The organism is Tenacibaculum sp. E3R01, assembly GCF_003318185.1.
Taxonomy (GTDB): Bacteria; Bacteroidota; Bacteroidia; order Flavobacteriales; family Flavobacteriaceae; genus Polaribacter; species Polaribacter halocynthiae.
On sequence record NZ_QOCC01000020.1, the window covers coordinates 7,277 to 64,947 of the forward strand.

Consider the following 57,671-nt stretch of genomic DNA (forward strand, 5'->3'; position numbering starts at 1 on the left):
TTTCTTTTAGCAATTTTCCCCCGACAGATTAATAATATCAACTTTTCTTTTTCATTTAAGTTGATATACTTGTTTTCATTTATTCTTTTAAGCAATTTTCCCCCGATAGATACATTTAATCAACTCTTCTTTTTCATTTAAGCTGATATATTTGTTTTCATTTTTTCTTTTAGCAATTTTCCCCCGATAGATTAATTAAATCAACTATTCTTTTTCATTTAAGCTGATATACTTGTTTTCATTTTTTTTTAGCAATTTTCCCCCGACAGATTAATTAGATCAACTCTTCTTTTTCATTTAAGCTGATATACTTGTTTTCATTTTTTTCTTTTAAGCAATTTTCCCCCGATAGATTAATTAAATCAACTATTCTTTTTCATTTAAGCTGATGTACTTGTTTTCATTTTTTCTTTTAAGCAATTTTCCCCCGACTGTTTTAATTTTTTTTTCTCATAGATTTTGATTTTAGTGTGTTTCTTTTTTGTAATCCTTTTTCATTAGTATTTTTAGTATTTGAAAAGAGGTAGTCAATTTTTACTGTTTAATGAGAACAAAATATTAACGGACTACCTTCAGATTCAAATAATGATGGTTTTAATTTTTTAAATCAATTGATTCGTATAAAGATTGGCCGGTCTATAACGTTATTAAATAAGTTCAATTCTTTAAAAAGAAATGAGATTTTATTTAATAAACTTTGCTCAAATTGGTTTAAAGTATTTTTCAAAATATAGATCATTTTCTATAGTGTTCAATACTTTAATTTATGTTACCCTTTTTTTTGAAAAAAATAAAAATGATAAATAAACCCAGTAAAATAGGAAGAATGTAGAGTAAGTAATTAGTAGTAAAAACAGGAGAAGTGCCTCCAATTAAAATAAAAGAAGCCCAGTAGTATGGAGATTGTTCTGATAAACTATGGTTTTTTAAATAGGTACGTTTCGCATTATTAAGCGCTTCAGATTTTGATTCTTTGTTTTTTAAATTGGAGTAAAACTCTTTCATGATGTATGAAGAGCTAGCGTCATTAATTTTCCACGTTGAAGAAACCACCGCATTGGCCCCAGAATGAAAGAAACCTCTAGCCAAGTTTAAAACACCTTCACCTTGTTTTAATTCTCCAATATTAGTCTCACAAGCACTTAAAACAACTAAGTCAGCGTTGTTTTTATAGGTGTATAGTTCATGTAACTTTAAATCATTAGTAAAAAACTGAATGCTAGGATTGTTAGATGCATTTGTATGTGTTGCTAAATGAATGATTTTAGCATTACTAGTTTTACGAACAAAATTCTCTTTTGTAGCATTACTGTTTGTAAAGCTATCTCCACCTATTAAATTAGAAATAACAGCAGCTTCTTTTTCTGTTTTTTCTAGGGATGATAATTCAGTGTTTTTAAAATTAACAGGAGCAAAAACAGCAATGTCTGTATTTGTTTTTCGATCTCTATTTTTATTAAACTCAGAAAAAGAGCTAGAGTAGCTATAACTTATATTACAATCGTTTACTAAATACTGTAAACCAGTGCTACTAGTATTAAAAGCTTCAAAAGGAATGTTTTCTAAAGAAACATCACTAATAATACTAATATTTTTATTTTTAATAAGATCTTTAATCTCTTTAGTTGGGAATAATTGGTTGTAAAGTGAATATGAGACCTTTTTAAAACGTGCTAGTTCTTGTTTTTGAGTAATTGGTTTTGAAATAAGTTTTTTGTATTCAGTAATCCCTAATAAAACGCTATCAATATTTTTTATTTTAAAACGAATATCCTTGTTGTTAGCAATTAGTAGTCCCAGCATTGATTGCTTGTTAGAATCTACATTACTAGTATTTAATGTATAGTAGAGTTTAATATCGTTTTTATGTAAGTTACTTTTTACTTGATTAAAAGAAATTTGTTGAATATCCTTGTTTTGATTACTAAATTGGGGATATATCTTTTGAATAGAGTCTTTAAAATTCTGGTAGCTTACTTTTAAGTCAAATAAAGAATCTTTTTTCTTTGAAGCTTTATAAGTGTTTGTTTCACTTTCTAATTGAAAAATATCTTTTTTAAATACGTTGTTTTTAATAGAAACTTCATCAGGAAGGTTGGTGAGTTTTATATTTTCATTAATGTTTAACGCTAACAAAAAAGCTTTATTTTTTTCCATTAACTCAAACATTAACTTAGAATCATTTAATAAATAAGCAGTATAAATACCTAAATTAAATGTTTCAGAAATTTCTTTTCTCCATAAATACTTGGTATTTGCTTCTGTACTATAACTAATGAGAATGTTTACTATTTTATTGGTAAGTTGGACATTATCAATAGCTTTTTGTAAATATTCTTTTTCTTGTGTAGAATTGTATAATTGTAAAAGAATCTCTGTTTTGGTTTTTAGAGAAAGAAGAACCGATCTTTTATTATAAGTGTTTAGTATTTGGTTTATTGTAAGTGAGTTAATTTGTCTGTTTTTAACATCTTCAAAGTTATAAAATATAGCTTTTTCAATATGAGAAAGAGCTTTATTGTAGTTGAATTTTCTTTTATGAAATGTTGCTAAATTTCTATACGTTTCGTTTAAATAGACTTTTTCTGTGAGGTCATATTTAATGCTTTTATTTAAAAAGTAAATACAGCTATCGTTTCTTGTATCTAAATATAACTCTCCTAAATTCATATAGGTATTCGCAATAGACCCTGAGTCTTTTTTAATTAATGCATTGTTTAATACTCTTAAGTAATAGTTTTTAGCTTTATTGATTTTTTTCTTAAATGAGTTAGAGTATAAGTTAGCCAAGGCAGTGAATAAGAAGTTTTTAGTTTTACTTCTGAATTTTATGTCCTTATTGTTTTTGATTAAACTATCTCCTTTTTTTAAATAAAAAAGCCCTAAATCGGTACTTTTTTGTGTATTTATTTTATAACAACAGTTTGAAAGTCTTACACACTGAACCAACACACTTCTTTTTGATCCGTATTTCTCTAATAAGGGAATACCTTTTAAAAAAAAGTCAATAGATTTATAATATTCTCCTTTTTTGTCATAACAATTTCCTATTTCACAATAAGATTGAGCCACCCTTTTTGGGTAATTATTTGAATTAATAGCTTTTGTAAAGTAAATTATAGCTTGTTGATATTGTTTTTTCTTGAGGTAAAATTTACCTATGTTGTATAAAGCATTGGTGTGTTTTTTATTGACTAATTTTAAGCTATCTAAAATAGACACTTCAATTTTACCATATTTTATAGCAAGGTTGTAGTTTTTGGTTTTTTTATTATGAAAAAAAGAAAAGTTATGGGCAATTTGAGCGTATTTCGCATCCTTTATTTTGACTGTAGAAAGTATGCTGTCGATTTTTTTTTCAGAAAAATCTATTTTACTACTTAAAGCTACAATTTCTTTATAACTATGTTGACTTATAGTCTTTTGATTGTAAAAGACTATAAGTATTAGTGTAATTAGTCTTAGGTGTTTATAAGTCATTTATTTTTAACTGAATAAAACCATTACCACCTTGATTATTATTACTGCCACAATTAGTGTTTGTAGAAACTGAAACTCCACAATCATTAAATATTTTATTGTACGCTGAAAAATTGATATAGTTGTGTGTACTTTTGCCATTAGGTTTTTCTTCATCATCATCGTCAGCAACAGCTTTATCATTTTCTTTAGGATCAAATATTCGAAACTTGATTACTTCGGCATAAGGATTAGATGGGCATGGAACAATACTTGAAATATTGTACCATAAACCCTTAACATTATTATTTTGTAGTGTTACTCGAATACACTCTCTTTTTTGTAATCTTTCAGCAAAAGAGGTTCCAGGAGTATAAACAACTAAAAGTTCAAATGTTCTTATAGGAATACTAACTTCACTATTTTTAATTAAGGATGTAGGGTTTTTAAATTGATTGTTTTCTGCAATAAAACTACATGTAATAAATGCAACTAAAAGAAGTAGCCCTTTGTAAATAAAAGTACTTTTTTTCATGATTAGAAAGATTTTGTTTTCTTAATTTGATGTTTAAGGGACATCAAATACTATCTATTCACAAATATAGTTTTTTTATACTTTAACTTTTTTGAAAGTTAATTTTGAAATAAAGGTTTAACACTCATTTAGTATTTTTATTTTCTTTTGAAATAGAAAAACAACAATAAACCAATTATTAAAACAATACCTACGTAATAAAAATAATGAGTAGTAAAAACAGGAGAAGTATCACCAATTAATACAAATGAAGCCCAATAATAAGGAGATTGTTCTGATAAACTATGTTTTTTTAGATAGGCGCGTTTGGCATTGTTAAGTGCTTCAGACTTTGATTGCTTGTCTTTTAAATTAATATAAAACTCTTTCATAATAAATGAAGAGCTAGCATCATTAATTTTCCATGTTGAGGAAACTACTGCATTAGCTCCAGAATGAAAGAAACCTCTAGCTAAGTTTAAAACACCTTCACCTTGTTTTAACTCTCCAATGTTAGTTTCACAGGCACTTAAAACAACTAAATCAGCATTGTTTTTATAGGTATATAGTTCATGTAATTTTAAATCATTAGTGAAAAACTGAATGCTAGGATTGTTAGTAGCAGTTGCATGTGTTGCTAAATGGATAATTTTAGCATTACTTGTTTTACGAACAAAATTATCTTTTGTAGCATTACTGTTTGTAAAACTATCTCCACCTACTAAATTAGTAATAAGAGTAGCTTCTTTTTCAGTGTTCTTCAAGGATGATAATTCAGTGTTTTTAAAATTAACAGGAGCGAAAACAGCAATGTCTGTATTTGTTTTTCTAACTCTATTTTTATTAAACTCAGAAAATGAGCTAGAGTAGCTATAACTTATATTACAATCGTTTACTAAATAGCGCAAGTCACTAGCGCTAGTATTAAACGCTTCAAAAGGAATGTTTTCTAAAGAAACATCACTAACAATACTAATATTTTTATTTTTAATAAGATCTTTAATCTTTTTAGTCGGTAATAATTGATTGTAGAGCGAATATGAAACCTTTTTAAAACGTGCTAACTCTTGTTTTTGTGTAAGAGGTTTTGAAATAAGTTTTTTGTATGCAGAAATCCCTAATAAAACACTATCAATATTTTTTATTTTAAAGTGAATATCTTTGTTTTTACTAATTAGTAAACCAATCATTGATTGCTTATCATCGTCAACGTTACTAGCATTTAATGTATAGTAGAGTTTAATATCGTTTTTATGTAAGTTACTTTTAACCTGATTAAAAGAAACTTGTTTAATGTTGTTATTTTGATTACTAAACTGAGGGTATATTTTTTGAATAGAATCTTTAAAATTTTGGTAGCTTACTTTTAAGTCAAATAAAGAATCTTTTTTCTTTGAAGCTTTATGTATTTCTGTTTCACTTTCTAATTGAAAAATATTTTTTTTAAACAAATTATTTTTTCTTGAAACTTCATCCGGTAAATTGGTGAGTTTTATATTCTCATTAATATTTAATGCTAATAAAAAAGCTTTATTTTTTTCCATTAACTCAAACATTAATTTTGAATCGTTTAATAAATAAGCAGTATAAATACCTAAATTGAAAGTTTCAGAAATTTCTTTTCTCCATAAATACTTGGTGTTAGCTTCAGTACTAAAGTTAATCAGAATGTTTGCTATTTTATTGGTAAGTTCAACATTGTTTATAGCTTTTTGTAAGTAGCTTTTCTTTTTGTCTCTTTGAAAAAGTTTTATAAAAATTGTTGTTTTAGCTTTTAAAGCTAAAATAATTGATTTCTTATCTCTTGTATTTAAAACTTCATAAAAACTAAGGTTATTAATTTGGTTACTTTTTGTAGTTTTAAAACTGTGGTTTAAAGAAAGATTTACATTTTTTAAGGCTCTGTCTAATTGATGTTTTGATAAGAAATAGTTACTAATATTTCTATACGTTTCATAACTCTCAGTTTTATCTTTAAGATCATACTTTAGACTTTGATTAAAGAAGTAAAGACAACTGTCGTTTTTTTTATTCAAATATAGTTCTCCAAGGTTTAAATAAGAATTTGCAATTATTGTTTTGTTATCATTAATAGTTGCTCTTTTTAAATTTCTTAAGTAATGATGTTTAGCTTTTTCATAATTATATTGATGTTTTAAAGAGTATAGATTAGCAAATCCAACATTAAGAGCATAAAAAGAGTTGTTGGAGATTTTTAGGTTAGGGTTGTTACGAATAATACTGTCCCCTTTTTTAAGAAATGAGATTCCTAAAGAAACACTCTTTCCAGTATTTATTTTATTACAACTTAATGAAAGGTTATTATAGTTAGAGATTAAACTTCTTTTAGAATTACATTTTTCTAATAAAGGTATACCTTTTAAATAATAATCAATGGATTTATAATATTCACCTTTAAAAAAAAACATTTTTCCTGTCCAACAATATGATTGAGCAACTTTAAGGGGAAAGGCATTTGAATCTACTGCCCTTAAAAAAAATGTGATTGCTTTGTTATAGTCGTTTTTTAAAAAATGAAATTTACCTAAATTATATAAAGCATTAGTGTATTGACGATTGTTTTTTCTTAAGTTTTCAAAAGTCTCTACTTCTAAATTTCCATACTTTATAGCTAAATCATAATTCTGTTTCTTTTTATAATAATAAAAAGAAAAACCATGTGCCGCTTCTGCATATAAAGTATCTTTCTTTCGAATAGAAGTTAATATACTATCTACCTTTTTCTCATTTAAAACTAACTTGTTTTTTTTAATTAAAGTTAAGATTTCTTTATAGCTGTATTGTGCATTAAGCTTGCTTATACCAAAGAAAGTTAAAAGGTAAAAAAAAAAAGGTAAAATAGTATATTTAAATTTCATAAGACTTAATTATTGACCGCCTGGAGATTGAAAACCAGATGGGCCATTAGAGTTTAAATCATTACAGCTTAAATATTTTGAAGCTGTTATAATTCCACAGTTACTTGCTGCTATGTTTAAGGAGAAATCAGTAACAGGAGTTGCTTGTAGTATTTCTTGATCCTCTGCATTATCAGAATCTGTTACTCCCTTAGTTCTATCGTCAATATAAATATATAAAATTTCAGCATTAGGGTTGTTAGTGCATTGGTTGTAGGAGATTAAATTAGCTCTACTAATATTACTAATAAAGCAATTTCTTAGCATACTACGTTGTTGAGCGTTAATATTGGAAGGATATACAACTAAAACGTTAATATAATTACCAAATTTGTTTTCAGATGATTTTAAGTTTGATTCGTTCTTTGGAATAAAACTTAGCATAATAAAAGCGATACAAATAATACCACTAAAATAAATAAAATTACTTTTTTTCATGATTATAAATATTTTGTTTTCTTAACTTGATGTTTATGAAAACATCAAATGTTACCCAAGGGCAAATATAATTTTTTTATTTTTGTCAGATAACTAGTTAAAATGGAAGGAAAGTTTTTTTTAGAAGCTATAGAAAATAATGATTCAAGTGTTATAAAAACAATTTATAAACAGAGTTTTTATGGCATAAAGCAATTTGTTCTTCAAAACAAAGGAAATAGTGAAGATGCTGAGGATGTTTTTCAAAAAGCTTTACTACAAATAGCGGTTAGATTAAAAAAAGAAAAATTTGAAATAAAGTCGAGTTTTGAAGGCTTTCTGTATACTGTTTGTAGAAATTTATGGCGTAGAGAGTTAAATAAAAGAAAAAATAGGGTAACAAATAATGAGGTTGTTGAACAGGTAAGTGAAGAGAGGGATACTGCCTTGTCGTATTTAGAAATTAAAAAACAAGAATTGTTTGTAGAAAAATTAGGAATGTTGTCTGAAAACTGTAGAAATATTTTAAATCTTTTTTTTGCTAAAGTGCCCTATGCGGAAATTTTAGCAACTACTGAATATAACTCTGAAACGGTCATACGACAACGTGTTTTTAAGTGTAAAAAGAAACTTACAGAACTTATTAGAGGAGATGTGAGGTATATGAAATTAAAAGTGGTATGATGATGGAAGAAGATATATTAATTGAACGTTATTTTAAAGGCGAACTTTCAGAAATAGAAACAAAGGCTTTTGAGGATAGGCTAAAAACTGACGAAGATTTTAAAATTAAAGTAGATTTTGAAAAAGAGTTGTTTGATTCTTATAATGAAGATTCGTGGAATTTTTCAATAGATGAGAACGATGAGGTTGATGAAATAGAAGCTTTTTTTAAAGGTACTGAAGCTAAGAGTTTCGAAAAAACAATTAAAGAAGGAAGTGATGCTTTTAAAAACAATAAAAAAGGAAAAATAAGACCATTATTCTTTATTTCAGTAGCAGCAAGTATTGCCTTATTAGTAGGAGTATTTAGGTTTTTTAATACTGGAAGTCCGAACAGTAATTATGGTGACTTGTATAATGAGTATGTAATGCAGACAACGCTTCCTACTTTTGTGAATAGAGGTGATAATGATACAGAAGTTAATTTAATTGAAGCTGAAAAGAGTTTTAAAAACAAAGACTATAAAAAAGCATTGGTGATTTTTGGTAAGAGCTTATTACAAGATAAAAATAATAGTGCTGTTTATATGTATAAAGCAATATCATATATAGAGTTAAAAGATTATATAAGTGCGGAAAAAATACTTGACAGTTTAATAAATAGCGATTTAATTGATGCTCAAAAAGGATATTGGTTTAAATCACTTTCATTAGTAAAGCAGAACAAGTTATCTGAAGCTAAAGAGGTACTGCATCTTATTATTGACAAAGCCTATTACAATAAGGAAAAAGCTCAAGAGTTGTTAGAGCAATTGAATTAATATTAATTGTTTAAAGTCTGTAAGAGAAAACTAACTTTTTAAGTGGTCTGTAATTATAGAGAGATTACTTCATTTCATTCGTAATGACAGTTTTTATTTAGTCTTTGTTCGTGTCATTACGAGAAAGTTTACTTTCGAAGTAATCTGTTTAATTATAATGAGATTACTTCACTTCTTTCGTAATGATTGTTTATAGTTAGTTTTTGTTTACGTCATTACGAGAAAGTTTACTTTCGAAGTAATCTGTGAAATTATAATGAGATTACTTCACTTCGTTCATAATGACTGTTTTTTATTTTGACTTTATTTTTTTAGTTCTTTCTTTAAAAATTTAGCGGTATAACTCGTTTTATGTTTAGCTACTTTTTCTGGAGTTCCAGATACTAATATTTTTCCACCACCTTTTCCACCTTCCATACCAACATCAATAATATAGTCGGCAAGTTTTATTACGTCTAAATTGTGTTCAATAATTAAAACCGTATTCCCTTTGTTGGTTAGTTTATTGAGTACTTCCATTAAAACACGAATATCTTCAAAATGTAAACCGGTAGTAGGTTCATCTAAAATATAAAAAGTATTTCCAGTATCTCTTTTTGAAAGTTCAGAAGCTAGTTTTATACGTTGTGCTTCTCCACCGGATAAAGTTGTAGATCGTTGTCCTAAGGTAATGTAGCCTAAACCAACATCTTGAATAGTTTTTAATTTACGATGTATTTTCGGAATTAATTCAAAGAAATCAACTGCTTCATTAATTGTCATTTCTAATACATCAGAAATAGATTTTCCTTTGTACCTAATCTCCAAAGTTTCTCTATTAAAACGTTTTCCTTGGCAGGTTTCACATTCTACATGTACATCAGGTAAAAAGTTCATTTCAATAACACGAACACCTCCACCTTGACAAGTTTCACAACGACCTCCTTTTACATTAAAGCTAAATCGTCCAGGTTTGTATCCACGGATAGATGCTTCAGGTGTTTTAGCATATAAACTTCTAATTTCACCAAAAACCCCAGTATAAGTTGCAGGGTTTGAACGTGGTGTTCTACCTATCGGTGATTGATCAATATCAATTACTTTATCTACATTTTCTAACCCTTCAATTTTTTTATAAGGCATAGGTTTTTTTACACCTCTATAGATATGCGCATTTAAAATTGGGTATAATGTTTCATTAATTAAAGTAGATTTTCCACTACCTGAAACACCCGTAACACAAATCATTTTACCTAAAGGAAATTCAACAGAAACATTTTTTAAGTTATTTCCAGATGCTCCTGATAATTTTATGGTTTTTCCATTTCCTTCTCTTCTTTTAGTAGGAACTTCAATTATTTTTCTTTTAGATAAATAATCAGCAGTTAGGGTTTTGTGAGATTTTAAATCTTCAAAAGTACCTTGACTTACAACTTCTCCACCATGCCTTCCTGCTCCAGGACCAATATCAAATACAAAATCGGCATGTTTAATCATATCTTCATCATGTTCAACTACTAAAACAGAATTTCCAACATCACGAAGTTTAATTAGTGAATTAATTAATTTTTCATTATCACGTTGATGAAGTCCAATACTAGGTTCATCTAAAATATATAAAACACCAACCAATTGAGATCCTATTTGTGTAGCCAAACGAATACGTTGCGCTTCACCACCAGATAAAGATTTTGAGGTTCTATCTAAGGTTAAGTAATCTAAACCAACATCTAATAAAAATTGAATTCGAGTTCGGATTTCTTTTAAAATTTCAGAAGCAATTTTTAGTTGTTTTTCACTGAACTCACTTTCTATGTTTTTAAACCAATTAGCAAGTTCAGTAACATCCATTTGTGCTAAATCACTAATGTTTTTATTAACGATTTTAAAATGTAAGGCTTCTTTTTTTAATCGTTTTCCTTCACAAACGGAACAAGAAACTTCATCCATGAAACCTTTAGCCCATCTTTTAATAGAAGAACTCTCGGTATCCTTATATTGGTTTTCAATAAAAGCAATGATCCCTTCAAAGTCTATTTCATATTTTCTTGTAACACCAGCCGCTTTCGATTTAATGGTAAATGATTCCTTACCACCATTTAAAATAATGTCTTTTGCTTCTTTAGATATTTTATTAATTGGATCAGTTAGTTTAAATTGATAACGTTCAGCAATGGTTTGAAGTTGTTTAAAAATCCAACTGTTTTTTTGTTCTCCTAAAGGGATAATACCTCCGTTTTTAATGGAGATGCTATCATCTGGAATTATCTTTTGAAAATTAACTTCATTAGTTATTCCTAAGCCATTGCAATGATTGCATGCACCTTTTGGTGAGTTGAATGAAAATGTATTTGGCTCAGGATTTGGGTAAGCAATACCAGTTGTGGGGCACATTAGTTCCCTACTAAAATATCTAGGTTTATCATCGTCAATATCAATAACCATTAATATGTTATTACCAGTGTATAAAGCGGTTTTAATGGTTTCTTCTAAGCGTTTTTCAGCAGCGTTGCTAATGGGTAGTCTATCTATAACAACTTCTATATCGTGTGTTTTATAACGGTCAAGTTTCATTCCTTTCTCAATCTCACGAATTTCTCCATCAACTCGAACTTTAACAAAACCTTGTTTAGATATTTGTTCAAACAACTCACGGTAATGACCTTTTCTAGATTTAATTAATGGAGCAAGAACAGCAACTCGTTTTCCGTCGAAATCTTTTAAAATTAAGTTTTTTATTTGGTCGTCAGAATAACTAACCATTTTTTCTCCTGTGTTAAAAGAATAGGCATCAGCAGCACGTGAAAACAACAAACGTAAAAAGTCATAAATTTCTGTAATAGTACCAACTGTTGACCTAGGACTTTTATTAGTTGTTTTTTGTTCAATAGAAATAACAGGAGATAAACCATCTATTTTATCTACATCTGGACGTTCTAATCCACCTAAGAATTGGCGAGCATATGCAGAAAACGTTTCTATATATCTTCGTTGTCCTTCAGCATATATGGTATCAAAAGCTAATGATGATTTTCCACTTCCACTTAAACCAGTAATTACAACTAGTTTTTCTCGAGGAATTTTAACGTCAATGTTTTTTAAATTATGGGCTCTTGCTCCATAAACTTCGATATATTCTTGCTCTTTCAAAGTGAGTTATTTAAAGAAAAAAACAAATTTAAGCAATACTTATGTATTTTAGTTTACTAGATATAAACAAAATAGTATCTTGCAGTTAAAACAGAAAAATAGTATAATGAGAATAATCCATTCAACACGACATTTTTTTGAGAGAAACGGATTTTATGTGTCATCGCGTTTAGCGGATAGATTAGGTATGAGAGCTGTAAATGTTCGATTATTTTTTATTTATATTTCTTTTGTTACTATCGGTCTTTCTTTTGGCTTGTATTTAACTTTAGCGTTCTTGTTAAGGTTAAAAGATATGATTTACACTAAAAGAACTTCGGTTTTTGATTTATAATGAATACGATATTTCAATCACGTTTATATAAAGCTGTTTTATTCTCCATATTAATTTTATTAGTAGGAGTAGGAGGGTATTGTTTTTTGTTTGACTATTCTTTTGTGGATGGTTTATATATGACAATTATTACTATAACTACTATTGGTTTTGGAGAAGTACATCCGTTTGGAACTGGAGAAAAAATATTTACAATAGGGCTTATTTTATCTAGTTTGTTTATTTTCGGATATGCGGTATCTTCATTTTCAGAATATTTAATAAGTGGCCAGTTTTTTCATCAATTAAAAATTAAAAAAGTGCAAAAAAAAATAGAGAAGTTGAAAGGACATACTATTGTTTGTGGTTATGGCAGAAATGGACGTCAGGCTATAGCTAAATTAAAAAGTTATAAAAAAGATTTTGTAGTAGTTGAGCAAAATCAAACAATAATACAACGATTAGATAACGATGGTGTACTAAATATTGAAGGAGATGCAACAACTGATGAAACTTTGATAAAAGCAGGAATTTTAAATGCTAGTAATTTAATAACAGCTTTACCTTCTGATGCCGATAATTTATTTGTAGTACTTACTGCTAAACAATTAAATAGAAAGTGTAAAATAATAAGTAGAGCTTCTAAAGAAACTTCGTATAGTAAATTAAAAATAGCAGGTGCTGATAATGTTATAATGCCAGATAAGTTAGGGGGTGCCCATATGGCTTCATTGGTAGTAACACCAGATGTGATAGAGTTTGTAGATCGTTTAACTATTGAAGGTGATACGACAGCTAATTTGGAAGAGATAGCAATTAATAATTTGCCACAAGAATATATTGATAAAACTATTTTAGATTTAGATTTAAGAAAGCAAACAGGTTGTACTGTTATAGGATATAGAACTTCTGAAAAAGAATATATTATTAATCCTGATGCTTCAGTAACACTAAAAGCGGGTGCTAACTTAATTGTTTTAGGAAGACCAGAGCAAATAACAAAATTAAGAGAGTTGTTTTAATGAAAAGAGTTGTGATAACTGGAAGTAATGGTTTACTTGGTCAAAGTTTGGTTAGTTTACTATTAAATGAAAAAGATAAATATAAGGTAATAGGTTTTTCTAGAGGGGATAATAGGAGTGGGAGAAATGATTTTGAATATGTTTCGATTGATATAACAGATGAAATGTTATTGAAAGAAAAACTGAAAACCTATACTCCTGATGTTATTATTAATACTGCAGCAATGACAAATGTTGATGCTTGCGAAGATAATAAAGAAGAATGCGATAAACTTAATGTAGATGTAGTTCATTTTCTTAAAGAATATGCTGAAAAAACGAATGCTCATCTGATTCATTTATCAACAGATTTTATTTTTGATGGTGAAAAAGGATATTATAAAGAAACTGACGACCCAAATCCTTTAAGTTATTATGGAATGTCAAAGCTTAAGTCTGAAGAATTGTTAACTTCTTCATCAGTACATTACACAATTTTACGTACAATTTTGGTGTATGGAAAGGTGTTCGATATGTCTAGAAGTAATATTGTGCTATGGGTTAAAAAATCTTTAGAAGAAGGGAAGGAAGTTACTATAGTTAATGATCAATATAGAATGCCAACCTATGTTGAATCTTTGGCGTTGGCTTGCAAGTTAGTTATTGATAAAAAAGTAAAAGGAGTATTTAATGTGTCTTCCAAAAAACTATTAAGCATATATGAAATAGCTATGGAGATTGCTGAGGTGTTTGATTTAAACAAAAACTTGATTAAGCCTATTTCAACTCAAAGTTTAAATCAAAAAGCATCAAGACCAGCTAAAACAGGCTTTGATTTAAGTAAGAGTATTGAGCAATTAAACTTTGTACCAGAAAATTTTAAACAAGATTTACAAAACTTTAAAGAAAAATTAACTTAAAAACTACATTTAACGCATAAAAGTTGGCAAAACTTCAATTTTTTAAGATATTGCAATCCACTAATTCAAAAAAAACTAACTTATAATTTATATTATGAAGAAAAAACTTCTAGCATTATTAATGTTAATAATGCCAATGTTAACTTTTGCACAAGAGAAAGGACTAGCAGAAAAGATAAATGAAGGTTTTAAACCTGTTGCAGATGCTTGGGGAAGCATTGTTTTTTATCCAGTAAAACTAGGTGGAGGAGTTGAAATGCCTTTGGTTATTATTATGTTACTTTCTGCGGGTTTAATTTTTACGATTATATTCAAGTTTGTAAATATTCGATTATTTCCTACATCAATTAATATAGTAAGAGGGAAGTATGATGATGTTGATCACGCTACTTCTGGTGTTATGGCAGGAGACCCAACTCCAGGAGGTGATGCTATTGAAACTATTAGAGTTGAAGGCAATGAAGGTGAGGTAACCCATTTTCAAGCGTTAACAGCTGCTTTGTCAGGAACTGTTGGTTTAGGTAATATTGCAGGGGTTGCAGTAGCTTTATCATTAGGAGGTCCTGGAGCTACTTTTTGGATGATTGTTGCTGGTTTATTAGGAATGTCGTCAAAGTTTGTAGAGTGTACTTTAGGTGTTAAGTACCGTGATGTAGGTGAAGATGGAACTATTTATGGAGGACCAATGTATTACCTTAAGAAAGGTTTAGCTGATGTTGGTAAAAGTGGATTAGGTAAAGTGTTAGCTGTGGTATTTGCAGTTATGGTTGTTGGTGGTTCGTTTGGTGGTGGAAATATGTTCCAGGCTAATCAAGCAGCTCAACAATTTGGAAGTATGATTGGATCTAACGATTTATCTACAGCCTTAATTTTTGGTATTATTATGGCAGTTTTAGTAGCTGTAGTAATTATCGGAGGAATTAAAAGAATTGGAAATATTACTGAGAAGATTGTACCTTTTATGGTAGGAATATATTTTTTAGCAGCAGTTATAATTTTAGTTGCTAATTTTTCTAAAATAGGAGATGCTTTCGGTCAAATTTTTGATGGAGCATTTAATGCTAAAGGTATTTCAGGTGGTTTACTTGGAGTGCTAATTATTGGTTTTCAAAGAGCTGCATTTTCAAATGAAGCTGGAGTAGGTTCAGCTGCGATTGCACATTCAGCAGTAAAAACAAAATATCCTGCATCTGAAGGGTTGGTTGCTTTATTAGAGCCTTTTATTGATACTGTGGTGGTTTGTACAATGACAGCATTAGTAATTATTATTACAAACGGAAATGGTGATATAATGACATATGGAGTAAAATCACCTGATGGAGTTTTAGCTACTTCTAAGGCCTTTGCTTCTGTATTACCATGGTTTCCTTATATTTTAACAATAGCAGTTGTGTTATTTGCTTTTTCAACTATGTTGTCTTGGTCATACTATGGGTTACAAGGATGGATGTTCTTATTTGGTCGTTCAAAAGCGTCTGATTATGCATATAAAATCTTATTTTGTTTATTTGTAATAATAGGTTCAGCTGCAAGTTTAGGTGCTGTTACTGATTTTTCTGATGCAATGATATTTGCAATGGCAGTTCCAAATGTCATAGGGTTATGCTTCTTGTTCCCTAAAGTTCGTGAAGAGTTATCTAAGTATTTGAAAGCTATCGGAGTTATGAAAGCTTAAAATATTCCATATAAAATGAAGTTATTCAAATCCCATTTCTGGTATACTAAAAGCCAAAGAAATGGGATTTTCTTTTTAATAATTCTTATTGTCCTGTTGCAAGCTATATATGTATTTGTAAATTTTCATGAAGAAGAAACTGAAGATTTAGATGAAAATGAATTAGCAGTTTTTTTAAAAGAAATAGATAGCCTAAGGGAAGATAAACTTAAAAAGAAAGGGCCTAAGTTATATCCGTTTAATCCTAATTATATTTCTGATTACAAAGGGAGTAAATTAGGAATGTCTATAGATGAAATAGATAGATTACATGAGTTTAGAAAAAGAGGAAGATTTATAAATTCAAAAAAGGAATTTCAACAAGTAACAAAAATATCGGATAGTTTATTTTTTAAAATAGCGCCTTATTTTAAATTTCCTGATTGGGTAACTAAGAGAAATCTGAAAAAAAGAAATGACGCTGAAAATATAATCAGATCTAGTGCGAAGCAAAAAGAATTTGAAGAGGTTATTAAGTTCTCAAGTATTGATATAAATAAGGTCACATTAAGAGATGTGGTGAATTGTGTGGGGGATCAAGAGTTAGCTCAAAAATTATTAAATTATAGAAGTAGAATACAAGGGTTTACTTTTGTGTCACAATTAAACGAAGTTTCTGGAATTAAGGATAATGTTGTAAGAAAACTAAGGAGTACTTTTAAAATACTACATAAGCCGAAAATATTAAAAGTGAATGTAAATACAGCTACATTTAAAGAGGTTTTAAGAAATCCGTATATAGATTATATACTTTGTAAAAAAATATTTGATTATAAGGAGGAAGTTGCCGAAATTCAAAACATTGCTGAATTGAAAAATATTAGCGGTTTCCCATTAAAAAAATACGCTAGAATAGTCTTATATTTGGAAGCGAAATAAACAACAACTAATTATAAAATCAATGAATAGTATGTACTTTACTGAAGAGCACGAATCTTTTCGTCAAAGTTTTAAGGACTTTTTACAAAAAGAAGTTGTTCCTCATATAGATAAATGGGAAAAGGATGGGACTGTTGAACGTTTTATTTGGAAAAAGTTTGGGGAAATGGGCTACTTTGGTTTAAACCAGCCTGAAGAATATGGTGGATTAGGTTTAGATCTTTTTTATACGGTAATCTTTTTAGAAGAATTACAGAAAATTAATTCTGGAGGTTTTGCTGCAAACATGTGGGCTCATGCATATTTAGCCATGACGCATCTTAATAAAGAAGGAGATGATAGAATTAAAAAAGAATATTTAACACCAAGTATTGAAGGTGATAAAATAGGGTGCTTATGTATTTCTGAACCTTTTGGAGGAAGTGATGTTGCAGGAATGCGTACAACAGCAATAAAAGATGGAGATAATTTTGTGATTAATGGATCAAAAACATTTATAACAAATGGTGTTTACTCTGATTATTTAGTAGTTGCGGCAAAAACAAACCCTGAAGCAAAACATAAAGGGATGAGTATTTTTGTTGTTGATAGAAATGTACAGGGAGTTTCAGCTGTTAAATTAGATAAATTAGGATGGAGAGCATCTGATACCGCTGAAATAGCATTTGATAATGTTATTGTTCCTAAAGAAAACTTAATGGGAGAGGAAGGTTCTGGTTTTTCTTATATTATGCAACATTTTGCTTTAGAACGTTTGATTATGGGTATAAATGCGCATGCCAGATCTGAATATGCTGTAGATTATGCATTGCAATATATGAATGAAAGACAGGCATTTGGTAAACATTTAAATGAATTTCAAGCATTGAGGCATAAAGTTGCTGAAATGGCAAGTAAAGTTGATATGTGTAAAGAGTATAATTACTCAATCACAAAGCGATTAAATGATGGCCAATATGTAGTGAAAGAAGCAAGTATGAGTAAGTTGCTCTCTACAAAGATGGCTGATGAGGTTATATACGATGCTTTACAGTTATTAGGAGGGTATGGTTATATGGAGGATTATCCAATGGCAAGACTTTTAAGAGATAGTCGTTTAGGTCCAATAGGGGGTGGTACTTCTGAGATTTTAAAAGAGATTATTGCAAAAATGATTATCGATAAAAAAGAATATAGACCAGCAACCTAGTAGGTGCTGTATTCTCAAAATTATAATAGTTTTTTATAAGTAATTCTAGTGAAGAAAGTATTGATGATGAATAGTTTGAAAATAATTCACAAAAGATAATTGTATTTCAAAATTTGTTTTTATTTTTGCAGTCCTAAAAAATAAAATTTAGAGACAGACATGAAGGGAGGTGCAATTATATGTTAATCATTCCAGTAAAAGAAGGAGAGAATATTGATAGAGCGTTAAAACGTTACAAACGTAAATTTAGCAATACTAAAACAATGCGAGAATTACGTAATAGGAAGCAGTTTACAAAACCTTCAGTAGCTAATAGAGCTCGAAAAATAAAAGCATCTTATGTTCAGCAGTTAAGAACACAAGAAGAAATAGGATAAAAAATCCTTAAAATAAATAAAGTCCCGTATTATTTTAATACGGGACTTTTGTTTGTGGTAAACATTGGTTAAATTTGAGGATATACATTTATTTATGCTAGTAACATCGTTTTTGGAGTATTTAGAGTTTGAAAAGAAATATTCTAAACATACCATAATGGCTTACGAAAACGATTTGATAGCGTTTAAGGAGTTTTGTATAGAGAATTATGAAGAAGATGATTTAACGAGTATTCACTATCGTGAAATAAGAAATTGGATTGTAGATTTGGTGAATGGAGGTGTTTCGAATAGAAGTGTTAATCGGAAGGTGAGTTCATTAAAGTCATTTTATAATTTTTTGCAAAAAATAGAAGAAATTGATATAAATCCATTAGCAAAACATAAATCATTAAAGGTTCAGAAAAAAATCAATTCACCTTTTACGGAGTTGGAAATAAATAATGCAATAAATTTAATAAAAGAGAAAGATGATTTCGAAGGATTAAGAGATAGGTTAGTTGTTGAGTTGTTATATTCAACAGGTATAAGGAGGGCGGAATTGATTAGTCTTGAAGAAAAAAATATCGATTATGTTAATAATACTATAAAAGTTTTAGGTAAGAGAAATAAAGAAAGATTAGTTGTTTTGTTGCCATTTGTAGTGGAAACTATTGATAGTTATTTGATTAAGAAAAAAGAACTGTCGTTAACAGATGATGGTGGTTATTTATTGATGACTAAAAAGGGAGGTAAAATATATGAAACACTTGTTTATAGAATAATAAATTCGTACTTTAGTAGGGTGTCTACAAAAGGAAAAAAGAGTCCGCATGTGTTAAGGCACGCCTTTGCTACTCATTTATTAAATAATGGTGCATCGCTGAATTCGGTTAAAGAATTACTAGGGCATTCAAGTTTAGCCTCTACCCAAGTTTATACGCATAATAGCTTGGAAGAAATGAAAAAAGTGTTTAACATGGCTCACCCTAGAGGAGCTGATTAAAAATTGAAAGATTATGAAGGTATTTACACAATCTGTTAACTTCACCGCCGACAAGAAATTAATTGACTATATAGAGAGGAAAATAGGGGGCTTAGAAAAGTTTCATGATAAGATTGTTGATGCAGAGGTGTTTTTAAAAGTGCAAAAAACAAGTGAGAAGGAAAATAAAATTACTGAAGTAAAAGTTAATATACCAGGAAGTGAGTTGATGTTTAAAAAACAATATAAAACCTTTGAAGAGGGTATTAGTGTTGCGATTGAGTCGTTAAAAAGGCAGTTAAAAAAATCAAAAGAAAAGGATAAAGATTTTTTAGTGCTATAAAAATGAAAAAATTTTCAAAAAAAGTTTTAGAAAATCAAAATTACTTTATACATTTGCAGTCCGTTAGAAATAGCGGATTGTTTTTTGCAATAAAAAGCCGATGTAGCTCAGCTGGCTAGAGCAGCTGATTTGTAATCAGCAGGTCGTGGGTTCGAGTCCCTCCATCGGCTCAATTAAAGTTCATTAACATAGTACAATTAAAATGGGGAGATTCCAGAGCGGCCAAATGGGACGGACTGTAACTCCGTTGTCTTACGACTTCGCAGGTTCGAATCCTGCTCTCCCCACTTTTTAAAACTGATTAATTGATATATTAAGCTTCAATTTTTAATTATTAATGAAAGGTTTTAAAATCCGCGAGAGTAGCTCAGTTGGTAGAGCGTCAGCCTTCCAAGCTGAATGTCGCCGGTTCGAACCCGGTCTCTCGCTCTAATTTCCAAGCCGGTGTAGCTCAGTTGGTAGAGCGCATCCTTGGTAGGGATGAGGTCACGGGTTCAAATCCCGTCGCTGGCTCTTTTAGAGTATTTTAAAATAGGTTTTAAAGTAACACTAAATATATTTAACTAAGAATAAAAATTAATAATCATGGCAAAAGGAACTTATGATCGTTCGAAACCGCACTTAAACGTAGGTACTATTGGTCACGTAGATCACGGTAAAACTACTTTAACTGCTGCAATTACTAAGGTTTTAGCAGATGCAGGATATTCAGAAGCAAGAGCTTTTGATCAAATAGATAATGCTCCAGAGGAGAAAGAGAGAGGTATTACAATTAACTCTTCTCACGTAGAGTATCAAACAGCTAATCGTCACTATGCTCACGTTGATTGTCCAGGTCACGCCGATTATGTAAAGAACATGGTAACTGGTGCTGCACAAATGGATGGAGCTATCTTAGTAGTTGCTGCTACTGATGGTCCAATGCCACAAACTCGTGAACACATCTTATTAGGTCGTCAGGTAGGTATTCCACGTATCGTTGTTTTCTTAAACAAAGTTGACATGGTTGATGATGAGGAGTTATTAGAGTTAGTAGAAATGGAAGTAAGAGAATTATTATCTTTCTATGAATATGATGGAGATAATGGTCCTGTAGTTTCAGGTTCTGCTTTAGGAGCTTTAAATGGTGAAGAAAAATGGGTTAATACAGTTTTAGAATTAATGGAATCTGTAGATACTTGGATTGAAGAGCCACCAAGAGATACTGAAAAAGATTTCTTAATGCCAATTGAAGATGTATTCTCAATTACAGGTCGTGGTACTGTTGCTACTGGTCGTATTGAAACTGGTATCATCAATTCTGGTGACGCTGTTGAGATTATTGGTATGGGAGAAGAGAAATTAACTTCTACTGTAACTGGTATTGAAATGTTCCGTCAAATCTTAGATAGAGGTGAGGCTGGAGATAACGCTGGTATCTTATTAAGAGGTATAGCTAAAGAAGATATTAAAAGAGGAATGGTAATCTGTAAGCCAGGTTCTGTAACTCCACACGCTAAGTTTAAAGCTGAGGTGTATATCTTAAAGAAAGAAGAAGGTGGACGTCATACTCCATTCCATAATAACTACCGTCCTCAGTTTTATGTACGTACTACTGATGTTACTGGAAACATTAACTTACCTGATGGAGTTGAAATGGTAATGCCAGGAGATAACTTAACAATTACTGTTGATTTAATCCAACCAATTGCATTAAACTTAGGTTTACAGTTCGCAATCCGTGAAGGAGGTAGAACAGTTGGTGCTGGTCAGGTAACTGAAATTTTAGACTAATTTTAAGGTCTTAAATATATAAAATAAGGAGTCTCTTTAAAAAGAGAGGCTCCTTTTAAAATGAAATACGGGTTTAGCTCAGTTGGTAGAGCACTGGTCTCCAAAACCAGGTGTCGGGGGTTCGAGTCCCTCAATCCGTGCAAAACTAAAACGAGTTACAGGTTTTTCTGTAACTCGTTAAAAGGATAAAATCATGAATAACTTTATACAATACATTAAAGATTCTTTTGAAGAATTAAATACTAATATGACTTGGGTATCTAGAGAAGAGGCTCAAAAGTCAACGGTAGTTGTAGCTGCATTTACTATAGTTTTTGCATTAGCTGTAGCAGGAATTGATTGGGTTTTTCAAACAGGGTTAGATAACTTCTTTAAAAGGTTTTAATAATGGCTGAGTCAGTGATGAAGTGGTATGTTGTTAGAGCTATTGGTGGTCAAGAGAATAAAGTGAAAACTTATATCGAAACTGAAATAGCACGTCATGGTTTATCTGATTTTGTAAGTCAAGTAATTGTTCCGACAGAAAAAGTTATTCAAGTAAGAAATGGAAAAAAAATAAACCGTGAAAGAGTTTATTTTCCAGGGTACATAATGGTTGAGGCTAACTTAGCTGGAGAAGTACCACACATAATAAAATCAGTAACTGGAGTTATTGGTTTTTTAGGTGAAACTAAAGGAGGAGATCCTGTGCCTATGAGAAAATCAGAGGTAAATAGAATGTTAGGTAAAGTAGATGAGTTATCTGTAAAGGATGAAAATATTGCAATACCATATAACGTAGGAGAAACTGTAAAAGTAATTGATGGTCCTTTTAATGGATTTGATGGTACAGTTGAAAATGTAAATGAAGAAAAGCGTAAGCTTGAGGTAATGGTTAAGATTTTCGGAAGAAAAACACCATTAGAATTGAATTACATGCAAGTAGAGAAAATATAATTGTTACAACCTATATTTTGATTTGTTTTTAGCTTCCACTTTTAAACAAATCGTTAAATCTTAAACAATGGCAAAAGAAGTAAGTAAATTAGTAAAACTACAAGTAAGGGGAGGTGCAGCGAATCCGTCGCCACCAGTTGGACCCGCTTTAGGTGCTGCCGGTGTTAACATCATGGAGTTCTGTAAGCAGTTTAATGCACGTACACAGGACAAACAAGGTAAAGTATTACCTGTTGTTATTACTGTTTATACTGACAAATCATTTGAATTTGTAGTAAAAACACCACCAGCTGCAGTACAATTATTAGAAGCGGCCAAAATTAAGAAAGGTTCAGGTGAACCTAATAGGAAAAAAGTAGCAAAAGTTTCTTGGGATCAAATTCGAGGAATTGCAGAAGACAAAATGGTTGATATGAATGCCTTTGAAGTTGAATCTGCAATGAGAATGATCGCTGGAACAGCTCGTTCTATGGGATTAACAGTAACGGGCGATGCTCCTGCATAAACTTAAAAGAGATTTAGAAAATGGCAAGATTGACTAAAAAACAAAAAGAGGCTCACGCTAAATTAGATAGCTCTAAAGTTTATAACTTAACAGAAGCATCAGCTTTAGTAAAAGATATTACAAATGTTAAATTTGATGCATCTGTAGATTTAGCAGTACGTTTAGGAGTAGATCCTCGTAAAGCTAATCAAATGGTTCGTGGTGTTGTAACATTACCACACGGAACAGGTAAAGATGTAAAAGTTTTAGCATTAGTTACTCCAGATAAAGAAGCAGAAGCTACAGCAGCTGGTGCAGATTATGTTGGATTAGATGAATACCTTCAAAAAATTAAAGGAGGATGGACAGACGTTGATGTAATAATCACTATGCCTAGTGTTATGGGTAAATTAGGTCCTTTAGGTCGTATTTTAGGACCAAGAGGTTTAATGCCTAACCCTAAAACAGGTACAGTAACAATGGATGTATCAAAAGCAGTAACAGAAGTAAAAGCTGGTAAAATTGACTTTAAAGTTGATAAAACTGGTATCGTACATGCTGCAATCGGGAAAGTATCTTTTGATGCTAAAAAGATTGAAGAAAATGCAAACGAGTTATTGCAAACACTTATTAAATTAAAGCCAACAGCAGCAAAAGGAGAGTACATAAAAAGTATCTTTATGTCTTCAACTATGAGTCCTAGTGTTGCTATTGATGAAAAATCTTTATCATAAGGCAGTTAAAACTTTTTAATCATGACTAGAGAGGAAAAATCACAAGTAATAGAAGATTTAACAGCACAATTAGCAGATACTAATACCATTTATTTAGCAGATATATCTGGATTAGATGCTGTTACTACATCAAACTTACGTAGAGCTTGTTTTAAAGCGAATGTACAGTTATCTGTTGTTAAGAACACATTGCTTTCAAAAGCAATGGAAGCTTCTGATAAAGAATTTGCTGAGTTACAAGATGTATTAAAAGGTAATACTTCAATGTTAATTTCTGAAGCATCTAATGCTCCAGCTAAAGTTATCAAAGAGTTCAGAAAAAAATCAGATAAGCCTTTATTAAAAGGTGCATATGTTGAAGAAGCAGTTTATGTTGGTGATGACCAATTAGACGCTCTTGTAAACATCAAATCTAGAGAAGAACTTATTGGAGATATTATCTCATTATTACAATCGCCTGCTAAAAATGTTGTTTCAGCATTACAATCAGGTGGTAACAAACTTTCAGGTATTCTTACAACGTTATCTGAAAAATAATTACGCGCACTAATAAACTAAAATAATAAAATTTTTAAAAACAATTAAAATGGCAGATTTAAAAGATTTCGCAGAACAATTAGTTAACTTAACAGTAAAAGAAGTTAATGAATTAGCTGATATTTTAAAAGAAGAGCATGGTATTGAGCCAGCTGCAGCAGCAGTAGCAGTAGCAGGACCAGCTGGAGGAGCAGGTGAAGCAGCTGAAGAGCAAACTGAATTTGATGTTATCTTAAAAGCAGCAGGAGGTTCTAAATTAGCAGTTGTTAAATTAGTTAAAGAATTAACTGGTTTAGGATTAAAAGAAGCTAAAGGTATCGTTGATAGCGCACCAGCAGCAGTAAAAGAAGGTGTATCTAAAGATGAGGCTGAAGGTCTTAAAAAGTCTTTAGAAGAAGCTGGAGCTGAAGTAGAGCTTAAGTAATATCTTTCCCGGTTATTAAACGGGATAAACAATAAAGGTTTAGGTACTAGAAACTTATGTTTTTAGTCCTAAACCATTTTGTGTATATATTCGTTCTTTATCTTATCACATAAGTTTAATTTGTGATTATACGATAATAATAAACTGATTAACAGTCGGTTGTTGCAATAAAAATTGCATTATTGAAACAATAAGTTTCAAAAAATATATTTTTAATTTAAAAATAGTATCTCTTTTGGCAACGATAAACACTACTGAAAGAATTAACTTCGCATCATCAAAATTAGGAGCAGATTATCCTGATTTTCTTGATATTCAGGTAAAATCTTTTCAAGACTTTTTCCAACTGCAAACTAAAGCAGAACAGCGAGGTAATGAAGGTTTATATAAAACTTTCATGGACAACTTTCCGATTACTGATACCCGTAATCAATTTGTATTAGAATTTTTAGACTATTTTGTTGACCCGCCTAGGTATAGCATTCAAGAATGTATAGAGCGTGGTTTAACACATAGTGTACCTTTAAAAGCACGTTTAAAGTTATATTGTACTGATCCTGAACATGAAGATTTTGAAACTATTGTTCAAGATGTTTATTTAGGTACAATACCTTATATGACAAATTCTGGAACGTTTATTATAAACGGAGCAGAACGTGTTGTGGTATCACAATTACACCGTTCACCAGGTGTATTCTTCGGTCAATCTTTCCATGCTAATGGAACTAAATTATACTCTGCAAGAGTTATTCCATTTAAAGGTTCTTGGATTGAATTTGCAACCGATATCAATCAAGTGATGTATGCTTATATTGATAGAAAGAAAAAATTACCAGTAACGACATTATTCAGAGCCATAGGTTTTGAAAGAGATAAAGATATTTTAGAAATTTTTGATTTAGCTGAAGAAATAAAAGTTTCAAAAGCTGGATTAAAAAAAGTATTAGGGCGAAAATTAGCGGCAAGAGTATTAAAAACTTGGCATGAAGATTTTGTTGATGAAGATACTGGAGAGGTAGTATCTATTGAGCGTAATGAAATAGTTTTTGACCGTGATACAATTTTAGAGAAAGAACATATTGATGAAATAATTGAAGCTGGAGCAAAAACTATCTTATTACATAAAGAAGATAATTTGCTTGCAGATTATGCCATCATTCATAATACATTACAAAAAGATCCTACGAATTCTGAAAAAGAAGCAGTAGAACATATTTATAGACAATTACGTAATGCTGAACCGCCAGATGAGGAAACAGCAAGAGGTATTATAGATAAATTGTTTTTCTCTGAACAACGTTATAGTTTAGGAGAAGTAGGACGTTTTAGAATGAATACCAAACTTGGTCTTAACGAAGCAATAGACCAAAAAGTATTAACTAAAACAGATATAATTACAATTATCAAATACTTAATTGAATTAATAAATTCAAAAGCAGAAGTAGATGATATTGATCACTTATCTAACCGTCGTGTTAGAACAGTAGGAGAACAATTAGCTGGTCAATTTGGAGTAGGTTTAGCTCGTATGGCACGTACTATTCGTGAGCGTATGAACGTTCGTGATAACGAGGTATTTACACCAATTGATTTGATTAATGCTAAAACATTATCTTCAGTAATTAATTCTTTCTTTGGAACTAACCAGTTATCTCAATTCATGGATCAAACGAATCCATTAGCTGAGATTACACATAAGCGTCGTTTATCGGCTTTAGGACCTGGAGGTTTATCAAGAGAAAGAGCAGGTTTTGAGGTTCGTGATGTTCACTATACTCATTATGGTCGTTTATGTCCTATTGAAACACCAGAGGGACCAAATATTGGGTTAATTTCTTCATTAGCTGTATTTGCAAAGGTTAATAACCTTGGATTTATAGAAACACCTTATAAGAAAGTTGATAATGGTGTTGTAGAAGATAATGAACCTATATATTTAAGTGCTGAAGAAGAAGAAGGAATGAAGATTGCACAATCTAATCTTCCTGTTTCTAGTGAAGGAGCAATTGAATCTGAGAGAGTTATTGCTCGTGAAGAAGGAGATTTTCCAGTTGAAACTCCAGATGCAATTAACTATATGGATGTTGCACCTAATCAAATTGCATCTATATCAGCATCATTAATTCCGTTCTTAGAACATGATGATGCCAACCGTGCATTAATGGGATCGAATATGATGCGTCAAGCAGTTCCATTATTACGTCCTCAATCTCCAATTGTAGGTACAGGTTTAGAGCGTAGAGTAGCTAAAGATTCTCGTATTCTAATAAATGCAGAAGGAGCAGGTACAGTTCAATACGTAGATGCAAATAGAATTACAATTAAGTATGATAGAACTGAGGATGAGCGTACAGTAAGCTTTGATTCTGATGAGAAATCATATAACTTAATTAAGTTTAGAAAAACAAATCAAGGAACAAACATTAACCTAAAACCAATTGTAAAAGTTGGAGATAGAGTTGAAGAAGGTCAAGTTCTTTGTGAAGGTTATGCAACTCAAAAAGGTGAATTAGCTTTAGGACGAAATATGAAAGTAGCCTTCATGCCTTGGAAAGGGTATAACTTTGAGGATGCGATTGTAATTTCTGAAAAAGTTGTTCGTGAAGATATTTTTACTTCTATTCATATTGATGAATATTCTTTAGATGTTCGTGATACAAAATTAGGAGCTGAAGAGTTAACTAATGATATTCCTAATGTTTCTGAAGAGGCTACTAAAGACTTAGACGAAAACGGAATGATTCGTATTGGAGCAGAAGTTAATCCTGGAGATATCTTAATAGGAAAGATAACACCAAAAGGAGAATCTGACCCAACACCAGAAGAAAAATTATTACGTGCTATTTTTGGAGACAAAGCAGGTGATGTAAAAGATGCATCATTAAAAGCTTCACCTTCATTAAGAGGAGTTGTAATAAATAAAAAATTATTCAAACGTGCAGTAAAAGATAAAAATAAGCGTGCTAGAGATAAAGAAGCAATAGCTACTTTAGAAGCATCTTACGTATCAAAGTTTGAAGGTTTAAAAGATATATTAATAGACAAGTTATTTAACTTAATAACTGGAAAAACCTCTCAAGGTGTTTATAACGATTTAGGTGAAGAAGTATTACCAAAAGGTAAGAAATTTACTCAAAAAATGTTAAATTCAGTTGGAGACTTTACTCACTTACACGGAACTTGGACTACTGATAAAGATTTAAATAATTTAGTTGTTGAATTAGTTCACAACTATAAAATTAAAGTAAACGATTTACAAGGTGTATTACGTCGTAAAAAGTTTACAATTTCTGTAGGAGATGAATTACCTGCTGGTATTTTAAAGCTTGCTAAAATTTATGTAGCTAAAAAACGTAAATTAAAAGTTGGTGATAAAATGGCAGGACGTCACGGAAATAAAGGTATTGTTGCGCGTATCGTACGTCAAGAAGATATGCCTTTCTTAGAAGACGGAACACCTGTAGATATAGTTCTTAATCCATTAGGGGTACCATCGCGTATGAATATTGGTCAAATTTATGAAACTGTTCTTGGTTGGGCAGGTGAAAAATTAGACCAAAAATATGCAACACCAATTTTTGATGGGGCAAATATTAACGAAATTAATGCTTTAACAGATGAAGCAGGAATCCCTCGTTACGGTCATACATACTTATATGATGGTGGAACAGGAAAACGTTTTGATCAACCAGCAACAGTTGGAATAATTTATATGATTAAGTTAGGTCACATGATTGAAGATAAAATGCACGCGCGTTCTATTGGACCTTATTCATTAATTACACAACAACCATTAGGAGGTAAGGCTCAGTTTGGAGGTCAGCGTTTTGGAGAGATGGAAGTTTGGGCACTTGAAGCATATGGAGCATCAAGTATCTTACGTGAAATCTTAACCGTGAAGTCTGATGATGTATTAGGAAGAGCTAAAACATACGAAAGTATTGTTAAAGGTGAAACTATGCCAGAACCAGGTTTACCTGAATCATTTAACGTATTAATGCATGAACTTAAAGGTTTAGGATTAGACGTTAAGTTAGAAGAATAATCACAGTGAAATGTCTCAGGGTTAAAACCCTGAGACAAATCATTTTTTCATATCAGTCTTACGTAAGACATTTATTTTTAATTCGAATCCATTATCATGGCAAGAAAAAACGAAAAATACACTGTTAAGAAGTTTAACAAAATTTCAATAGGTTTAGCATCACCAGAGTCTATTTTAGAGGCTTCTAGAGGTGAGGTTTTAAAACCAGAAACAATTAACTACCGTACTCATAAACCAGAAAGAGATGGTTTATTTTGTGAGCGTATCTTTGGTCCTGTAAAAGATTATGAGTGTGCGTGTGGTAAATATAAAAGAATACGATATAAAGGTATCGTATGTGACCGTTGTGGTGTAGAAGTAACTGAGAAAAAAGTTCGTAGAGATAGAGTAGGTCATATTAATTTAGTAGTACCAGTAGCACATATTTGGTACTTCAGATCATTACCTAACAAAATGGGATACCTTTTAGGGTTACCATCTAAGAAGTTAGATATGATTATTTACTACGAAAGATATGTAGTAATTCAGCCAGGTATCGCTAAAAATTCTGAAGGAGAGCCATTACAAAAAATGGATTTCTTAACTGAAGAAGAGTATTTAGACATTGCGGATGAACTTCCACAAGATAATATGTATTTAGAAGACTCTGACCCAAATAAGTTTATAGCTAAAATGGGAGCAGATTGTTTAATTGATTTATTAGAAAGAATCGATTTAGATACTTTATCTTATGAGTTACGTCATAAAGCAAATACTGAAACATCTAAACAACGTAAAAATGAAGCGTTAAAGCGTTTAAATGTTGTTGAAGCATTTAGAGATTCTCAAAAAAATAGAGAGAATAAACCTGAATGGATGATAATGAAGGCGGTACCAGTTATACCACCAGAATTACGTCCATTAGTACCTCTTGATGGAGGGCGTTTTGCTACTTCTGATTTAAATGACTTATATCGTCGTGTAATTATCCGTAACAATCGTTTAAAACGATTAATGGAAATTAAAGCACCAGAAGTAATTTTACGTAATGAAAAACGTATGTTACAAGAATCAGTAGATTCATTATTTGATAACACACGTAAGGCATCAGCTGTAAAAACAGAATCTAACAGACCATTAAAATCATTATCTGATAGTTTAAAAGGTAAACAAGGACGTTTCCGTCAAAACTTATTAGGTAAGCGTGTTGATTATTCTGCGCGTTCTGTAATTGTTGTTGGACCTGAATTAAGATTATTTGAATGTGGACTGCCAAAAGATATGGCAGCAGAATTATACAAGCCTTTTGTTATTCGTAAATTAATAGAAAGAGGTATTGTTAAGACTGTAAAATCTGCAAAGAAAATTATAGATAGAAAAGAACCTGTAGTTTGGGATATTTTAGAAAATGTAATTAAAGGACATCCAGTTTTACTAAACCGTGCTCCTACGTTACACCGTTTAGGTATTCAAGCATTCCAACCTAAATTAATTGAAGGAAAAGCAATTCGTTTACATCCACTTGCTTGTTCTGCCTTCAATGCCGATTTTGATGGTGATCAAATGGCGGTTCACTTACCATTAGGACCTGAAGCAATTTTAGAAGCTCAGTTATTAATGTTAGGTTCTCATAATATTTTGAATCCTGCAAATGGAGCACCTATTACGGTACCATCTCAGGATATGGTATTAGGTTTATACTACATGACTAAAGAAAGAAAGTCAACTCCTGAAGTGCCTATTAAAGGTGAAGGATTAACTTTCTATTCTCCAGAAGAAGTTATTATAGCTTTAAATGAAGAAAGAGTAGACTTAAATGCGGGAATTAAAGTTCGTACGCATGATGTTGTTGATGGTGAGCACGTTACTAGAATTATAGCAACTACAGTTGGTAGAGTTTTATTTAACGAAAAAGTACCAAAAGCTGCAGGATACATTAATGATGTATTAACTAAGAAGTCTTTAAGAGGTGTTATTAGTGGTATTTTAAAGGTAACTGATATTCCTTCTGTTGGTAATTTCTTAGATGAAATTAAAAATATGGGATATAAATACGCCTTCGAAGGTGGTTTATCTTTCTCATTAGGTGATATTATTATTCCTGCTGAAAAGCAATCTATGATTGCTGAAGCTAACAAAGAAGTTGATGGAATTATAATGAACTATAACATGGGTATGCTTACTCAGAAAGAACGTTATAATCAGGTAATTGATATTTGGGGTAGAACCAATAACCAATTAACTGAGTTGTCTATGAAACGTTTACGTGAAGACCAACAAGGATTTAACTCAGTATTTATGATGTTAGATTCTGGAGCGCGTGGATCTAAAGAACAGATTCGTCAGCTTACAGGTATGCGTGGATTAATGGCAAAACCTAAAAAATCTACAGCTGGAGGTGGAGAAATTATTGAGAATCCAATTCTTTCTAACTTTAAGGAAGGGTTATCAATTTTAGAATACTTTATCTCTACGCACGGTGCTCGTAAAGGTCTTGCGGATACGGCTTTAAAAACGGCCGATGCAGGTTACTTAACACGTCGTTTAGTAGATGTTTCTCAAGATGTAATTGTAAATGAAGATGATTGTGGTACATTAAGAGGATTAGAAGTTACTCCATTAAAGAAAAATGATGAAATAGTTGAATCATTAAGTGATAGAATTTCAGGACGTACTGCATTACATGATGTTTTCAAGCCAACTACTGATGAAATTTTAATTGGAGCTGGAGAATTAATTACTCCTAAGTTAGCTGAAATTATTCAAGAGTCTGGTATTGATAGAGTTGAAGTTCGTTCAGCATTAACATGTGAATCTCAAAGAGGAATATGTGCTAAGTGTTACGGACAAAGTTTATCTACTGGTAAAAAAGTTCAAAGAGGTGAAGCAGTAGGAGTTATTGCAGCACAATCTATTGGAGAGCCGGGTACACAGTTAACATTACGTACGTTCCACGTTGGTGGGGTAGCAGGTAATATTTCTGAAGATAATAAGTTAATAGCTAAATTTGAAGGAAAAGTTTCTATTGATGATTTACGTACTGTAAAAGGTAAAGATAACGAAGGAAAAGAAATTGAAATCGTTATTTCACGTACAGCAGAAATTAAAATTACTGATAAGAAAACAGGAATTACTTTAAGTACAAATATTATCCCTTACGGATCTACTATCTTTAATAAAGAAAGAAAAGATATTAAGAAAGGTGATGTAGTTTGTCAGTGGGATCCATTTAACGGTGTTATTGTTTCTGAATTTGGAGGTAGAGTTAAGTTTGATAACTTAGAACAAGGTATAAACTACTCTGTTGAAGTTGATGAGCAAACCGGTTTCCAAGAAAAAGTAATGACTGATTCTAAAAATAAAAAAATTATTGCTTCATTAATTATTGAAGATGCAGACGGTAATGCTTTACGTTCGTATAGTTTACCTGTAGGTGCACATTTAATGGTAAGTGATGGTGATAAAGTTGAGTCTGGTCATACTTTAGTTAAAATTCCACGTAAGTCTGGTAAAGCAGGGGATATTACAGGAGGTTTACCACGTGTAACTGAATTATTTGAAGCACGTAATCCATCTAATCCAGCTGTTGTAGCTCAAATTGATGGGGTAGTATCTTTCGGTAAAATTAAGAGAGGTAACCGTGAAATTATAATCGAGTCTAAAACTGGAGAAATTAAGAAATACTTAATTAAATTATCTAACCAGATTTTAGTTCAAGAGAATGACTTTATAAAAGCAGGTATGCCATTATCTGATGGAGCAACAACTCCTATAGATATTTTAAATATTAAAGGACCTTCAGCTGTTCAAGAATACTTAGTAAATGAAATACAAGAAGTATATCGTTTACAAGGGGTAAAGATTAACGATAAGCATTTTGAAGTAGTTGTACGTCAAATGATGCGTAAAGTTAGAGTTATCGATTCAGGTGATACTTTATTCTTAGAAAACCAATTAATTCATAAAAATGATTTCATTAAGCAGAATGATGCTATTTATGGAATGAAAATCGTTGAAGAAGCTGGTGATTCTGAAAACTTAAAAGCAGGACAGATGATATCTGCACGTCAATTAAGAGATGAAAACTCTTTATTACGTAGATCAGATAAAGACTTAGTAGTAGCACGTGATGTTCAACCAGCAACAGCTGAGCAGGTATTACAAGGTATTACAAGAGCGTCATTACAAACAAAATCGTTTATTTCTGCGGCATCGTTCCAGGAAACTACGAAAGTTTTAAATGAAGCTGCTGTTAATGGTAAGATAGATACATTAGAAGGATTAAAAGAGAATGTAATTGTAGGTAAGAGAATACCAGCAGGAACAGGAATGAGAAGCTACGATACACAAATTGTAGGTCCTAAAGATGAAATAGAAAATAGTTTATAAAAACTATTGTAATTATAAGGAAAGACCTCTATTTTAGAGGTCTTTCTTTTTAAACGTAATATTGTAGTATGGACGAAAATAACAATGACCCACAATTAAATATTGAATTAGATCAAGATATAGCTGAAGGAACGTATAGTAATTTAGCAATCATCAATCATTCAGTTTCTGAGTTTATAGTTGATTTTATAAATATTATGCCTGGTGTACCTAAGGCAAAAGTAAAATCGAGAATTATTTTAACACCACAACATGCTAAAAGACTTACAAAGGCATTAGCTGAAAATATTCGTAAGTTTGAACAAGCTCATGGTGAAATTAAAGATTATGAACAACCACCTATTCCTATGAATTTTGGAGGTACAACTGGAGAAGCATAAAAAGTTAAATAAATTTCAATTATACTTTTTAATTTTTTTTGAAAATATTAAAAGCCCACATTTGTGGGCTTTTTTAGTGTTATATTTTAAAAGTAATCACAGGCAATGTACTGTGGTTGGCAATATCTTCGGATATACTACCTTCAAAAAAGTGTGCAATTCCTTTTCTACCGTGGGTAGCTAAAACTAATACATCTGCATCAATAGTATTTGCATAATATAAAACACCTTCTTCAATCGAGTAATCAGCAATAATTTTAATGTTATTAAATGAGTCTATTGCTTCATGTGTTTTATTAATGAATTTACTTACTTTATCATTAATTTCTTTAGTGCTTTTAAAATTTGATGTTGGTGTAGTTACATAAGTTAATTTTAAATCACAGCCCAAAGCACTAAAGAAAGCCTTTGCTTCTTGATATGGTTTAATATCATCATCAGAGAAATCACAAGCAAAAACAGCCGTTTTTAAATCTGTTTCAATAGGTTTTTCTTTAATAACTAATACAGGAACGTTTGCATAACGTATTACTTTTTCCGTGTTAGAGCCAATAAACATTTCTTTTAAGCCACTTGTGCCACGTGATCCCATAATAATTAAATCAGCATTTTCTTCTCTTGATAGTTGATCTAATTCACTAAATATTTTGAAATGTTTAATTACTGGTGTTACTTTCACTGAGTTTAAATACTCTTTATTTAAAAAATCTGAAAATTTTCTTTCAGCTAGTTTATAGTAAAATATAGTTTCTTGTTGTGCATATGATTCTGATTGTGAAGCTATAGCATTAGAAAGCTCAAGCATATGAACAGCAATGATTTCAGCATTGTGTTTTTTTGCTAAATAGGCGGCAGATTTTAATGCGTTTTCAGAATAGATTGAAAAATCAATAGGAACAATTATTCTTTTCATAATTTAAAGGTTTTGATTGATACTCTAAGTTATGATATTTTGTGTTTTTAAAACATGATTTATATCAGTCTAAGAAAGAAAATATTGTTTTAATGGCAACCTTTTGCTGTTTCACTAATTGTAGAAACTAACTCACTTGGAGAGATGTATGGAATGCCTAAACCTAGGCCACGAAGTATAAATAAAACACCTATCGAAGCAACAACATAAGGAATTGCTTTTTGAATTTTTTGTCTAATTGAAACATTTGCAAAATTACCAATATATACAACTGTCGTCATTAAAGGAATTGTGCCTAAACCGAATAAAAACATATATAAACTTCCTTCTAAAGCATTAGATGTTGTTAAAGCACCAAATACAGCCATATAAACTAAACCACATGGAAGAAACCCATTAAGAAAACCTATGGTAAAAAATGTATCATTTCCTTTCTTTTTTAACTCATTTCCTAAAGCTGATTTTACTTTAAATATTAATTTGTTAATTGGTTTAGAAAAAATTGTGATTTTGCGTGCTATTTTAGGAAGCAATACAATTAATATCATTAAAAGCCCTACAATGATTGATAATTGTTGTTGAAAGCCAAAGAAATAAAAACTTTTTCCGAGCAATCCGAAAAGAAGTCCCATTAAGCTATAGGTAAGAGTTCTTCCAAAATGATAACTCGTAATTTGAAAAAATTGTTTTACTTTATTAGTCCTATCTATAGGTAACATAAAAGCTATAGGACCACACATTCCAATGCAGTGGAAACTACCTAATAATCCTAATATAATAGCTGATAATAACATTAGTAAATAAGTTCTTCTTTAAATAAATAGTTTCTACCTTTGTATTGCCAACTTATGGTAATGTTCCATCGACCACCCAATAAACGGTTCTCAGGCACGAGCAAATATGTATTGGAAAGTGAAAGTGGTATTTCGAAATCCAATTGTTTATTAGATGGTCTGTATAGAAACATTTTACCTTTTATTTTTTTGTAGTCAAAATCTTTAGGAAAATTAATAATTAAGCCTTCTTTAGATTTATTTATAGTAATGTTGTTTTTTAATCTTTTAGCATTTTTTGTAGCCTCAATGTTTTGCTGAAAATCTAATTCTTTTTGATAATATTTTTCAGTTACTAAATCATGATTATACCCTTGTTTTGTGCTCATTGTAATTACAAAGTACATTATAAAGCTCATAAAAGCGATGATTGATATTACTATACCCGTGCCCCAGTTTAGTTTCATTTTATTGTTTTTTTATGTTATTATATTTATATAATAACTGGTTTATCTATAGCTCCTTGGACCTAAGAAGTTTGTTGTTGTTGTTTCAATGAGTTTAGTACCACTATAAACTCCAATTTTTAATTTTTCTTTATCACCTTTCATTATAGATTTATGTAATTCTATAAATAAAGTGCCCTCAGCCAAACCTTGCTTTGGAATTTCAAAGTTTTGATGTGTTACAATTTCAATTTTACCTTTATGCGATATTAGTTTATAACTAACATTATTTATTTGTTGTGTAGTTTTATTAATTACTTTAAACGTATAAATATTACTAATAATACCATTTTCTTTATGTTCATATAATTGCCCTGGAAGTCTTAATATAGTTGCTTCAACATCATTTCGTAAAAACAACATTCCTATTAAAACACCAATTAATATAAATAAGACTGCTGTATAGCCTTTCATTCTGGCATTAAACTTAAAAGGAGCCTTTTTACTAATGTTTTCTTCACTAGCATACCTGATTAAACCTTTGGGAAGACCAACTTTTTCCATCATATGATCGCATTCATCAATACAGGCAGTACAATTAACACATTCAAGTTGTGTTCCGTTTCTAATATCTATACCAGTTGGACAAACATTAACACACTGAAAACAATCTATACAATCTCCTTTTCCAGAAGCCTTTCTATCTTCGTTCTTTTTGAATTTTGCTCTACCATTTTCTTTTTCTCCTCTAACATGATCATAAGCAACATTAATAGTTTTGTTGTCTAATAATACACCTTGTAATCTTCCGTATGGACAAGCTATAATACATACTTGTTCTCTAAACCAAGCGAATATAAAATAGAAAACACTTGTAAATATTAGTAATGAAATTAGTGTGCTTATATTCTCAAAAGGATTACCAGTTATGTAGGTAATTAATCTATCTCCACCAATAAGATACGCCAAAAATACATTAGCAATTATAAATGAAATTATAAAAAAGATAACCCATTTTAAAACTCTCTTCTTTATTTTTTCAGCATTCCATTGTTGTTTATCTAATCGAATTTGTTTCCCTCTATCTCCTTCTATTAAGTATTCAATTTTTCTGAAAACCATTTCTAAAAAAATCGTTTGCGGGCAAATCCATCCACAAAATATCCGACCAAAAACAACAGTAAATAGGATAATAAAAACAACACCAATTATCATTGATACCACGAGTAAATGGAAATCTTGTGGCCAAAAAGGAAAACCAAAAATGTTAAATTGCCTATCTAAAACATTAAATAGTAAAAATTGATTCCCGTTTATTTTAATGAATGGAGCTGATAATAAAATGAATAATAGAAAATAGCTTATATATGTACGGTACTTGTAAAAAACACCACTAGGTTTTTTAGGGAAAACCCAAGAACGTTTACCATCACTATTTATAGTGCTAATACTATCTCTAAAAACTTCATCCTTGGGTGTTTCCATAATAACTAACTATTAAAAAACCAAAATTTTAATTTCTTATTTATTCTTCTTCGTATAAATCTCCTTGAGGAGCTTTGGCTTTGGCAGGAGTTGTTCCTTGTAATGATAAAACATAACTAGAAACTTTTTGAATATCTTTAGGTTTTAATGTTTTTCCCCAAGCTACCATACCTTTACCATCTCTACCTCCTTTTGAAATAGTTTTGAAAACATTTTTTATACCTCCACCTAAAATCCAATATTTATCGGTTAAGTTAGGGCCAATACCTCCACCACCATCTTTTAAATGACAAGCAGCACAGTTTAAATTGAATACGGCTTTTCCTCTATTTAAATCACTTTCGTCTGTTAAAACAGTAACCGTTTCCATATCAATAATAGCTTCTTTAGAGGTAGATTTAAAGGCTGCTAATTCACGTTTTGCTATAGCAACAGATTTTTCATATTCTACAATTTGATTGTCACCATTAAAAACGTGGTATTTTACTAAATAGATAACTCCAAAAATCATAGTAGCATAAAACATATATAGCCACCATGGCGGTAAGTTGTTATCTAGTTCTTTAATTCCATCATAGTTATGGTCTAACTCAATTTCACCTTCTTCTTCAATAGCTTTAGCTTGAGTCCATTTAGTAATAAGATCTTTAGCCCAAGCCCAATGATCAACTTCTTCAGGCTTAATTCCGTCTTTTTCTAATTGAAGTTCTTCAGCTTTTTGCTGAGCTACAATATTTACTAATTCTTTTAAAAGAACTACTAAAATTAATGCTACTAAAGCTATCCAAACTAAAGGGTTTTCATACAAGCTAAAAGGATTTTCGTATGACATTATAGCTTTAACTATAGCAAAAAATGTAATAGCTATAAAAGAGATATATGCTAATGATTGAAAATATTTTTTCATCTTCTTTTATTTTACTAATTATCTAATGGTAATTGACTTACTTTACTTATATATTCATTTTTGGCAGTATATACCCACCAAAACAGTACTACAAAAAAGGTAAAGAAAATGGTTAATGAAATCATTGGGTAAATTTCAATTCCGGTAATACTCTCTAGGTGATTTTTTACAAATTTTAACATGATTTCTATTTTTTAGAACTTAATTGATCTTGAACATCTTTTACTTTAATATCTGTACCTAATCGTTGTAAATAAGCGATTAAAGCAACAATTTCTCTATCTTTCATTTCAATAAATTCAACACCATTTTCTTGAGCATACTGTTTGTCAGATGCGTAATTTTTTGCAAAATCTGGGTCAGCATGTAAATTTTCTTGAATCTTCATTCCTTGAGCATCCATATTAGCTTGTGCATTAGCAATTTCTTCATCAGTATAAGGAACACCAAGACTTACCATTGCTTTCATTTTTCCTTCAGTACTAGATTTATCTAATTTGCTTCTCATTAACCATTTGTAGCTAGGCATAATAGAACCAGGTGATGTACTTTGAGGATCATACATGTGATTTAAGTGCCAACTATCAGAATATTTTCCACCAATTCTTAATAAATCAGGACCAGTACGTTTACTACCCCACAAGAATGGGTGATCATATACAAACTCTCCAGCTTTAGCGTATTCTCCATAACGTTCTACTTCACTTCTAAAAGGACGAATCATTTGTGAGTGACATCCAACGCAACCTTCACGTATATATAAGTCTCTACCTTCTAATTCTAAAGGACTATAAGGTTTTACACTCGTTATAGTTGGAATGTTTGATTTTACTAAAAGTGTTGGTATAATTTGAATAACACCACCAATTAAGATTGCTACAGTAGCATAAATAGTTAACTTAATAGGTCTTCTTTCTAACCAAGTGTGCCATGTTTCACTACCAGTTCTATGTTTAGATACTTTTGTTAAGGCTGGTGCCTCTGCTAAATCATCTGTCACATCACTACCAGATTTAACTGTTTTTATAACGTTGTATAGCATTACAAATGCTCCAACAATAAACATACTACCTCCAATAGCGCGCATCCAATACATTGGTATAATTTCGTTGACAGTTTCTAAAAAATTACCATAAGTTAATGTTCCGTCAGGGTTAAATTGTTTCCACATAGAAGCTTGAACAAAACCAGCAACATACATTGGTAAAGCATACATAATAATACCTAGCGTACCAATCCAAAAATGGAAGTTAGCTAAAGCTGTAGAATATAATTTTGTTTTAAACATACGAGGTATTAACCAATACAGCATACCAAAGGTTAAAAAGCCGTTCCATGCTAAAGCTCCAACGTGAACGTGTGCTATAATCCAGTCACTAAAGTGGGCAATTGCATTTACGTTTTTTAACGATAACATTGGCCCTTCAAAGGTTGCCATACCATACCCAGTAATAGCTACTACCATGAACTTTAAAACAGGATCTGTACGTACTTTATCCCATGCTCCGCGAAGAGTTAATAAACCATTAATCATACCTCCCCAAGAAGGAGCTATAAGCATTACTGAAAAAGCAACTCCTAAATTTTGAGCCCATTCAGGTAATGAAGTATATAATAAATGGTGAGGACCTGCCCAGATATAAATAAATATCAACGACCAGAAGTGAACAATTGATAGTCTATAAGAATATACAGGTCTGTTAGCAGCTTTAGGTACAAAGTAATACATTAATCCTAAAAATGGAGTTGTTAAGAAAAATGCTACTGCATTATGTCCATACCACCATTGAACTAAAGCATCTTGAACCCCAGCGTATACAGAGTAACTTTTTAAAAAGCCTACAGGTAATGCTAAACTGTTAAAAATATGAAGAACTGCTACAGTAACAAAAGTACCTAGATAAAACCATACAGCTACATAAAGATGACGCTGTCTTCTTTTCATAATGGTCCATATCATGTTTACACCGAAAGCTACCCAAACTAATGCAATAGCAATATCAATAGGCCATTCTAGTTCAGCATATTCTTTTGATGATGTATACCCTAAAGGTAATGTTATTGCCGCTGCAACAATAATTAATTGCCACCCCCAAAAATTAAAATTACTTAAAAAATCATTAGCCATTCTTGCTTTTAATAACCTTTGTAGTGAGTAATAAATACCTGCAAAAATTGCATTTCCTACAAAGGCAAAAATTACTGCGTTGGTATGTAAAGGGCGTAAACGACCAAAACTTAACCATGAAATTCCGTCAGTAATATTTGGGAATAAAAACATAAAAGCCAATAGCAAACCTACTGAGAACCCTACAATCCCCCAGAGTAACGTTGCATAGATGAATTTTTTTACGATTTTATTATCGTAATAAAATTGTTGCATTTCCATAATCTATTTGAATTTAATATCTATTGTTAGTTGTTAATTTTTTCTTCGTTAACTAATTCATCATCAAATAACATACGAACAGAAGGTGTGTACGAATCATCGTACTGTCCTTTTTTTACGGAAACAATAAATGCTATAAAGAAAACAATAGCCACTAAAATACTTAGTGAAAGTAGTAAGTAAATAACGCTCATATCTTGCCTGATAATAATACATCAAAGGTAGTTTTGAAGGCTTTCTTAAAATATGATATTTGTCATGTTTACTAATTTAGTTGGTTTTTAAATACAGAAAAAAGAAAGATTTTTTGAGTTTTGATTATTTAATCTACACATTTATACCATTCGTCGATACTTTTTGTCGATTAAACGGCTGAGATAAACTAAACAACTAATAAGCAGTTTTAATTTTAGTTAAGTATTTACTTTTACAGTATCAAAATTATTTTCCCCTAAAGATAAATTGATTCCCTTAAGTTTATTATTAAAAAGCTCATTAGTAAAACAATGAGCTTTTTTAAGTTTTAAACATTTTTTATATACTTTTACAAACTAACATTAGCATTTTAAGTAAATTTTAAATGAATTGTATTTCATGTAATCATGAACATGATGAGAAATTTTGTCCTAATTGTGGAGAGAAAAAGAATGTAGAAAAAATAACATTTACATCAATGTTTAATTACGCATTTTTATCAGTAGCTAATATGGATAAAGGTTTTTTGTTTAATGTAAAAACATTAATTATAAATCCTAAAAAAGTTATTTTAGAATATATTGAGGGGAAGAGGAAAGGAGTTTTAAATCCAATATCATTTTTAATTATTACAATTTCGATTTATTTAATTGTTGAGGGGATATTTAGAGTACCGAAAACAATTAATGAAGTTGGTGTAAATGATCTAGTATTTCGAAAAATAGGTAATGCAGGAGGAAGGTTTATAAGAGAATATCTTAAATTTTTCTGGATATTTTCAATAATTCCTTTAAGTTTTTTTACAAAATTGGTTTTTAGAAAATATAATTATTCTGAGCATCTAGCAATTAGTTCATTTGTTGTTGGTCAAGCCACTTTGTTTGGATTGTTAAGTTATATGGTTTTTAAAAGCCCTTTATTACTTGATCCAATAGTGTATTTTTTTATAATAATTTTATTATATAGGGTTTTTGTAGGGAAAAATAATAAAGTTGAGATAGTTACCTTATCTATTATTTCTGTTTTTTTATTTTTTTTCACTTTGTTTTTATCTACTCTTCTCATAGGTTTTTTAAAAGTTAAGTATTCATTTTTTTAGAAAATTAAGAATATCTATTTTACCATTCATCGATACTTTTAGTTTATTAATCAGTTGTTGCAGTAGAAGCAACTAATAAATGTTACATTTTTTTAATAAGAAGATATATTTACAGTATCAAAATTATTTTCCCCTTTTAGATAAATTGATTCCCCTTGAATATTATATTAAAACTCATTAGACATCTAATGAGTTTTTTTATTACCATAAAACAACTTTTAGATAAAAAAAGGAAAAAGCACTAGCTATTTTACCATTCATCGATACTTTTAGTTTATTAATCAGTTGTTGCAGTAGAAGCAACTAATAAATGTTCCATTTTTTTTAATAAGAAGATATATTTACAGTATCAAAATTATTTTCCCCTTTTAGATAAATTGATTCCCTTGAATATTACATTAAAACTCATTAGATGTCTAATGAGTTTTTTTATTACCATAAAACAACTTTTAGATAAAAGAAAGAAAAAGCACTAGCTATTTAACCAATTATCGATACATACAGTTTATTAATCAGTTGTTACAGTAGAAGCAACTAATAGTTGTTATATTTTTTTAATAATAAGATATATTTACAGTATCAAAATTATTTTCCCCTTTTAAATAAATTGATTCCCTTGAATATAGCAAGAAAGCTCATTAGATATCTAATGAGCTTTTATTTTAGGAAATTATAATGGATGTTTTTAAGATTACTTTTTTCTTTAATTAAAGAAATGATATCAACTTTACCATTCGTCGATACTTTAATGATATTCACCCGTTCTTATAGTTGAAACAACTAACAATAACTAGACGTTGTGAATAAGAGGTTATCTTTACAGTATCAAAATTATTTTCCCCTAAAGATAAATTGACTCCCCTTAAATATTACATTAAAACTCATTAGACACCTAATGAGTTTTTTTCATTTAGATAGTCATTGAAAATAGTTTAGTATCTGGCTGTTTTTTATGTAGTTTTTTATCAAAAGCCATACAGATATTGCGAACAAAAGGACGTGCTTTTTCAGGAACAGATAATGTGTTATTTTTAATACTTACTAAACCATCTGTTATCATCTCTTCAAGTTTTTCTATATGTTTTGAAATATTTTTTATGTGAAGGGATTCTTCTTTCCAAGAAGTTTCAAAATGACACATAATGTTTAATATATGTTGGCGAATAATTAAATCTTCTTTTGATAAAAGATGGCCTCTAAAAACAGGAATTTCACCATTATTGACCAATTGTTGATATTCCTTTACTGTTTTTACATTTTGAGAGAATCCATACCAAGAATCTGAAATTGAAGACATGCCTAAACCAATCATTAATTGGGTTTTGTTAGCGGTGTACCCCATAAAATTACGATGTAAAGTTTTTTCTTCTGTAGCTTTATATAAACTATCACTAGGTAAAGCAAAGTGATCCATACCAATCTCTGCATAACCCATATTTGCGAATAACTGCTTCCCTAGCTCATAAAGTTCTCGCTTTTCTTCATTTTTTGGAAGATCTTGTTCATTAAAACCACGTTGACCAACACCTTTTACCCAAGGAACATGAGCATAACTGTAAAAAGAAATTCGATCAGGTTCTAATTCTTTGGTTTTGTTAATTGTATGAATTACATTTTCTTTAGTTTGGAAAGGTAAACCAAACACTAAATCATGACTAATAGATGTATAACCAATTTCACGAGCTAATCGAGTAGCTTTTTCTACATTTTCAAAAGGCTGAACCCTATGAATGGCTTCTTGTACTTTTAAATTATAATCTTGTACACCATAACTAACTCTAGTAAATCCTAAATCGTAAAGAGTTTGTAAGTGTTCTTTTGTTGTATTGTTAGGATGTCCTTCAAAACTAAATTCATGATTTGGGTGTTTTTTTGCATTTTTAAAGAGACCATTAATTAAACGTTTTAATTCTTCTTTGGAAAAAAAAGTTGGAGTTCCTCCACCCAAATGGATTTCTTTTATAATAGGGGTTTCATTTATTAAATTAACATAGAGTTGCCATTCTTTTAATACGGTGTCAATATACGGTTGTTCTACCTCATGACGTTTGGTTATGTGCTTATGACATGCACAAAAGGTACATAGACTTTCACAATAAGGAAGGTGTATATATAAACTGATACCTTCTGAAGTATTACTTTCAATAAATGATTGTTTAAATGTAGCGATCCATTTCTTTTTTGAAAATGTTTCATTATCCCAATAAGGTACAGTAGGGTAACTAGTATATCTAGGTCCTGGAATGTTATATTTTTGTATTAATGAGCTCATGTTTAGTATTGTTTATTAATAAAGGAAGTAGCTTAGTATAGTTTATACCACATTTAAGGCTATCTCTATCATTTCTTTAAATGTTTGTTCTCGTTCATCAGCTGTAGTTTTTTCTTTCGTAACCAAACTATCAGAAATTGTTAAAATAGATAATGCTTTAACATTATATTTAGCTGCTATTGTATATAAACCAGCAGTTTCCATTTCAACACAAAGCACACCATAGTCAGCCCATTTTTTATAACTCTCAAACTTATCTGCGTAAAACTCATCAGAACTTAACACGTTTCCAGCTTTTAATGAAATGTTTCTTTTTGTTGCTTCCAGTACAGCTTTTTGAAACAATTCAAAATTTGCAGTAGGGGCATAATCAGCACCATTAAAGCGCATTTTATTTAATCCAGAATTTGTAGAAGCAGCCATTGCAATTACAATATCTCTAATTTTCACATCTTTTTGATAAGATCCAGCTGAACCAACTCGTATAAGATTTTTAACATCATATTTAGTAATTAATTCTGAACAATAAATTAAAGTAGAAGGAATTCCCATACCTGTTCCTTGTACAGATATTTTTTTACCTTTATAATATCCTGTGAAACCTAACATACCGCGTACGGTATTATAACAAATAGAATTATCAAAAAACGTTTCAGCAATCCATTTGGCTCTCATAGGGTCACCTGGTAGCAAAACAGTTTCTGCTATTTCTCCTTTTTTAGCTTCTATATGTATGCTCATAAGTATGGTTTATGATTTTTAGTACTGGTTTTTATTTGTTATACCATCGGTAACTAAAGAAACTCCAGATGAAGTACCTAAGCGAGTAACTCCAAGGTTAATATATTTTTTAGCGATTTCTATATTTCTTATACCACCAGCTGCTTTAATTTCTATTTTACCTTTAGCTATATTTTTCATTAAAGAAACATCTTCAAACTTAGCACCGTCAGTACCAAAACCTGTTGAGGTTTTAATGAAATCAGCCTTAGCGTTAACAGCTAATTGGGTAACAATTTTTATTTGTTCAGTATTTAAATAACAGTTTTCAAAAATTACTTTTAAGGTATGTTTTTCAATGATTTTTTTTATTTGACTTATTTCATTTTCTACATACTCATATTCTCCGTCTATTAATTTTCCAATATTAATAACCATATCAATTTCTGAAGCGCCATTTTTAATAGCATTTTTAGCTTCAAATACTTTTGTTTCTGTACTCATAGCACCTAGAGGAAAACCAACTACTGCAGCAATTTTAATAGTTGAATTTTCTAATTCTTGTTTAGCTAATTGTACGTAAGATCCGTTAACACATACTGCGCTGAAATTGTGTTTTTTAGCTTCATTACATAGCTTGATAATTTCTTTTTCTGTAGCTGTTGGCTTTAATAATGTATGATCTATATATTTGTTTATTTGCATGTTCCTAAACGTTTTTTACTCTATTTACTGTGTCTGATTTTGATAAAGATAATCGAACAATACTTTCCTCTATTGCAGTAAGGTTATGAACTACGTGTGGTTTCAATGAAATGATATCACCAGTATTTAGTAGTTTCTCTTCTTCATTAACTCCAAAAGCTATACATCCTTTTACTACTTGAACTATGATTGCAAATGGGGCTTGATGATCTTCCATGGTTTGACCTTTTTCGAACACAACTCGTATTTCTTTTGAAAAGTCAGTATCTAACAGTAATGAAACAGCTGGTTTCATTTTATTAAACTTTATATTTTTTAAAAATGAGGCTACTTTCATAATTTTTATTTTATTTTTCGTCCTAATATATTTGTTGCAATAGTTGTAAATAGTACTATACTTATTGAGCTCAAAGGCATTAAAATAGCAGCTATTACTGGTTTTAGTTGCCCAGTTACAGCAAAGTAAAGACCTACTACGTTATAAGATAAAGATAACAAAAAACAGTGCTTTATAATTTTAATAGCAGTTTTTGAGGCTTTAATGTAATTAGTTATCTGATGAAATTTTGAAGCATCTAAAATAGCATCACAGGCAGGAGAAAATACATTAATGTTTTCAGAAAGAGCAATCCCAACATTACTTTGGGCCAAGGCTCCAGCATCATTTAATCCATCACCAACCATCATTACTTTTTTATTTTGTTGCTGAAGACCATTAATATAATTTAATTTATCTTCAGGCTTTTGATTGAATAGTAATGTTGTAATTGAGGGTAAAAAGTTTTGTAAATATTTTTTTTCCCCTTCATTATCACCAGACACTACAGCTAGTTCATAATTATTTTTTAAAGAAGAAAATACTGGTTCAACATCTTTCCTATAAGCATTTTTAAAAAGAAATTTACCTTTATATACATCGTTTATACTAATGTGAACAGAAGTATCTAGATTCGTAGATTCTGATTTATCTTGAACAAAAGAGGATGATCCAATTTTTAATGTTGTTTGTTGGTAAGAAGTTTCAATACCTTTTCCTATGTATTCATGATAATTATCAATAGATATATTTTCTTCGTTCTTAAAAGAAGTATAAAGCATTCTACTTAATGGATGATTTGATGATCTTAAAGAGCTTTTTAATATTGATTTTTGTTCACTGTTTAATACTATTCCATCATAAGTAATGTTATTTTCTTTGTTAGTTGTTAAAGTCCCGGTTTTATCAAAAATTATGCTATTAATAGTTGCCAGTTGCTCAATAACTGTAGCGTTTTTAAGATAGAATTTTCGTTTGCCAAAAATACGTAATAGATTACCTAAGGTGAATGGAGCTGCCAAAGCAATTGCACAAGGGCAAGCAATTATTAAAACAGCGGTAAATACATTTAAAGCTTTACTTGGGTCGTAAAAAAACCAAAATAGTGTAGTTACAAAAGCAATGGATAGTACTGCAATGGTAAAGTTTTTACCAATACTATCGGTTAAAGTTTTAAAAGTAGAGTTTTTATCTTTTTGAAATACATCATTACTCCATAATTGAGTTAAGTAACTTTGAGAAACAGAATTTAAAACTTCCATCTCTATACTTCCGTAAAGTTGTTTTCCTCCTGCAAATATTTTATCTCCCGATTTTTTTGAAACTGGATTAGCTTCACCAGTAACAAAGCTATAATCTATTTGCGCATTTCCATTGATTAAAATACCATCTACAGGAATTAATTCTTGATTTCTTATTAGTAATCGGTCTCCTTTTTTTATGTTATAAATTTGAGTATTTTCTTCTTTACCATCTTTAGTTATTTGTGTTACAGCAATAGGGAAATAAGATTTGTAATCTCGCTCAAAGGATAAAAAGTTATATGTTTTTTGCTGAAAAAACTTACCAAGTAAAAGGAAAAATACAAGTCCGGTTAAACTGTCGAAAAAACCAGTACCTATATTGAAAACAATTTCTACAGTACTTCTTATAAATAATACCAATAAACCTAAAGCAATAGGAACATCAATATTTAATATTTTTGTACGTATTCCTTTATAAGCCGAAACAAAATAGTCCTGACTGGCATACAATATAACGGGTAATGAAAAAGCAAACATTAACCACCTAAAAACACTTTTGTATTGTTCTAACCAAAATTCAGAAACTTCGAAATACTCAGGAAAAGATAAAAACATTACATTTCCATAAGCAAAACCAGCAATTCCAAGTTTATATAATAAACTTCTATTTACTTGTTTTTTACCTACTTCATAGTCTTCTAAACTAATATAGGGTTCGTACCCTATTGAACTTAATAATAAAACAACTTCTTTTAAATTTGTGTTAGTTGCGTTGTAGGTAATTCTAACCGTTTTTTTAGGGAAATTAACTTGAGATGTAGTTATGTATTTTTGAAGTTTGTGTAAGTTTTCTAAAATCCATATACATGAACTACAATGTATATGAGGGATGTACATATTTACAACTTGAATATTGCCATCATTAAACTCTATTAACTTTTCAACAATATCATTATTAGTTAAAAAGTCATATTTCCCTTTAATTTCTTCGGGGATAGCACCAGGACTATTTTGAAAGTCGTAGTAGCAGGTTAAATCATTGTCTGAAAAAATTTCATAAACAGTTTTACAACCATTACAACAAAATGATTTTTCATTAATAGTAATAGTATCTGCCTCACACTTGTTACCACAGTGAAAACATTTTTTACTTTCCATATTTACTCTTTTGCCTAGAGCAAAGGTCTATTATTATGTTAGTATAAAATATGATATTTGTCAGCTTTTTAGTACCTTTGATTAATCTCAAAAAGGGCACATTATGAGTAAATGTGAGCAATGTATTGTTCGTCAATTTAATTCTTTAAAGGCATTAACAAAAGATGAATTAGTAAGGATTTCTGGATGTAAAACTTCAAAATTAGTAAAAAAAGGAGAAGTTTTATTTGAAGAAGGTGAACATATAAATGGTGTGTTTTGTATAAAAGATGGTGTTTGTAAGGTTTCTAAAATGAGTGATAATGGACGTGATCAAATAGTTCATTTGATTAAAAAAGGAGATTTACTTGGGGAACGAAGTTTGATAAATAATGAAACCTCAAATTTAAAGGCAATAGCAGTTAATGATATGGAGGTTTGTTTTATTCCTAAAGAAGAAATCATAAAAGATTTAGAGAAAAATCAAAACTTTACCATGGAGATTTTAAAGAACATGGCTTTATCATTAAAAAATGCGGATAATGTTATTGTAGACATGGCACAAAAAACGGTGAAGCAACGTTTAGCAGCAACTTTATTATATTTAGACGAAAGGTTTTTAAAAAATAGTGAAGGAGCTATTGATGTTAATTTTTCAAGGGAAGATATAGCCAATATTATTGGAACAGCTACTGAATCAGCCATTCGATTACTTTCTGAATTTAAAAAGAACAAATTAATTAGTTTGAAAGGTAAAAACATTACTATTTTAAATCCAAGAGGATTAAAGGATATTTCTGAAGGATTTTAAAATTTATTAATAATTTAAATAGACTATTTTAAATAAAAATAGTTATTCTATAAAAAAGACCAGTGATTATTTAATCACTGGTCTTTTTTACTTTTTAGTAGCGTAAAATTATTTCTGTTCTTTGATTTTTATATCAGTAATAAACTTTTGTAAACGTTTACCATATGGTGAATTCTTTACTTTATCAGTTAAGCTATTATTTATAGTGTCAAGTAACTTAATATTAGCGTCAAATAGTTGAGTTAGCGCTATATATGGAGCAGCTTCACTATCAGGGTTAGCAATCGCAAAATTTGTAGTGAATAAAAACCTACGACGAACCATTTTTTTATAATCAGCTTCAAGTTTTTTAATCAATTCTTCATCTTGTGCTTGTTTAGCCTCAAAATCTTGTTTAATAAAATCTAAACGTTGGTCAGTAAAGCGTTTATCAACCTTATTGTAATTATCTAATACTTCTTGGTTCTTTGATCCTTTTATTACAGGTTTAAATCCAAATTCTTCAACGTTATCGTTAATTGTAATTTCTCCTTTTTCTCCAAAAAATAATAAACGTTTATCATTTGTGTTTCCATTAAAAGTAAGGTAATACATTACAGGAGACTCTACATTATCTGTTAAAATAAATGCATCATTACCTAATAAGGCAACAGAATCAACAGTGATTAATACTGTATCCTTCATTTTTTGAAGATATAAAGTTCCTTTTTTAAGACCTTTAATTTGCCCTTTAACAATCATGTTTCCTTGTTTTTTAGAAGAACATGCTATAGCAATAAATGTAAATACTAAAACGATTAAAAGTTTTTTCATTGAATTAAAAATTTTGAGTTGCAAATATGAGGAAATCTACTAAGCTTTCGAGGCTATTTCCATTAAAATTGTACATAACATGGCTCCGTAGGTTCCAACTACATACCCAAAAACAGCAAGTAAAACTCCAACTGTTGCTAATGATGGATGAAAAGCAGCAGCAACTACAGGAGCGCTGGCTGCAGCACCAACGTTGGCTTGACTTCCTACAGCTAAAAAGAAATAAGGCGCTTTTATTAATTTAGCTACTAATATCAATAAACCTGCATGGATAGACATCCAAACGACACCTACCACAAGTAATCCTGGATTATCTAAAATACTGGTTAAATCCATTTTCATACCAATAGTAGCAACTAAAATATAAATAAAAATGCTTCCTATTTTACTAGCACCAGCTCCTTCATAATTTTTAGCTTTGGTAAAAGATAAAAGAATACCAATGATAGTAGCAATTGTAACCATCCAAAAGAATTTAGAAGAAAAAGAGGATAAAGAGGAAGTTTTATCAGCTACTGATTCAAAATTATTGACTAAATAACTAGATATATTATCTGCACCAAAATGAGCAAGACCAACTGCACCAAATGCTAAAGCTAAAATAATAACTAAATCAGCTAAAGAAGGAACTCTAGTTATATTTGAAGTAAAAGATGATACTTTATCTTTTAACTCTTCAATAGCTGTGGTATCTGCTTTTAACCATTTATTTATTTTATTGTTTTTACCAATTCCAATTAATAAAATAGCCATCCAAATATTTCCAACAACAATATCAACCAATACCATTTTTCCATAACTAGCTTGATTATATTGGTATATTTCTAACATAGCAGCTTGGTTTGCTCCACCACCAATCCAACTACCAGCAAGTGTAGAAAGGCCTCTCCAAACAGCATCAAAGCCAACACCTCCAACAGTTTCTGGAGAAACAATGGAAACTAATAAAATAGCTATAGGCCCACCGATTATAATTCCAATGGTTCCTGTAAAAAACATAATTAAAGCTTTAGGACCTAAGTTAAAAATAGCTTTTAAATCGATACTTAAAGTCATTAAAACTAATGAAGCTGGAAGTAAATACCTACTAGCAATAAAATAAGTTTGCGTTTTTTCTGCTGAAATCCACCCCATAGAATTAAAAATAGAAGGGATTAAATAACACATTAAAACGCCTGGTACTATTTTATAAAATTTAGACCAAAATCCTGATTTTTTAGATTCTGTATAAAAGACAAACCCTAATGAAACCATTAAAATTCCGAATACAATTGCATCATTAGTAAAAAGAGGTGCTTCCATAAATAGTAATTAGTTTGGGCTAAGGTATATAAAATATGTTTATTTCTTTTTTTGGTGATTTGTGTTAATGATAATACCTAATTGAATTCTATCAAGATGTGTATCATTAACCATAATATTCATATATCCAGCTTTCAATTTAATAGAACTTGATAGTTTATAAGAAAAACCAGTTCCTAGCCAGTTTTGATTATATGCTTGCCCATCAAAATCAAAGAAAATTTCATTAAATAAATATGTTGACCATTTTTTAGATATAGGGTAGTCTAAACCTAATTGATAACGTACAAAATGTCCTGTAATTGAATTGAAAAAGCGTTGCTCAAACCTCAATCGGTGAGCAAAACCTAGTTTAGAAACTTTATGTTTTACATTAAAGTCCTCATAAATTCTGTGTTCATTAAAAGAGCCACCATCAATACCAAATGTGTTATCTGTATTTAAATAAGAATGACCAAGTGTTGCGCTTAAGTTTTTGTTGATTTTATAATTAACCCCAAAACGACTAATAAACTGTTGCATATCATCTCCAATTTCAAAGAAACGAAAATGAGCCATTGTTTTTAAACTGAATTTTTCAGATAATTTATGAGATCCATTATACATGTACCATGCACCTAGTTCTTTTGCAGGATTTTTTTGAGCTACTATTTTTAATGAAACGATAGCTACTATAAGGGTTAAATAAATTTTCTTCATTATGTTGATTTTCCTTTTTTTATTAAATGTAAAAATAGTAATTTCATTAAATTCTAAAAAAAGAACCTGTTTAAAATACTTTTTAAACAGGTTCTTATTAAAAATTATTAATTTTAGTTATTTACTCTCATAAGTTTTGTTGCTAACACTCCTTATTACTTTATATTTTTATAAAGAAGAAATTTGGAAATAAGTATTTTTATGTTAAAACTTGATTTGGTAAGTCTAAAGGACAGAGCCTGATTGGGTAGTACTTATTAAGTTTATTATTTAGATGATTAGCATCAATGTATAGAAGCTACCATTAATTGGTAGCTTCTATTTAATTATAGGTAAAGTGTTACTTGATTATAAAATACATATAGTGTATTATACAAAAAGGCTATCTATTGAGTAGACAGTTTTTGTTTTTATACCATATGCCCAGAACAGGCAAGTATTGAACATCTACCAAATTTATTTAAGCAAAAGCCCCAGCCACAGCCTCCTTCTTTTCCATTGATTTTTTTAAGTTCTTCTTTTTTTAAAACTTTCCCTAAGTTTAAAATTGATTTTTTCATAATAAATAATTAAAAATTTAATAAGCCCTGAACGTTTAAAGACACTCAAGGTTTGTGTCTAATTTTCGCGAAAAATATATTTATGTAATACTAAAAAGTATATTTTTTTGCTAGAGCTTATATGTTAAGGGAGTTTGAAATAGTAGTTATTTCAACATAATTAAAAGGGTATTAAGAGTTGTAGTAAAAGTAAATAATAGCTTTCATTAAAAAATCACCCGAAAAGGGTGATTTTTTAATGAATATAGTAAGTTTATTAAGTTGTTAATTTGTTTTAAATATACGTACTTCTTTAAAAGGTGTAATTGTAATTTTTTCAACTTTTTGTTTATAATCAGACCACTCTTTATTAAAGAATGCATTAGTTTTATCAATTGCTTCCTTTAAAGTATTTTCAAATTGTGCTACTAATCTTTCTTCAGTTTTGGTTTGATTTTTAAATTTACTACCAACATAACTATAAGCTGTCCATAAACGAGTACTTACATTTGGAACCGGGCTTCTAACTATACCTTGACGTTTATCTTTTTTTCCTAAATAAAGGTCTATCAATTTAGTTATTTCTTTAGAAATTTTTTCTGAAGATTTTATCTCAGATTTATATTTTTCTTTATCTTCTTTTTTTAATTTTTTACTGTAGTTGTCGGCAATTTGCTTACTCTCTACTAATTGTTTTACTACTTTTCCTATAACTTTTTCTTTATTAGATAGCTTTTTTAAGCTTCCATATAATTGATCAAGATTTTGTTCTGTTAATTCTAACCTAGGATCAAATTCAATAGAGATGTTTTGTTCAGAAACAACATTTCCATAGGTCGCTTTAATTTTATAAATACCAGGTCTAGCTCCAATTCCACTAGGTTCAGATTTTTGTTTACGAATCTTTCTTGAAGCTCTTAGTACACCTTTTTCATCCATCCCCCAACGTAATGTGTGAATTCCATTTTTTTTAGGTGCTTTTCTTTTTAGAGTTCTAATTAATTCGTTTTTATTATTATAAAATTCAAACTTTATTGAATCCCATTTTATTTTATTTTTCTCTTTTTTAACAGTTTTAGTATTTGATTTTCCCTTTTTGTTTTTAGAATCTTTTTTAGGTTTGTTTAAATAATATTTTATTAGAGCTCCACTAGACCTGTTTTTTCCATTAAACATGGCGTCAGCTCCAAAACGAGAGCCAGTAGGTTGTTGATAAGCAGCATGATATCCGGTAGGGGGAGAGAATAGTTCAAATTTATTTACCAAAATATTTTTGTTAGCTGCTATAGCTCTTAACGGACGAATATCGTCTAACACCCATGCAGCTCTACCAAAAGTACCAATAACTAAATCATGTTCTCTTGGATGAATAACTAAATCTTTTACAGGTACAGTAGGAAATCCGTTAGTCCATTTTATCCATTTTTTACCTGCGTTTATTGATATATATAATCCGTCATCTGTACCTAAGAACAATAAGTTAGGGTTTATAATATCTTCAATAATACATAAAGCATAGCTTTGAACATCATTTTCATTTACTATACGTTCCCATGTTTTACCATAGTTTTTAGTACGATATGCATACGGTTTGTAATTAAATCTACGATAATCATTAGCAACTAATAAAGCTTCTCCTTTATTTTTGTTTGAGGCTTTAATTTGTGTTACCCAGCTATTTGCTGGTAACCCTTTTATATTTGTTGAAACATTAGTCCAGTTTTGACCTCCATTACGAGTAATTTGTACTTGTCCATCATCAGTAGCTGCCCATAGCATATCCTTTTCTAAAGGAGATGGTTCTACCACTAAAATAGTACAATGGTTTTCAGCACCAGTTGCATCCATTGTTAATCCCCCACTTTCAGATTGTTTTAATTTGCTTTTGTCATTAGTAGTTAAATCTGGAGAAATAATTTCCCAAGTAAGTCCTTTATCGGTTGATTTGTGTACAAATTGACTTCCAAAGTATAGTGTAGAATTATTAAAAGGATCAATATTAATGGCAGAATTCCAGTTAAATCGAAGATGCATTTTTGAATCAGGATGTGTAGGGCGAACAGGAAAGTTATTTCCTGTTTTAGAATCATAACGAACAACATATCCTTGTTGACTCATAGACCATCCATAACGAGCATCATCTTTATCGGGTACTACATCAAATCCATCTCCAAAACTAATTTCTTGCCAATAAGAGTTTCTAATTCCTTGCGATTTCCATACATAAGCAGGTCCTTTCCAAGATCCGTTATCTTGCATTCCACCATATATATTGTATGGATATTCATTATCTACATTGATATGATAAAACTGTGCAATAGGTAAATTACCAACAAAACGCCATGATTTACCTCTATCATGTGTAATATTTAAACCTCCATCATTTCCATCAATCATAAAAGATGCGTCTTCTGGATGTATCCACCAAGCATGATGATCTGGGTGAACTCCATTAGATACTCCATAGGCAGGCATTAATTGTTTGAAGTTTTTACCTCCGTCTTCAGAAACATTGATGTATGTAAAAACAGTATATAGTCTGTTTTCATTTTGAGGATCAACATAAATTTCTGAATAATAGAAAGGGCGATTTCCAATACCACGTTTGTCGTTAATTTTTTTCCACTTAAAACCACCATCTATACTTTTGTAAAGTGCATTTTTCTTAGCTTCAACGAGTGCGTAAATTACATCAGGGTTAGAGCGAGATATTGCAACTCCAATTCTTCCTAAATCTCCTTTCGGAAAACCTTCTTTCTCAGTGATTTTTTTCCAATTTTCACCACCATCATGAGTAATATAAATGGCACTTCCTTTTCCTCCAGATTTAAAAAACCAAGGATCACGTTTATGTTCCCACATAGAAGCGATTAATTTATTAGGATTTGAGGGGTCCATTACTAAATCTGCCGCTCCAGTTTTATTATTATTGAATAAAATTTGTTTCCAAGTTTTACCACCATCGATTGTTTTATAAACACCTCGTTCTTTATGTTCTCCCCAAGGTGATCCAATAGCTCCAACATAAACAATATTTGGGTTTGTTGGATCAATAATGATTCTATGTATATGACGTGTTTTTTCTAGTCCCATGGATTTCCATGTTTTACCAGCATCTAATGATTTAAAAATTCCATATCCACCATTTAAACTATTTCTAGGGTTTCCTTCTCCAGTACCAGCCCAAATAACACTAGGATTTGATTGTTGAATAGCTAATGCTCCTATTGAAGCAGTTACTTGTTTTTCAAAAATAGGCTTCCATTTAATTCCTCCTGAGGTAGATTTCCAAACACCACCAGAAGCAGTACCGACATACATGATATCAGTGTTTTTTTGAACAACATCGATAGCTGTTACACGTCCACTCATACCACCTGGGCCAATATTTCTTGGTTTCATGTTTTTTACCAAGTCCATAGAAAATTCTTGTGCAAATAGCATAGAACTAATGGATATAAATAGTATTGAAAGTATTTTTTTCATTAGATAAGTTTAATTAGTATGTTGAGAGGTAAAGATATTAATTAAACTTCTTAAAAAAATGTTAAGCTCTTTTGGAAACGGTTTATTAAAAGCTGGATATTAGCTTAGTTAGGTTAGTTTTTCTTTTAAAAAGGACGTTTAAAAGTCATATATAAAATTGTATGATAATAAGAGGTGTTCCTATACAATAATTATGGCAATACAAAGAAGAGTATATTTACTCTTCTTTTTTCTTTGGTTCCCGTTTCGCTTCTTTTAAAACTTGCATAAGCATCCATTCAATCTGCCCGTTGGTAGATCGAAATTCATCAGCAGCCCATTTTTCAACTGCCTTTAGCATATCTTCATTTATGCGTAATGCAAATGCTTTCTTTTTTGCCATACTATTTCTTTATAAAATTTAAAATAGAGACTATTAACTCGTCGGAAATCATATATTCAGAAGTATAATACGATTTTAAGTTATCAGAATCTTTTTCTAGTTCTATTAAAACATGATTCATTTTATCAATAATATCTATAGTTGTTTTTGAATTGGCTTTATGCAAAAGTTCAGCCTCTTCAATTTGCACTTGTAAATCTTTGTTTCCATTAATGATTAAAGTGGGAATCGTTAATTTTTTAATTTCTTCTACTGGATTGTATGTAGTCCAACTTGAAATAAAAGGTAAATTTTGTTTTGCAAAAATAGAAATTAATAAAGGATTTACTTGTTTAATGTCTCCTGTATTCAATAATTCTTCAAAATGATTTTTTGTGATTTTTCCTAATTGTTTGTTTTGTTTATTTACTTGTTTAATAATAGTTTTATCAATTGTATGTGCACTTCCTGCTATTGAAATATATTTGTCTATGTTTTTTGAGGCCAACATTCCAATCAGTGAGCCTTGGCTATGTCCAATTAGAATAATTTCTGAAAATCTTTGGTCATTTTTAAAATGATCAATTACTTTTTTAGTATCTGTTACTAAATCTTCAAAAACTACTTTCTTTAAAAACTTGTAGTTTTTTGGGGTAGCGGTTCTTTTGTCATAACTAAAGAAGGCAATGTCATTTACGTTAATTGCTTTTCTAAACTTTTGAATATAATTAGCTTTTATAATCTTTCCTTGATTTCCATTTCTGTCTATATTTCCTGAGCCATGAACCCATATGATTAAAGGTGTTTTTTTTGATGTATAGGTTAAAGTACCAGGTAGTTCAATAGAATCATTTTTTATGATGATATTTTCTGATTTTACTTGAGCAAAAGAAAATACAATAGTAATTAAGTAAAATGTAATGTAAAAGATAAAGCGTATCATAATATTTTTATTTTGTTTTCATAGGTGTGTAAAACAAGTTCTACATCATCTTTTTTTTGAGTTCCTATTAATAACTTTTCACCGTTTACTAATTCTAATTGGATGCCTATATTTCCTTTAATATTAACTGCTATTCCTTTTTTAGAAAGAGTGTATCTAATTCCCCAACCACCATATTCAGCTATTGGATTGTATTGCCTAACATATATGTTTTTAATTTCTTTCCATTTTTTTGTTTTTAATTTAGAATGAAAAGGAAATAGTTGATAATGGATGCCATGCTCATCTATTTTAGTTTTTAGTACGCAACTATAAATTAAAACATGAACTAATAGTATAGCGGTTAATGAAATTAAAGAGGAGCTATTTGCAGTTAAACTTTTATCTATAGCACTCATCCATCCTGTAACTATAGAGTATATAGGGATAATTGATCCTAAAACTAAAAGGATATGGAGCCATGTTTGAGTAAATCGTTGCTCTTCTTTAAAGACTTTCATTTTACCTGTTTTTATCTCGTTCTAAAATAATTCTTACTGAGTTTTCAGCAATATGCTTTAAAACCCATCCTTCTCTGGCATATTGATTTAAAGTGTCCTCTAGTTTTTGATTATTACCAGAAAAACCCATTTTCCAATTAACTACTTTATATTCTTTCATTTTTATCTGTTTTTATCTTTTTCTAATAGAGCTTCTATATTACCACCGTTATTTAACGGATACACGTTAATAACTCTCCACCCTTGTTTTGCATAATTGTTAATTTCTTCTTCAAATTTTTGTCGTCCATTACTCCAACTAAACTTTCTATTTA

At 30.2% G+C, this 57,671-nt stretch carries 51 protein-coding genes and 5 tRNA genes (1 of these 56 cut by a window edge); 28 read left to right on the top strand and 28 right to left on the bottom strand.

Translation table 11 applies throughout. The features are described 5' to 3' along the window. Window positions 1-759: 759 nt before the first annotated feature. The 4 genes from DS884_RS09085 to DS884_RS09100 form a co-directional block, all read right to left on the bottom strand. The gene (locus tag DS884_RS09085; RefSeq protein ID WP_113786548.1) at window positions 760-3,480 is read right to left on the bottom strand and encodes a CHAT domain-containing protein; all 2,721 of its coding nucleotides are present in this window, start codon (window positions 3,478-3,480) and stop codon (window positions 760-762) included. Next, complete coding sequence (locus DS884_RS09090; protein ID WP_113786549.1) at window positions 3,470-3,994, bottom strand: hypothetical protein; 525 nt, start codon at window positions 3,992-3,994, stop codon at window positions 3,470-3,472. The genes DS884_RS09085 and DS884_RS09090 overlap by 11 nt, the downstream gene beginning before the upstream one ends. Before the next feature lie 137 nt (window positions 3,995-4,131). Beyond that, on the bottom strand, window positions 4,132-6,852 hold the full coding sequence (locus DS884_RS09095) for a CHAT domain-containing protein (protein ID WP_113786550.1): 2,721 nt from the start codon (window positions 6,850-6,852) through the stop codon (window positions 4,132-4,134). 9 nt (window positions 6,853-6,861) lie between these two features. After that, the gene (locus DS884_RS09100; RefSeq protein ID WP_113786551.1) at window positions 6,862-7,329 is read right to left on the bottom strand and encodes a hypothetical protein; all 468 of its coding nucleotides are present in this window, start codon (window positions 7,327-7,329) and stop codon (window positions 6,862-6,864) included. Window positions 7,330-7,431: 102 nt separating this feature from the next. Between DS884_RS09100 and DS884_RS09105 the strand changes: the two genes are divergently transcribed. Both DS884_RS09105 and DS884_RS09110 read left to right on the top strand, forming a co-directional pair. Further along, a complete protein-coding gene (locus tag DS884_RS09105) occupies window positions 7,432-7,992 on the top strand; it encodes an RNA polymerase sigma factor (protein WP_113786552.1) in 561 nt (186 codons plus the stop codon). Further along, window positions 7,989-8,792: a tetratricopeptide repeat protein gene (locus DS884_RS09110; RefSeq protein WP_113786553.1), complete on the top strand. Its 804-nt coding sequence runs from the start codon at window positions 7,989-7,991 to the stop codon at window positions 8,790-8,792. The genes DS884_RS09105 and DS884_RS09110 overlap by 4 nt, the downstream gene beginning before the upstream one ends. A 303-nt stretch (window positions 8,793-9,095) precedes the next feature. Here the strand turns inward: DS884_RS09110 and uvrA are convergent, their stop codons facing one another. Continuing rightward, window positions 9,096-11,921, bottom strand: a complete 2,826-nt coding sequence (gene uvrA, locus DS884_RS09115) for an excinuclease ABC subunit UvrA (protein WP_113786554.1) — start codon at window positions 11,919-11,921, stop codon at window positions 9,096-9,098. Between the two features lie 106 nt (window positions 11,922-12,027). On the opposite strand from uvrA, the gene DS884_RS09120 reads away from it, so the two are divergent. The 24 genes from DS884_RS09120 to DS884_RS09235 all read left to right on the top strand — a co-directional run bounded on the left by DS884_RS09120 (window position 12,028) and on the right by DS884_RS09235 (window position 33,302). Then, complete coding sequence (locus DS884_RS09120) at window positions 12,028-12,255, top strand: PspC domain-containing protein (RefSeq protein ID WP_176974334.1); 228 nt, start codon at window positions 12,028-12,030, stop codon at window positions 12,253-12,255. Continuing rightward, a complete protein-coding gene (locus DS884_RS09125; protein WP_093869059.1) occupies window positions 12,255-13,256 on the top strand; it encodes a potassium channel family protein in 1,002 nt (333 codons plus the stop codon). The genes DS884_RS09120 and DS884_RS09125 overlap by 1 nt, the downstream gene beginning before the upstream one ends. Beyond that, on the top strand, window positions 13,256-14,155 hold the full coding sequence (locus DS884_RS09130) for an SDR family oxidoreductase (RefSeq protein ID WP_113786555.1): 900 nt from the start codon (window positions 13,256-13,258) through the stop codon (window positions 14,153-14,155). The genes DS884_RS09125 and DS884_RS09130 overlap by 1 nt, the downstream gene beginning before the upstream one ends. A 94-nt stretch (window positions 14,156-14,249) precedes the next feature. Further along, a complete protein-coding gene (locus DS884_RS09135) occupies window positions 14,250-15,830 on the top strand; it encodes an alanine/glycine:cation symporter family protein (RefSeq protein ID WP_093869057.1) in 1,581 nt (526 codons plus the stop codon). A 15-nt stretch (window positions 15,831-15,845) separates the two neighbouring features. Beyond that, complete coding sequence (locus DS884_RS09140; protein ID WP_113786556.1) at window positions 15,846-16,748, top strand: ComEA family DNA-binding protein; 903 nt, start codon at window positions 15,846-15,848, stop codon at window positions 16,746-16,748. A 22-nt stretch (window positions 16,749-16,770) separates the two neighbouring features. After that, on the top strand, window positions 16,771-17,937 hold the full coding sequence (locus tag DS884_RS09145; protein WP_093869055.1) for an acyl-CoA dehydrogenase family protein: 1,167 nt from the start codon (window positions 16,771-16,773) through the stop codon (window positions 17,935-17,937). Window positions 17,938-18,116: 179 nt separating this feature from the next. Continuing rightward, window positions 18,117-18,314: a 30S ribosomal protein S21 gene (gene rpsU, locus DS884_RS09150; protein WP_093869054.1), complete on the top strand. Its 198-nt coding sequence runs from the start codon at window positions 18,117-18,119 to the stop codon at window positions 18,312-18,314. A gap of 94 nt (window positions 18,315-18,408) precedes the next feature. Continuing rightward, a complete protein-coding gene (locus tag DS884_RS09155) occupies window positions 18,409-19,299 on the top strand; it encodes a tyrosine-type recombinase/integrase (RefSeq protein ID WP_113786557.1) in 891 nt (296 codons plus the stop codon). A gap of 13 nt (window positions 19,300-19,312) precedes the next feature. Then, window positions 19,313-19,621, top strand: a complete 309-nt coding sequence (gene hpf, locus DS884_RS09160) for a ribosome hibernation-promoting factor, HPF/YfiA family (protein WP_113786558.1) — start codon at window positions 19,313-19,315, stop codon at window positions 19,619-19,621. A gap of 96 nt (window positions 19,622-19,717) precedes the next feature. Then, window positions 19,718-19,791: transfer RNA gene (locus DS884_RS09165), tRNA-Thr, on the top strand. 34 nt (window positions 19,792-19,825) lie between these two features. After that, window positions 19,826-19,908 (top strand) — tRNA-Tyr (locus DS884_RS09170). A gap of 69 nt (window positions 19,909-19,977) precedes the next feature. Continuing rightward, window positions 19,978-20,050 (top strand) — tRNA-Gly (locus tag DS884_RS09175). 11 nt (window positions 20,051-20,061) lie between these two features. After that, window positions 20,062-20,134: transfer RNA gene (locus tag DS884_RS09180), tRNA-Thr, on the top strand. Window positions 20,135-20,206: 72 nt separating this feature from the next. Continuing rightward, window positions 20,207-21,394, top strand: coding sequence for an elongation factor Tu (gene tuf / locus DS884_RS09185; protein ID WP_093869053.1), 1,188 nt, complete (start codon window positions 20,207-20,209; stop codon window positions 21,392-21,394). Window positions 21,395-21,461: 67 nt separating this feature from the next. After that, a tRNA-Trp gene (locus DS884_RS09190) sits at window positions 21,462-21,534 on the top strand. Between the two features lie 53 nt (window positions 21,535-21,587). Continuing rightward, window positions 21,588-21,779, top strand: a complete 192-nt coding sequence (gene secE, locus DS884_RS09195) for a preprotein translocase subunit SecE (RefSeq protein WP_093869052.1) — start codon at window positions 21,588-21,590, stop codon at window positions 21,777-21,779. Window positions 21,780-21,781: 2 nt separating this feature from the next. After that, window positions 21,782-22,330 carry a transcription termination/antitermination protein NusG gene (gene nusG / locus DS884_RS09200; RefSeq protein WP_093869051.1) on the top strand — a complete coding sequence of 183 codons (549 nt, stop codon included), beginning with the start codon at window positions 21,782-21,784 and terminating at the stop codon, window positions 22,328-22,330. Window positions 22,331-22,397: 67 nt separating this feature from the next. After that, window positions 22,398-22,835, top strand: coding sequence for a 50S ribosomal protein L11 (gene rplK, locus DS884_RS09205; RefSeq protein ID WP_093869050.1), 438 nt, complete (start codon window positions 22,398-22,400; stop codon window positions 22,833-22,835). A gap of 20 nt (window positions 22,836-22,855) precedes the next feature. Next, a complete protein-coding gene (rplA, locus tag DS884_RS09210; protein WP_093869049.1) occupies window positions 22,856-23,548 on the top strand; it encodes a 50S ribosomal protein L1 in 693 nt (230 codons plus the stop codon). A gap of 21 nt (window positions 23,549-23,569) precedes the next feature. After that, the gene (gene rplJ, locus DS884_RS09215; protein WP_093869048.1) at window positions 23,570-24,085 is read left to right on the top strand and encodes a 50S ribosomal protein L10; all 516 of its coding nucleotides are present in this window, start codon (window positions 23,570-23,572) and stop codon (window positions 24,083-24,085) included. A gap of 49 nt (window positions 24,086-24,134) precedes the next feature. Further along, complete coding sequence (rplL, locus tag DS884_RS09220) at window positions 24,135-24,509, top strand: 50S ribosomal protein L7/L12 (protein WP_093869047.1); 375 nt, start codon at window positions 24,135-24,137, stop codon at window positions 24,507-24,509. A 235-nt stretch (window positions 24,510-24,744) separates the two neighbouring features. Beyond that, window positions 24,745-28,554, top strand: a complete 3,810-nt coding sequence (rpoB, locus tag DS884_RS09225; RefSeq protein WP_093869046.1) for a DNA-directed RNA polymerase subunit beta — start codon at window positions 24,745-24,747, stop codon at window positions 28,552-28,554. Window positions 28,555-28,650: 96 nt separating this feature from the next. Next, complete coding sequence (gene rpoC, locus DS884_RS09230) at window positions 28,651-32,922, top strand: DNA-directed RNA polymerase subunit beta' (RefSeq protein WP_093869045.1); 4,272 nt, start codon at window positions 28,651-28,653, stop codon at window positions 32,920-32,922. Window positions 32,923-32,990: 68 nt separating this feature from the next. Then, window positions 32,991-33,302 (top strand): DUF3467 domain-containing protein, encoded by a 312-nt coding sequence (locus DS884_RS09235; RefSeq protein WP_093869044.1) that lies wholly within the window; start codon window positions 32,991-32,993, stop codon window positions 33,300-33,302. A 79-nt stretch (window positions 33,303-33,381) separates the two neighbouring features. On the opposite strand, the gene DS884_RS09240 is transcribed toward DS884_RS09235, so the two are convergent. The 8 genes from DS884_RS09240 to ccoS form a co-directional block, all read right to left on the bottom strand. Further along, complete coding sequence (locus DS884_RS09240; RefSeq protein WP_113786559.1) at window positions 33,382-34,215, bottom strand: universal stress protein; 834 nt, start codon at window positions 34,213-34,215, stop codon at window positions 33,382-33,384. Between the two features lie 89 nt (window positions 34,216-34,304). Beyond that, a complete protein-coding gene (locus tag DS884_RS09245; protein ID WP_093869043.1) occupies window positions 34,305-35,009 on the bottom strand; it encodes a sulfite exporter TauE/SafE family protein in 705 nt (234 codons plus the stop codon). Further along, window positions 35,009-35,455 (bottom strand): FixH family protein, encoded by a 447-nt coding sequence (locus DS884_RS09250; protein ID WP_113786560.1) that lies wholly within the window; start codon window positions 35,453-35,455, stop codon window positions 35,009-35,011. Before DS884_RS09250 ends, DS884_RS09245 begins: the two co-directional genes overlap by 1 nt. Window positions 35,456-35,497: 42 nt before the next feature. Beyond that, on the bottom strand, window positions 35,498-36,919 hold the full coding sequence (ccoG, locus tag DS884_RS09255) for a cytochrome c oxidase accessory protein CcoG (protein WP_113786561.1): 1,422 nt from the start codon (window positions 36,917-36,919) through the stop codon (window positions 35,498-35,500). 40 nt (window positions 36,920-36,959) lie between these two features. Further along, on the bottom strand, window positions 36,960-37,826 hold the full coding sequence (locus DS884_RS09260) for a cbb3-type cytochrome c oxidase N-terminal domain-containing protein (protein WP_113786562.1): 867 nt from the start codon (window positions 37,824-37,826) through the stop codon (window positions 36,960-36,962). 14 nt (window positions 37,827-37,840) lie between these two features. Next, on the bottom strand, window positions 37,841-38,008 hold the full coding sequence (locus DS884_RS09265) for a CcoQ/FixQ family Cbb3-type cytochrome c oxidase assembly chaperone (RefSeq protein ID WP_093869040.1): 168 nt from the start codon (window positions 38,006-38,008) through the stop codon (window positions 37,841-37,843). Window positions 38,009-38,013: 5 nt separating this feature from the next. After that, the gene (gene ccoN / locus DS884_RS09270) at window positions 38,014-40,215 is read right to left on the bottom strand and encodes a cytochrome-c oxidase, cbb3-type subunit I (RefSeq protein WP_113786563.1); all 2,202 of its coding nucleotides are present in this window, start codon (window positions 40,213-40,215) and stop codon (window positions 38,014-38,016) included. 26 nt (window positions 40,216-40,241) lie between these two features. Continuing rightward, the gene (ccoS, locus tag DS884_RS09275) at window positions 40,242-40,409 is read right to left on the bottom strand and encodes a cbb3-type cytochrome oxidase assembly protein CcoS (RefSeq protein ID WP_093869038.1); all 168 of its coding nucleotides are present in this window, start codon (window positions 40,407-40,409) and stop codon (window positions 40,242-40,244) included. A 386-nt stretch (window positions 40,410-40,795) separates the two neighbouring features. On the opposite strand from ccoS, the gene DS884_RS09280 reads away from it, so the two are divergent. Beyond that, window positions 40,796-41,509 (top strand): DUF3667 domain-containing protein, encoded by a 714-nt coding sequence (locus tag DS884_RS09280; protein WP_113786564.1) that lies wholly within the window; start codon window positions 40,796-40,798, stop codon window positions 41,507-41,509. A gap of 910 nt (window positions 41,510-42,419) precedes the next feature. On the opposite strand, the gene hemN is transcribed toward DS884_RS09280, so the two are convergent. From hemN to DS884_RS09305, 5 genes are read right to left on the bottom strand one after another with little or no spacing between them, the layout of a single operon-like run. Further along, window positions 42,420-43,781, bottom strand: a complete 1,362-nt coding sequence (gene hemN / locus DS884_RS09285; protein WP_113786565.1) for an oxygen-independent coproporphyrinogen III oxidase — start codon at window positions 43,779-43,781, stop codon at window positions 42,420-42,422. Between the two features lie 42 nt (window positions 43,782-43,823). Next, a complete protein-coding gene (gene deoD, locus DS884_RS09290; protein WP_113786566.1) occupies window positions 43,824-44,522 on the bottom strand; it encodes a purine-nucleoside phosphorylase in 699 nt (232 codons plus the stop codon). An 18-nt stretch (window positions 44,523-44,540) separates the two neighbouring features. Then, window positions 44,541-45,206: a deoxyribose-phosphate aldolase gene (deoC, locus tag DS884_RS09295; RefSeq protein WP_113786567.1), complete on the bottom strand. Its 666-nt coding sequence runs from the start codon at window positions 45,204-45,206 to the stop codon at window positions 44,541-44,543. 4 nt (window positions 45,207-45,210) lie between these two features. Further along, entirely contained in the window at window positions 45,211-45,543 is a 333-nt protein-coding gene (locus DS884_RS09300) for an AraC family ligand binding domain-containing protein (protein WP_093869033.1), read from the bottom strand. A gap of 5 nt (window positions 45,544-45,548) precedes the next feature. Beyond that, window positions 45,549-47,924, bottom strand: coding sequence for a heavy metal translocating P-type ATPase (locus DS884_RS09305; protein ID WP_113786568.1), 2,376 nt, complete (start codon window positions 47,922-47,924; stop codon window positions 45,549-45,551). Window positions 47,925-48,027: 103 nt separating this feature from the next. Between DS884_RS09305 and DS884_RS09310 the strand changes: the two genes are divergently transcribed. Further along, the gene (locus DS884_RS09310) at window positions 48,028-48,714 is read left to right on the top strand and encodes a Crp/Fnr family transcriptional regulator (RefSeq protein ID WP_113786569.1); all 687 of its coding nucleotides are present in this window, start codon (window positions 48,028-48,030) and stop codon (window positions 48,712-48,714) included. Window positions 48,715-48,822: 108 nt separating this feature from the next. On the opposite strand, the gene DS884_RS09315 is transcribed toward DS884_RS09310, so the two are convergent. The 10 genes from DS884_RS09315 to DS884_RS09355 all read right to left on the bottom strand — a co-directional run. After that, a complete protein-coding gene (locus DS884_RS09315; RefSeq protein ID WP_093869030.1) occupies window positions 48,823-49,527 on the bottom strand; it encodes a DUF4369 domain-containing protein in 705 nt (234 codons plus the stop codon). 39 nt (window positions 49,528-49,566) lie between these two features. Further along, a complete protein-coding gene (locus DS884_RS09320; RefSeq protein ID WP_113786570.1) occupies window positions 49,567-50,829 on the bottom strand; it encodes a DUF819 domain-containing protein in 1,263 nt (420 codons plus the stop codon). A 39-nt stretch (window positions 50,830-50,868) separates the two neighbouring features. Further along, a complete protein-coding gene (locus tag DS884_RS09325) occupies window positions 50,869-51,528 on the bottom strand; it encodes a DUF2490 domain-containing protein (protein ID WP_093869028.1) in 660 nt (219 codons plus the stop codon). Between the two features lie 410 nt (window positions 51,529-51,938). Continuing rightward, window positions 51,939-52,088 carry a hypothetical protein gene (locus DS884_RS18450; protein WP_158530833.1) on the bottom strand — a complete coding sequence of 50 codons (150 nt, stop codon included), beginning with the start codon at window positions 52,086-52,088 and terminating at the stop codon, window positions 51,939-51,941. Between the two features lie 264 nt (window positions 52,089-52,352). Continuing rightward, window positions 52,353-55,553, bottom strand: a complete 3,201-nt coding sequence (locus DS884_RS09330; RefSeq protein WP_113786571.1) for a WD40/YVTN/BNR-like repeat-containing protein — start codon at window positions 55,551-55,553, stop codon at window positions 52,353-52,355. 217 nt (window positions 55,554-55,770) lie between these two features. Then, window positions 55,771-55,935, bottom strand: coding sequence for an Arc family DNA binding domain-containing protein (locus DS884_RS09335; protein WP_093869026.1), 165 nt, complete (start codon window positions 55,933-55,935; stop codon window positions 55,771-55,773). A gap of 1 nt (window position 55,936) precedes the next feature. Then, window positions 55,937-56,857: an alpha/beta hydrolase gene (locus tag DS884_RS09340; RefSeq protein ID WP_113786572.1), complete on the bottom strand. Its 921-nt coding sequence runs from the start codon at window positions 56,855-56,857 to the stop codon at window positions 55,937-55,939. After that, the gene (locus tag DS884_RS09345; RefSeq protein WP_113786573.1) at window positions 56,854-57,357 is read right to left on the bottom strand and encodes a hypothetical protein; all 504 of its coding nucleotides are present in this window, start codon (window positions 57,355-57,357) and stop codon (window positions 56,854-56,856) included. The genes DS884_RS09340 and DS884_RS09345 overlap by 4 nt, the downstream gene beginning before the upstream one ends. A gap of 1 nt (window position 57,358) precedes the next feature. After that, window positions 57,359-57,517 (bottom strand): DUF4177 domain-containing protein, encoded by a 159-nt coding sequence (locus tag DS884_RS09350; RefSeq protein ID WP_093869023.1) that lies wholly within the window; start codon window positions 57,515-57,517, stop codon window positions 57,359-57,361. Window positions 57,518-57,519: 2 nt separating this feature from the next. After that, window positions 57,520-57,671 carry the 3' portion of a DUF4177 domain-containing protein gene (locus DS884_RS09355; RefSeq protein ID WP_093869022.1) on the bottom strand. 19 nt of this gene lie beyond the right edge of the window, so only the last 152 of its 171 coding nucleotides appear in the window; the start codon falls outside the window, past its right edge; its stop codon occupies window positions 57,520-57,522.

What these genes read in the sequence shown, in the direction of transcription:
- DS884_RS09085 (WP_113786548.1), bottom strand. Translation starts at nt 3,480, where the DNA reads ATGACTTATAAACACCTAAGACTAATTACACTAATACTTATAGTCTTT.
- DS884_RS09090 (WP_113786549.1), bottom strand. Translation starts at nt 3,994, where the DNA reads ATGAAAAAAAGTACTTTTATTTACAAAGGGCTACTTCTTTTAGTTGCA.
- DS884_RS09095 (WP_113786550.1), bottom strand. Translation starts at nt 6,852, where the DNA reads ATGAAATTTAAATATACTATTTTACCTTTTTTTTTTTACCTTTTAACT.
- DS884_RS09100 (WP_113786551.1), bottom strand. Translation starts at nt 7,329, where the DNA reads ATGAAAAAAAGTAATTTTATTTATTTTAGTGGTATTATTTGTATCGCT.
- DS884_RS09105 (WP_113786552.1), top strand. Translation starts at nt 7,432, where the DNA reads ATGGAAGGAAAGTTTTTTTTAGAAGCTATAGAAAATAATGATTCAAGT.
- DS884_RS09110 (WP_113786553.1), top strand. Translation starts at nt 7,989, where the DNA reads ATGATGATGGAAGAAGATATATTAATTGAACGTTATTTTAAAGGCGAA.
- DS884_RS09120 (WP_176974334.1), top strand. Translation starts at nt 12,028, where the DNA reads ATGAGAATAATCCATTCAACACGACATTTTTTTGAGAGAAACGGATTT.
- DS884_RS09125 (WP_093869059.1), top strand. Translation starts at nt 12,255, where the DNA reads ATGAATACGATATTTCAATCACGTTTATATAAAGCTGTTTTATTCTCC.
- DS884_RS09130 (WP_113786555.1), top strand. Translation starts at nt 13,256, where the DNA reads ATGAAAAGAGTTGTGATAACTGGAAGTAATGGTTTACTTGGTCAAAGT.
- DS884_RS09135 (WP_093869057.1), top strand. Translation starts at nt 14,250, where the DNA reads ATGAAGAAAAAACTTCTAGCATTATTAATGTTAATAATGCCAATGTTA.
- DS884_RS09140 (WP_113786556.1), top strand. Translation starts at nt 15,846, where the DNA reads ATGAAGTTATTCAAATCCCATTTCTGGTATACTAAAAGCCAAAGAAAT.
- DS884_RS09145 (WP_093869055.1), top strand. Translation starts at nt 16,771, where the DNA reads ATGAATAGTATGTACTTTACTGAAGAGCACGAATCTTTTCGTCAAAGT.
- rpsU (WP_093869054.1), top strand. Translation starts at nt 18,117, where the DNA reads ATGTTAATCATTCCAGTAAAAGAAGGAGAGAATATTGATAGAGCGTTA.
- DS884_RS09155 (WP_113786557.1), top strand. Translation starts at nt 18,409, where the DNA reads ATGCTAGTAACATCGTTTTTGGAGTATTTAGAGTTTGAAAAGAAATAT.
- hpf (WP_113786558.1), top strand. Translation starts at nt 19,313, where the DNA reads ATGAAGGTATTTACACAATCTGTTAACTTCACCGCCGACAAGAAATTA.
- tuf (WP_093869053.1), top strand. Translation starts at nt 20,207, where the DNA reads ATGGCAAAAGGAACTTATGATCGTTCGAAACCGCACTTAAACGTAGGT.
- secE (WP_093869052.1), top strand. Translation starts at nt 21,588, where the DNA reads ATGAATAACTTTATACAATACATTAAAGATTCTTTTGAAGAATTAAAT.
- nusG (WP_093869051.1), top strand. Translation starts at nt 21,782, where the DNA reads ATGGCTGAGTCAGTGATGAAGTGGTATGTTGTTAGAGCTATTGGTGGT.
- rplK (WP_093869050.1), top strand. Translation starts at nt 22,398, where the DNA reads ATGGCAAAAGAAGTAAGTAAATTAGTAAAACTACAAGTAAGGGGAGGT.
- rplA (WP_093869049.1), top strand. Translation starts at nt 22,856, where the DNA reads ATGGCAAGATTGACTAAAAAACAAAAAGAGGCTCACGCTAAATTAGAT.
- rplJ (WP_093869048.1), top strand. Translation starts at nt 23,570, where the DNA reads ATGACTAGAGAGGAAAAATCACAAGTAATAGAAGATTTAACAGCACAA.
- rplL (WP_093869047.1), top strand. Translation starts at nt 24,135, where the DNA reads ATGGCAGATTTAAAAGATTTCGCAGAACAATTAGTTAACTTAACAGTA.
- rpoC (WP_093869045.1), top strand. Translation starts at nt 28,651, where the DNA reads ATGGCAAGAAAAAACGAAAAATACACTGTTAAGAAGTTTAACAAAATT.
- DS884_RS09235 (WP_093869044.1), top strand. Translation starts at nt 32,991, where the DNA reads ATGGACGAAAATAACAATGACCCACAATTAAATATTGAATTAGATCAA.
- DS884_RS09240 (WP_113786559.1), bottom strand. Translation starts at nt 34,215, where the DNA reads ATGAAAAGAATAATTGTTCCTATTGATTTTTCAATCTATTCTGAAAAC.
- DS884_RS09245 (WP_093869043.1), bottom strand. Translation starts at nt 35,009, where the DNA reads ATGTTATTATCAGCTATTATATTAGGATTATTAGGTAGTTTCCACTGC.
- DS884_RS09250 (WP_113786560.1), bottom strand. Translation starts at nt 35,455, where the DNA reads ATGAAACTAAACTGGGGCACGGGTATAGTAATATCAATCATCGCTTTT.
- ccoG (WP_113786561.1), bottom strand. Translation starts at nt 36,919, where the DNA reads ATGGAAACACCCAAGGATGAAGTTTTTAGAGATAGTATTAGCACTATA.
- DS884_RS09260 (WP_113786562.1), bottom strand. Translation starts at nt 37,826, where the DNA reads ATGAAAAAATATTTTCAATCATTAGCATATATCTCTTTTATAGCTATT.
- DS884_RS09265 (WP_093869040.1), bottom strand. Translation starts at nt 38,008, where the DNA reads ATGTTAAAATTTGTAAAAAATCACCTAGAGAGTATTACCGGAATTGAA.
- ccoN (WP_113786563.1), bottom strand. Translation starts at nt 40,215, where the DNA reads ATGGAAATGCAACAATTTTATTACGATAATAAAATCGTAAAAAAATTC.
- ccoS (WP_093869038.1), bottom strand. Translation starts at nt 40,409, where the DNA reads ATGAGCGTTATTTACTTACTACTTTCACTAAGTATTTTAGTGGCTATT.
- DS884_RS09280 (WP_113786564.1), top strand. Translation starts at nt 40,796, where the DNA reads ATGAATTGTATTTCATGTAATCATGAACATGATGAGAAATTTTGTCCT.
- hemN (WP_113786565.1), bottom strand. Translation starts at nt 43,781, where the DNA reads ATGAGCTCATTAATACAAAAATATAACATTCCAGGACCTAGATATACT.
- deoD (WP_113786566.1), bottom strand. Translation starts at nt 44,522, where the DNA reads ATGAGCATACATATAGAAGCTAAAAAAGGAGAAATAGCAGAAACTGTT.
- deoC (WP_113786567.1), bottom strand. Translation starts at nt 45,206, where the DNA reads ATGCAAATAAACAAATATATAGATCATACATTATTAAAGCCAACAGCT.
- DS884_RS09300 (WP_093869033.1), bottom strand. Translation starts at nt 45,543, where the DNA reads ATGAAAGTAGCCTCATTTTTAAAAAATATAAAGTTTAATAAAATGAAA.
- DS884_RS09305 (WP_113786568.1), bottom strand. Translation starts at nt 47,924, where the DNA reads ATGGAAAGTAAAAAATGTTTTCACTGTGGTAACAAGTGTGAGGCAGAT.
- DS884_RS09310 (WP_113786569.1), top strand. Translation starts at nt 48,028, where the DNA reads ATGAGTAAATGTGAGCAATGTATTGTTCGTCAATTTAATTCTTTAAAG.
- DS884_RS09315 (WP_093869030.1), bottom strand. Translation starts at nt 49,527, where the DNA reads ATGAAAAAACTTTTAATCGTTTTAGTATTTACATTTATTGCTATAGCA.
- DS884_RS09320 (WP_113786570.1), bottom strand. Translation starts at nt 50,829, where the DNA reads ATGGAAGCACCTCTTTTTACTAATGATGCAATTGTATTCGGAATTTTA.
- DS884_RS09325 (WP_093869028.1), bottom strand. Translation starts at nt 51,528, where the DNA reads ATGAAGAAAATTTATTTAACCCTTATAGTAGCTATCGTTTCATTAAAA.
- DS884_RS18450 (WP_158530833.1), bottom strand. Translation starts at nt 52,088, where the DNA reads ATGAAAAAATCAATTTTAAACTTAGGGAAAGTTTTAAAAAAAGAAGAA.
- DS884_RS09330 (WP_113786571.1), bottom strand. Translation starts at nt 55,553, where the DNA reads ATGAAAAAAATACTTTCAATACTATTTATATCCATTAGTTCTATGCTA.
- DS884_RS09335 (WP_093869026.1), bottom strand. Translation starts at nt 55,935, where the DNA reads ATGGCAAAAAAGAAAGCATTTGCATTACGCATAAATGAAGATATGCTA.
- DS884_RS09340 (WP_113786572.1), bottom strand. Translation starts at nt 56,857, where the DNA reads ATGATACGCTTTATCTTTTACATTACATTTTACTTAATTACTATTGTA.
- DS884_RS09345 (WP_113786573.1), bottom strand. Translation starts at nt 57,357, where the DNA reads ATGAAAGTCTTTAAAGAAGAGCAACGATTTACTCAAACATGGCTCCAT.
- DS884_RS09350 (WP_093869023.1), bottom strand. Translation starts at nt 57,517, where the DNA reads ATGAAAGAATATAAAGTAGTTAATTGGAAAATGGGTTTTTCTGGTAAT.